Annotated in this window: 52 protein-coding genes, 1 tRNA gene and 1 pseudogene (1 of these 54 running past the window's edge); 33 read left to right on the top strand and 21 right to left on the bottom strand. The window is 38.6% G+C overall.

From position 1 onward, the window contains the following. Positions 1 to 528 carry the final stretch of a hypothetical protein gene (locus tag Q0976_RS04895; RefSeq protein ID WP_299491613.1) on the top strand. It extends 3453 nt beyond the left edge of the window, so only the last 528 of its 3981 coding nucleotides appear in the window; the start codon falls outside the window, past its left edge; it ends in the stop codon at positions 526 to 528. Positions 529 to 588: 60 nt separating this feature from the next. On the opposite strand, the gene Q0976_RS04890 is transcribed toward Q0976_RS04895, so the two are convergent. Next, positions 589 to 1206, bottom strand: a complete 618-nt coding sequence (locus tag Q0976_RS04890; protein ID WP_299491611.1) for a DUF938 domain-containing protein — start codon at positions 1204 to 1206, stop codon at positions 589 to 591. 151 nt (positions 1207 to 1357) lie between these two features. Here Q0976_RS04890 and Q0976_RS04885 point away from each other — a divergent pair, with 151 nt between their 5' ends. Both Q0976_RS04885 and Q0976_RS04880 read left to right on the top strand, forming a co-directional pair. Next, positions 1358 to 1699, top strand: coding sequence for a Fis family transcriptional regulator (locus Q0976_RS04885; RefSeq protein ID WP_299491609.1), 342 nt, complete (start codon positions 1358 to 1360; stop codon positions 1697 to 1699). A 116-nt stretch (positions 1700 to 1815) separates the two neighbouring features. Then, positions 1816 to 2202 carry a hypothetical protein gene (locus Q0976_RS04880; RefSeq protein WP_299491607.1) on the top strand — a complete coding sequence of 129 codons (387 nt, stop codon included), beginning with the start codon at positions 1816 to 1818 and terminating at the stop codon, positions 2200 to 2202. Positions 2203 to 2424: 222 nt separating this feature from the next. Here Q0976_RS04880 and Q0976_RS04875 read toward each other — a convergent pair whose 3' ends face one another. Continuing rightward, positions 2425 to 3966: a S8 family serine peptidase gene (locus Q0976_RS04875; protein WP_299491605.1), complete on the bottom strand. Its 1542-nt coding sequence runs from the start codon at positions 3964 to 3966 to the stop codon at positions 2425 to 2427. Positions 3967 to 4658: 692 nt separating this feature from the next. Here Q0976_RS04875 and Q0976_RS04870 point away from each other — a divergent pair. From Q0976_RS04870 to cyoE, 7 genes are all read left to right on the top strand, one after another. Next, a complete protein-coding gene (locus tag Q0976_RS04870; protein ID WP_299491603.1) occupies positions 4659 to 7550 on the top strand; it encodes an ExeM/NucH family extracellular endonuclease in 2892 nt (963 codons plus the stop codon). 829 nt (positions 7551 to 8379) lie between these two features. Beyond that, positions 8380 to 8889 (top strand): hypothetical protein, encoded by a 510-nt coding sequence (locus Q0976_RS04865; RefSeq protein ID WP_299491602.1) that lies wholly within the window; start codon positions 8380 to 8382, stop codon positions 8887 to 8889. Positions 8890 to 9524: 635 nt separating this feature from the next. Continuing rightward, a complete protein-coding gene (cyoA, locus tag Q0976_RS04860; protein ID WP_366525067.1) occupies positions 9525 to 10406 on the top strand; it encodes a ubiquinol oxidase subunit II in 882 nt (293 codons plus the stop codon). 1 nt (position 10407) lies between these two features. After that, positions 10408 to 12378, top strand: coding sequence for a cytochrome o ubiquinol oxidase subunit I (cyoB, locus tag Q0976_RS04855; protein ID WP_299491599.1), 1971 nt, complete (start codon positions 10408 to 10410; stop codon positions 12376 to 12378). Continuing rightward, positions 12371 to 12994 carry a cytochrome o ubiquinol oxidase subunit III gene (gene cyoC / locus Q0976_RS04850; RefSeq protein WP_299491597.1) on the top strand — a complete coding sequence of 208 codons (624 nt, stop codon included), beginning with the start codon at positions 12371 to 12373 and terminating at the stop codon, positions 12992 to 12994. The genes cyoB and cyoC overlap by 8 nt, the downstream gene beginning before the upstream one ends. Next, complete coding sequence (gene cyoD, locus Q0976_RS04845) at positions 12991 to 13317, top strand: cytochrome o ubiquinol oxidase subunit IV (protein ID WP_299491595.1); 327 nt, start codon at positions 12991 to 12993, stop codon at positions 13315 to 13317. The genes cyoC and cyoD overlap by 4 nt, the downstream gene beginning before the upstream one ends. After that, positions 13281 to 14165, top strand: coding sequence for a heme o synthase (gene cyoE, locus Q0976_RS04840; protein WP_299491593.1), 885 nt, complete (start codon positions 13281 to 13283; stop codon positions 14163 to 14165). The genes cyoD and cyoE overlap by 37 nt, the downstream gene beginning before the upstream one ends. An 89-nt stretch (positions 14166 to 14254) precedes the next feature. On the opposite strand, the gene Q0976_RS04835 is transcribed toward cyoE, so the two are convergent. The 7 genes from Q0976_RS04835 to punR form a co-directional block, all read right to left on the bottom strand. Further along, a complete protein-coding gene (locus Q0976_RS04835) occupies positions 14255 to 14593 on the bottom strand; it encodes a TusE/DsrC/DsvC family sulfur relay protein (RefSeq protein WP_299491591.1) in 339 nt (112 codons plus the stop codon). Further along, positions 14587 to 14868, bottom strand: coding sequence for a sulfurtransferase complex subunit TusB (tusB, locus tag Q0976_RS04830; RefSeq protein ID WP_299491589.1), 282 nt, complete (start codon positions 14866 to 14868; stop codon positions 14587 to 14589). The genes Q0976_RS04835 and tusB overlap by 7 nt, the downstream gene beginning before the upstream one ends. Then, on the bottom strand, positions 14868 to 15224 hold the full coding sequence (tusC, locus tag Q0976_RS04825; RefSeq protein ID WP_299491587.1) for a sulfurtransferase complex subunit TusC: 357 nt from the start codon (positions 15222 to 15224) through the stop codon (positions 14868 to 14870). The genes tusB and tusC overlap by 1 nt, the downstream gene beginning before the upstream one ends. A 64-nt stretch (positions 15225 to 15288) precedes the next feature. Beyond that, positions 15289 to 15678 (bottom strand): sulfurtransferase complex subunit TusD, encoded by a 390-nt coding sequence (tusD, locus tag Q0976_RS04820; RefSeq protein WP_299491585.1) that lies wholly within the window; start codon positions 15676 to 15678, stop codon positions 15289 to 15291. 30 nt (positions 15679 to 15708) lie between these two features. Continuing rightward, positions 15709 to 16368, bottom strand: coding sequence for a pseudouridine synthase (locus Q0976_RS04815; protein ID WP_299491582.1), 660 nt, complete (start codon positions 16366 to 16368; stop codon positions 15709 to 15711). A 163-nt stretch (positions 16369 to 16531) separates the two neighbouring features. Then, complete coding sequence (locus tag Q0976_RS04810; protein ID WP_299491580.1) at positions 16532 to 17191, bottom strand: Bax inhibitor-1/YccA family protein; 660 nt, start codon at positions 17189 to 17191, stop codon at positions 16532 to 16534. A 261-nt stretch (positions 17192 to 17452) separates the two neighbouring features. Continuing rightward, entirely contained in the window at positions 17453 to 18355 is a 903-nt protein-coding gene (gene punR, locus Q0976_RS04805; RefSeq protein WP_299491578.1) for a DNA-binding transcriptional activator PunR, read from the bottom strand. A 119-nt stretch (positions 18356 to 18474) separates the two neighbouring features. Between punR and punC the strand changes: the two genes are divergently transcribed. Together punC and Q0976_RS04795 are read left to right on the top strand one after the other, a co-directional pair. Then, positions 18475 to 19680: a purine nucleoside transporter PunC gene (punC, locus tag Q0976_RS04800; RefSeq protein WP_299491576.1), complete on the top strand. Its 1206-nt coding sequence runs from the start codon at positions 18475 to 18477 to the stop codon at positions 19678 to 19680. A 108-nt stretch (positions 19681 to 19788) separates the two neighbouring features. Next, positions 19789 to 19879, top strand: a tRNA-Ser gene (locus Q0976_RS04795). Between the two features lie 277 nt (positions 19880 to 20156). Here the strand turns inward: Q0976_RS04795 and Q0976_RS04790 are convergent. After that, positions 20157 to 20699 carry a TetR/AcrR family transcriptional regulator gene (locus Q0976_RS04790; protein WP_299491574.1) on the bottom strand — a complete coding sequence of 181 codons (543 nt, stop codon included), beginning with the start codon at positions 20697 to 20699 and terminating at the stop codon, positions 20157 to 20159. Between the two features lie 301 nt (positions 20700 to 21000). Between Q0976_RS04790 and Q0976_RS04785 the strand changes: the two genes are divergently transcribed. After that, positions 21001 to 21144 carry a hypothetical protein gene (locus tag Q0976_RS04785; protein WP_299491571.1) on the top strand — a complete coding sequence of 48 codons (144 nt, stop codon included), beginning with the start codon at positions 21001 to 21003 and terminating at the stop codon, positions 21142 to 21144. Positions 21145 to 21374: 230 nt separating this feature from the next. On the opposite strand, the gene Q0976_RS04780 is transcribed toward Q0976_RS04785, so the two are convergent. From Q0976_RS04780 to Q0976_RS24180, 3 genes are read right to left on the bottom strand one after another with little or no spacing between them, the layout of a single operon-like run. Further along, positions 21375 to 22262, bottom strand: coding sequence for an AEC family transporter (locus tag Q0976_RS04780; protein WP_299491569.1), 888 nt, complete (start codon positions 22260 to 22262; stop codon positions 21375 to 21377). Positions 22263 to 22305: 43 nt separating this feature from the next. Further along, positions 22306 to 22875, bottom strand: a complete 570-nt coding sequence (locus Q0976_RS04775) for a disulfide bond formation protein B (protein WP_299491566.1) — start codon at positions 22873 to 22875, stop codon at positions 22306 to 22308. Positions 22876 to 22886: 11 nt separating this feature from the next. Beyond that, complete coding sequence (locus Q0976_RS24180) at positions 22887 to 23021, bottom strand: DUF5993 family protein (protein WP_366525068.1); 135 nt, start codon at positions 23019 to 23021, stop codon at positions 22887 to 22889. Between the two features lie 525 nt (positions 23022 to 23546). Between Q0976_RS24180 and Q0976_RS04770 the strand changes: the two genes are divergently transcribed. Together Q0976_RS04770 and Q0976_RS04765 are read left to right on the top strand one after the other, a co-directional pair. Continuing rightward, a complete protein-coding gene (locus Q0976_RS04770; protein ID WP_299491564.1) occupies positions 23547 to 25001 on the top strand; it encodes a hypothetical protein in 1455 nt (484 codons plus the stop codon). A 25-nt stretch (positions 25002 to 25026) separates the two neighbouring features. Further along, positions 25027 to 25491 (top strand): macro domain-containing protein, encoded by a 465-nt coding sequence (locus tag Q0976_RS04765; protein ID WP_299491563.1) that lies wholly within the window; start codon positions 25027 to 25029, stop codon positions 25489 to 25491. 153 nt (positions 25492 to 25644) lie between these two features. Here the strand turns inward: Q0976_RS04765 and Q0976_RS04760 are convergent, their stop codons facing one another. Both Q0976_RS04760 and Q0976_RS04755 read right to left on the bottom strand, forming a co-directional pair. Beyond that, positions 25645 to 26268, bottom strand: coding sequence for a LysE family transporter (locus Q0976_RS04760; protein WP_299491560.1), 624 nt, complete (start codon positions 26266 to 26268; stop codon positions 25645 to 25647). Between the two features lie 72 nt (positions 26269 to 26340). Continuing rightward, positions 26341 to 26937: a TetR/AcrR family transcriptional regulator gene (locus tag Q0976_RS04755; protein WP_299491557.1), complete on the bottom strand. Its 597-nt coding sequence runs from the start codon at positions 26935 to 26937 to the stop codon at positions 26341 to 26343. A gap of 203 nt (positions 26938 to 27140) precedes the next feature. Here Q0976_RS04755 and Q0976_RS04750 point away from each other — a divergent pair, with 203 nt between their 5' ends. The 7 genes from Q0976_RS04750 to Q0976_RS04720 all read left to right on the top strand — a co-directional run bounded on the left by Q0976_RS04750 (position 27141) and on the right by Q0976_RS04720 (position 36740). Then, complete coding sequence (locus Q0976_RS04750) at positions 27141 to 27410, top strand: hypothetical protein (RefSeq protein ID WP_299491554.1); 270 nt, start codon at positions 27141 to 27143, stop codon at positions 27408 to 27410. 1378 nt (positions 27411 to 28788) lie between these two features. After that, positions 28789 to 29472, top strand: a complete 684-nt coding sequence (locus Q0976_RS04745; protein ID WP_299491552.1) for a hypothetical protein — start codon at positions 28789 to 28791, stop codon at positions 29470 to 29472. Positions 29473 to 29491: 19 nt separating this feature from the next. Next, entirely contained in the window at positions 29492 to 30145 is a 654-nt protein-coding gene (locus Q0976_RS04740; RefSeq protein WP_299491549.1) for a hypothetical protein, read from the top strand. 25 nt (positions 30146 to 30170) lie between these two features. Further along, positions 30171 to 30866, top strand: a complete 696-nt coding sequence (locus Q0976_RS04735) for a hypothetical protein (protein WP_299491546.1) — start codon at positions 30171 to 30173, stop codon at positions 30864 to 30866. Between the two features lie 48 nt (positions 30867 to 30914). Continuing rightward, complete coding sequence (locus tag Q0976_RS04730) at positions 30915 to 34598, top strand: DUF2169 domain-containing protein (protein WP_299491543.1); 3684 nt, start codon at positions 30915 to 30917, stop codon at positions 34596 to 34598. After that, on the top strand, positions 34591 to 35679 hold the full coding sequence (locus Q0976_RS04725) for a pentapeptide repeat-containing protein (RefSeq protein ID WP_299491540.1): 1089 nt from the start codon (positions 34591 to 34593) through the stop codon (positions 35677 to 35679). The genes Q0976_RS04730 and Q0976_RS04725 overlap by 8 nt, the downstream gene beginning before the upstream one ends. A gap of 383 nt (positions 35680 to 36062) precedes the next feature. Then, positions 36063 to 36740: a hypothetical protein gene (locus Q0976_RS04720; RefSeq protein WP_299491538.1), complete on the top strand. Its 678-nt coding sequence runs from the start codon at positions 36063 to 36065 to the stop codon at positions 36738 to 36740. A 285-nt stretch (positions 36741 to 37025) separates the two neighbouring features. Here Q0976_RS04720 and Q0976_RS04715 read toward each other — a convergent pair whose 3' ends face one another. Continuing rightward, a complete protein-coding gene (locus Q0976_RS04715; RefSeq protein WP_299491535.1) occupies positions 37026 to 37679 on the bottom strand; it encodes a hypothetical protein in 654 nt (217 codons plus the stop codon). 848 nt (positions 37680 to 38527) lie between these two features. Here Q0976_RS04715 and Q0976_RS04710 point away from each other — a divergent pair. The 11 genes from Q0976_RS04710 (at position 38528) to tssF (ending at position 53871) form a co-directional block, all read left to right on the top strand. Then, the gene (locus Q0976_RS04710; protein ID WP_299491533.1) at positions 38528 to 42145 is read left to right on the top strand and encodes a DUF2169 domain-containing protein; all 3618 of its coding nucleotides are present in this window, start codon (positions 38528 to 38530) and stop codon (positions 42143 to 42145) included. After that, positions 42132 to 43187 (top strand): pentapeptide repeat-containing protein, encoded by a 1056-nt coding sequence (locus Q0976_RS04705; protein WP_299491531.1) that lies wholly within the window; start codon positions 42132 to 42134, stop codon positions 43185 to 43187. The genes Q0976_RS04710 and Q0976_RS04705 overlap by 14 nt, the downstream gene beginning before the upstream one ends. 1 nt (position 43188) lies before the next feature. Further along, complete coding sequence (locus tag Q0976_RS04700) at positions 43189 to 43854, top strand: DUF3540 domain-containing protein (protein WP_299491529.1); 666 nt, start codon at positions 43189 to 43191, stop codon at positions 43852 to 43854. 40 nt (positions 43855 to 43894) lie between these two features. Further along, positions 43895 to 44299, top strand: coding sequence for a DUF4150 domain-containing protein (locus tag Q0976_RS04695; RefSeq protein WP_299491527.1), 405 nt, complete (start codon positions 43895 to 43897; stop codon positions 44297 to 44299). 21 nt (positions 44300 to 44320) lie between these two features. Beyond that, positions 44321 to 45082: a hypothetical protein gene (locus tag Q0976_RS04690; protein ID WP_299491525.1), complete on the top strand. Its 762-nt coding sequence runs from the start codon at positions 44321 to 44323 to the stop codon at positions 45080 to 45082. A gap of 48 nt (positions 45083 to 45130) precedes the next feature. After that, entirely contained in the window at positions 45131 to 45703 is a 573-nt protein-coding gene (gene tssJ / locus Q0976_RS04685) for a type VI secretion system lipoprotein TssJ (RefSeq protein WP_299491522.1), read from the top strand. A gap of 15 nt (positions 45704 to 45718) precedes the next feature. After that, positions 45719 to 47086, top strand: coding sequence for a type VI secretion system baseplate subunit TssK (gene tssK, locus Q0976_RS04680; RefSeq protein WP_299491872.1), 1368 nt, complete (start codon positions 45719 to 45721; stop codon positions 47084 to 47086). Between the two features lie 2 nt (positions 47087 to 47088). Further along, positions 47089 to 47748 carry a DotU family type IV/VI secretion system protein gene (locus Q0976_RS04675; RefSeq protein WP_299491519.1) on the top strand — a complete coding sequence of 220 codons (660 nt, stop codon included), beginning with the start codon at positions 47089 to 47091 and terminating at the stop codon, positions 47746 to 47748. A 98-nt stretch (positions 47749 to 47846) separates the two neighbouring features. Next, positions 47847 to 51266 carry a type VI secretion protein IcmF/TssM N-terminal domain-containing protein gene (locus Q0976_RS04670; protein WP_299491516.1) on the top strand — a complete coding sequence of 1140 codons (3420 nt, stop codon included), beginning with the start codon at positions 47847 to 47849 and terminating at the stop codon, positions 51264 to 51266. A 2-nt stretch (positions 51267 to 51268) separates the two neighbouring features. Next, a complete protein-coding gene (locus Q0976_RS04665) occupies positions 51269 to 52027 on the top strand; it encodes an AMIN domain-containing protein (protein ID WP_299491515.1) in 759 nt (252 codons plus the stop codon). A gap of 131 nt (positions 52028 to 52158) precedes the next feature. Next, positions 52159 to 53871, top strand: a complete 1713-nt coding sequence (gene tssF / locus Q0976_RS04660) for a type VI secretion system baseplate subunit TssF (RefSeq protein ID WP_299491512.1) — start codon at positions 52159 to 52161, stop codon at positions 53869 to 53871. Between the two features lie 293 nt (positions 53872 to 54164). On the opposite strand, the gene nth is transcribed toward tssF, so the two are convergent. The 5 genes and pseudogenes from nth to Q0976_RS04635 form a co-directional block, all read right to left on the bottom strand. Further along, positions 54165 to 54806, bottom strand: a complete 642-nt coding sequence (gene nth, locus Q0976_RS04655; RefSeq protein WP_299491510.1) for an endonuclease III — start codon at positions 54804 to 54806, stop codon at positions 54165 to 54167. Between the two features lie 6 nt (positions 54807 to 54812). Further along, entirely contained in the window at positions 54813 to 55508 is a 696-nt protein-coding gene (locus Q0976_RS04650) for an electron transport complex subunit E (protein WP_299491508.1), read from the bottom strand. Next, on the bottom strand, positions 55508 to 56128 hold the full coding sequence (gene rsxG, locus Q0976_RS04645) for an electron transport complex subunit RsxG (protein ID WP_299491870.1): 621 nt from the start codon (positions 56126 to 56128) through the stop codon (positions 55508 to 55510). Before rsxG ends, Q0976_RS04650 begins: the two co-directional genes overlap by 1 nt. A gap of 40 nt (positions 56129 to 56168) precedes the next feature. After that, the gene (gene rsxD, locus Q0976_RS04640; protein ID WP_299491506.1) at positions 56169 to 57221 is read right to left on the bottom strand and encodes an electron transport complex subunit RsxD; all 1053 of its coding nucleotides are present in this window, start codon (positions 57219 to 57221) and stop codon (positions 56169 to 56171) included. A gap of 3 nt (positions 57222 to 57224) precedes the next feature. Then, a pseudogene (locus Q0976_RS04635) lies at positions 57225 to 57671 on the bottom strand (electron transport complex subunit RsxC); the annotation flags it as partial.

Raw genomic sequence — 57671 nt, 5'->3', positions numbered from 1 at the left:
AGCGAGGAAACGGCACCGCTTTACCGTGATATTAGTGAAGTGCAACTAGAGTACACGACGCTTGATTCTCCTGACTTGAGTGAAGTCAAAATGACGTTTACGAATAATGTGGGGATGTATCCTCAAGAGTTCACAGTGTTACCAGCTGGCAGCACGGCACAAGCTGCGACATCTAATGTCAGTGGCAACAATTTTATGACGAGTGCGATGGTTCAGGCTGCCATTCCTGGCAGTTCTGTTCCGGTTAACCCCATATCTGTGTCAATCAATTCATATACCGAAACCAGTGTTAATGTGGGCTTGAGTACTCAATATGATACTCAATCTCAGTGGATATATATTGTTGACGCTGATGAGAATATAGTGGGCATGAAAAGAGTGGGCCGTATTTTTAAACATAAAAATACTAATGTCTCTTTTGCTGTAGAGGAGTGTGGCGAGAAGACGTTAACCGTTCGAATAGGTTCACCTAATAATGATGATGCGTTAGTGAGTCAAGTCTTTTCAAACAACATACGTTGCCATTAATTTAGTTTGTTTATGTCGTTAATGCCACGTTTATGATTAGATATTAGTGTTAAAAGCCACCTAAAGCGGGTGGCTTTGTTTTTGGAAGTGTAAAAATAGATTATTTGCGGGCATAGGCACTTTTTTCTGTAACTTAAGTCCTTGTTTAACGGCTAATTGTTCGATCCATTCCAGCGCTTTAATACCACTGAGTGGATTGTTTTGTTTAAGGCGTAAATCAAATTGCCGATTACTCTTGCTGGTATACTGTCCATTTTGGTTAAAAGGACCATAAATACAGAGGTGGCCTTGTGAGGTTAAATGCTGGCCAACGCCAATAAAAAATGCTTCAACTATCGCTTTACTCATGATATGCAGTGTATTTGCAGTATAAATAGCATCAATGGTTTGCGTCAGTGGCCATGGTTCAGTGATATCTAATAATAGTGGTGGGCGTAAGTTATTGCTGGGGTTGACGGTTAGCCATTGATGAATGCCTTCATGGTAAGCTTGTCTGTCACTGGTTTGCCAAATGAGGTGAGGTAAATGTTTTGCAAAATAAACAGCATGTTGTCCTGTTCCGCTGCCAATTTCAAGCAGGTGACGGCTATTGGTTAACACCGGTAAAAGTTGAGCAAGAATAGGGGCTTTATTATTTTCACACGCTTGTGAAAAATAGGGTTGTTGCGTTTGAGGCATAAGACATTCACATGATAGAAAATAAAAAGTATGTCGTATTTTAACGTATTTAGATAGCACCTAACAGTATCATGGCTACCGATATTTTCATTGCTGTTGAATCGAATAGATTAGCGTATAATGCATTCCCCTTCACTTAATGAATGTTAATATGACAAAAACAGAGAAGAAGCTTGATAATGCCATTAGAGAAGTCTTAATGTTGGCTTGTCAAGATATTTTAGGACTGGTGGATGGTTTTGAGTGGCTAACTCATCAAGTTAATATGAAAAGTGTGGCAACTACATTAATGGTGAGCTGTATTTTTGATTCACAATTGTCGCAATCTCAAGCGGTTTTAGGCAAAATGGATAAAAAAATGCTCCAAATTATTGGAGCACAATTGGCATACATTGGGATCCATGTGAAAAACAGACAATACATTCGTTTTGATAATGAAGAGCGATGTCTCGCTGAGCATAGTGGCAATTGGGCACTACGATTGGCGGATTAACTGTTGGGTTATTCACTTTGTTAAAACTTAGTAATACATTTTGCAATAAATAGTCTGTTATTCCTGTCTTATACTTTAATGTTGAATAGGTTTACACTGTGGTGGGTTAGAAGCATATGGATAGCTATTTATTGGTTGGCGGTATTGTGAGTTTATTACTGAGTATTAAACATTTGACTCGCGATCGAAAGAAAGTGCTTATGCCCTGTTTAGTCAGTGACATCAGCATTGAAACAAAAACGCATTTGAGTAGTTTTTTTTATTTTGTTGCTGTTTTTTATGTACTGGCCACATTAGTGTTGTTTACGTGTAGCTTGAGTCTGATTTCACAAATGTATGCCTATGGTTTGCTATTATTCATTGCGCTTGATTATGCCTTGTTCGCTATTTGGCAACTTTATGGAAAAATCATGAGCAGTGAAAAACAGTCCTTTTTGTTTTATTGCCATTGGTTAGGCTATTTTGTGGTGACCGCCTGTATTATTCTTTGGGCCTTAGGTTAACTGTATTTTTGATTTCCAGAAACTGAATGAGTTATTTGTCTCATAAGATAAGGAATAAAGGCGACTATTGACTCATGGTATCTTTTTAGTCGCCTTCAGAGAAAATAAGAGAGCTGTTGTTGATTGATAGTGGCAATGTCTTATTTCAATACGCTAACTTTGCCACTTAAATCAAGTTTGAAAGCTTGAGCTGCTCGCTTATACTGTAATGCCGTAGCCTAATTAAAAGCTGGCTGTTAAGTTCAATCCACTGTATGAGCTATAACCTCGGATCATAATGTAATAAGTGGTTGCACTATTGACATTAAAGGTACAACTTTCATTGTTACCTGATAAATAAGGACGGCAATCATAATTGGAGCGTGTTGGATTACTGCCTGCTCTCACATAAAGATCCGCATCCCCTGAACCACCTGATATTTCTACTGTTAGTTGACTATTGGCCGCGACGTCGATTTGGTAGTAGCTGGTTGATAGCCACGAACCACTCAAATTGGTTTCTTCTATACAGTCTGTTTCACAGCTTGGTGGCGGTGGTGGAGGTGTGCTACCGGAAAGAGAGTAAACTAATTCATTTGGTGAGCTAGAAATAGCATCCGAAATTTTATTTTTACTCGAACGACTGCTTAACAAATTGCTCATCGCAGAGGTGGATAGACTGGGATCCTCATCAAGGTATAAAGCTGCGACACCCGCGACATGAGGGGCGGCCATGGACGTACCACTGATGGTATTGGTAGCTGAATTCGATGAGTACCATGCTGATTTGATACTTGAACCAGGTGCATAAATATCTAAGCAGGATCCATAGTTAGAAAAGCTTGAACGGGCATCACTACTGGTGGTTGAGCCAACCGTAATCGCATCTGCTGCACGTGCAGGAGAATAGTTACAGGCATCGTTATCGTCATTACCTGCTGCGACTACAAAACTAATACCAGCGGCAACGGCAGCATTAACAGCATCATCTAATGTTTGTGATGCACCGCCGCCTAAACTCATGTTGGCAACAGACGGACCTGAGGCATTATTTTTAACCCAATTAATGCCAGAGACGACACCAGAGGTTGTTCCTGAGCCGCTACAACTAAGTACTCTGACCCCGACAAGATTGACATTTTTGGCAACCCCATAAGTGGCACCACCAATTGTTCCTGCGACATGTGTTCCATGACCATTACAGTCGGTTGCATCATTATCATTGTCGACAAAATCATAGCCGCTAGATGCACGGTTTCCAAATTCGTTATGGGTATTGAGTACACCAGTATCAACAATATAGGCGGTGACACCTGTGCCATCATAATCATAGTGGTAACTATTACTGAGACCTAAATCTCGTTGGTCAACTCTATCAATACCCCATGTTGGATTGGATTGATCGCCTAAGGTATCGTAGAGAGGATCAATACTGAGGATTTGATCTTGTTCTATGTATTTTATATCGGTATTTTTTTGCAGGTCGGCAATTTGTGTTGCATTGGCTTTGACCAAGACACCATTGACAGTGTTACCAAAGTTTTTTATTACTTCGACATCATAATTATTTTCTAGGGCTCTTGATTGTTGAGCAACAAAAGATTCGATCGATAGCTCATTATTGAGATCCAATACACTGGGGGTATTAAAGACAATAATATAATTGTCTTGTACAGCCTTTTGTTGGTCGACTTTTATTATTTGAGCTTGATATTCGTTAGCATTAACCGAAGAACAGGAAAAAGCAGCTGCAATAGCAAGTGCGAGTAAATGTTTTTTTTGCATTGATGACTCCGTATTAGGTTTGATTTTATAACGGCGTAATCAACATAGAACATTTTTATACTTGTCTTCAATATCAATGCTCTTAAAAATATATGAATGTTAAGGTTTAATAAAAACTTAATAAAATAGTTAAATAATAATAGATTGCGTGTGTTTTAATGGACACTTTAAAATATCAACTAACAAATTGTTATTTCATATTCCAAAAATAAATCTTTTAAAGCAACTGACTGTATTCAATTAGTTATTGCTAATGTTTTATTTTTTATAAATTAAAAAATGGCAGTTTTTTAGCAAGACAAGAGTATTTTTAAATTTAATTGATGAATGGTATTTGTATACTAGCCATTAAATACTATTTAATCATGTACTGTATAAATATCTTGATTAATATTTGATTATTCTATAAGGAAGTAGGTGAGATCATCATCTATTTATTATGTCGTTAAATATAAAAAATTAATGTTTTTTTTATTAGAAATGTGAGCTAATACACAAATGTTAACCTTTTATGCTTCCATTTAGGCTTTGTGTTAGTGGCTTTATTATAAAACCTTAGTGGTGTAGGGCTTGATAGTGAACATTGACAAGATTCAAGTGAAATAAGACTGTCATTATTGCCAGTTATATTCATTATTACTTCTATTGATTTGGAAGTTATTAATAAAAATAAAGACATTTAAGGGAATAATATGTTCATGAAAGAAAACTGCTTAATATTACTGTTAGGCTGTATATCAAATGTAGTTTCTGCAACAGATAATTTAATTATATCCGAATATGTAGAAGGCAGTGGAAACAATAAAGCGATAGAGCTTTATAACAGCAGTGATGCCTCTGTTAATTTAGAAGGGTATCAAATACACATCTATTTTAATGGCAATATTGATCCTACCTCCAATATTGTTCTACAAGGTTCCATCGAAGCGGGCCAAGTGTTTGTGTTAAGTGATAATGATGCCAGCGAGGCTATCATATCAGTTGCTGATATGACATCTTCAATGAGCTTTTTTAATGGTGATGATACAATAATATTAAGTTATCAAGGTGAGATTGTCGACAGTTTGGGGCGGGTGGGTCAGGATCCGGGCTCAGAATGGGGATCCGGAAACCTTTCTACTAAAGATAATACGCTAAGGCGAAATACGACTCAACCTATTGCAGATGTCATCGTTGATGATGAAGTATTATTGACGAATTGGTTGGGATTTGAGAAAGATGACATTACAGATTTAGGCCTGTTTAATGAAGGAGGCCCCTCAGAGCCTGAGCCTTCAGAACCACTGGTTTGTTCTGATCCGGCTGTAGCAATTAGTGATATTCAAGGAGAAGGCTTTACCAGTGAATACCAAGGAGAACAAGTCACTGTCGAAGCCATAGTGGTGAGTAATGTTGAAATCGGTTTTGATGGTTTCTTTGTTCAATCGTCTGATTTAGAGAGTGATGATAACCCCCGAACATCGGAGGGGATGTTTGTTTATAGTGGCAATAGCCCACTTGGTTTTCAGCCTGGCGATCGGGTTAGGCTTCAAGGTGTTGTTGATGAATTTGAAACATTAACCCAGTTAACTGCTATTAGCCAAAGTGTGTTGTGCGATATAAATCAAGCGCTCCCCAGCAGTACTTTTGTGAGCTTACCTCGTGAGAATGATGGTGATTTTGAATCTCTTGAAGGTATGAGAGTGCATTTTTCACAAAACCTTACCGTAAATGAAGTGTATAACCTGGGACGTTTTGGTGAAATATTATTAGGCAGTGAACGGCATTTTATTGGTACTCAAGTTGCTACACCTGGTGAAGCTGCGTTGGCTGTTACGATGCAAAATATGTTGGACTCCATTATTTTAGATGATGGTTTAACGTCACAAAACCCCGATGTCATTCGTTATCCGGCCCCTCAGTTAAGTGCAAATAATACCGTTAGAGTAGGTGATGAAGTGACATCTTTAACAGCCATAATGCATTATGGATTTGGTGATTATCGATTATTACCTATTGAGAGTGTTAATTTTATTTCAACGAATGAACGGATTGTGTTACCCAGTGTTCCAGATTCAAAAGATGTACTGTTAGCAAGCTTTAATGTGCTAAACCTCTTTAATGGTGACGGGAACGGAGAGGGCTTTCCCACTGCTCGTGGTGCGAACAGTCTGGCTGAGTTTGAACGACAACAAGTAAAAATAGTTACTGCAATGTTAGCCATTAATGCTGACGTGTTTGGTTTGATGGAAATTGAAAATGATGGGTTTGAGAGTGATTCAGCTATTGTGGGTTTAGTTAATGCGTTAAATGCTCAAATAGGCCGTGAGCGTTATGCCTTTATTAAGCCTGCTTTAGAACATCTAGGGGATGATGAGATTGCTGTAGGGCTAATATATCGTGTCGATAAAGTGTTACCGACAGGTGGGGCTTTGATGTTATCTAGCGATAATTCTCCATTGGATGAAACAGGTGTTCCTTTATTTAATGATGAAAAAAATCGCCCAATGTTGACGCAGTTATTTAGTGTGCTAGTAGATGAAAATGGCCCGTTAGAAGATAAATATTGGAGTGAAAATAGGGCGAGTATTTCGGCTGAAGATGCACCGACTCAATTTGTCGTGGCTGTGAATCATTTCAAATCTAAGGGGAGCAGTTGCAGCAGTATTGGCGATCCTGATCTCAATGATGGGCAAGGGAATTGTAATCTGACTCGAACGCGAGCAGCAATGGCTGCAGCTCAGTGGTTAAATACGACCTATGAGGAGCACAAAATTGTGCTAATGGGGGATTTAAATGCCTATGCACAAGAAGATCCGATCACCACATTAAAGTTATCTGGATTTCATGAATTATTTGACCATTTTGATAAAGTGGACCCTTACACTTATGTTTATTCAGGAGAATCTGGTCAGCTAGATTATATCTTTGTTAACAGTGGCATGATTGATGATGTTGCTGACGTGACCCACTGGCAGATTAACACTGATGAGCCAAGGGTATTAGATTATAACCTTGAATTTAAATCGGAGACGCAACAAGAGGATTTATATAGTGAGGGTCCTTATCGCTCATCAGATCATGATCCTGTGCTGGTTTCACTCCAGTTTACTCCCCCTAATATAGCGCCTGTTGCCAGCTTTGTGTTTTCTCAAAGTGCAGCTTGGATGAATGCACAGAGTACATCACATGATCTAGATGGTGAAATTATTAGCCATTTATGGGATTTTGGTGATGGGCAAGCGGCGAGTGGTATAGATGTGGCACATGAATATGCCCAAGATGGTGAGTATACAATCACATTAACCGTGACGGATGATGGCGGCTTAACACATTCAAAATCACAGGTTATTCAAGTGGTCTTGGAACCAGAAGAGAAAGCACCAACCGCTATTATCCATTATCAGGCTTGGTGGTTTATTCATTTATTCAGTTCTATGAGTGTAGATGAAGACGGTGTGATTGAAAGTCAAACGTGGCGTTTTGATGATGGGTATTTTTCCACACGCCCTTGGGTGGTACGTTTTGGTCGAGGAGCGGAGCATGTTGAACTAGTTGTTGTAGACAATGATGGGTTACAAGATAGCACTGAGCTTGATTATTAATCTTGATGTTGTGTGCTTTTAATCTCCATTTGTGTTGCCATTATTAAGGCTTTGCCTTCTTGATGGTGATGGCATGATCTAGTGTAGCGAAATGTGCTGCGCTAGGTGCCTTTCTTTATCTGTAGAGTGTGCTTACGGGCTTTAAAACATGCATTTTGACGTATCAAGGGAATAAAATAGCTTTCTTCAAATCGTTTGAGGCGTTAATGTGTGCATTTTTTTAAATAACCTGAACTCGGGTTAAGCTACGCTGTTAAATATCGCTATTTTGTCCCCTATCTGTGTTGCACTTTCTACTAATAGCGTCTCTATTAGAGACGAAATCACACCTGATATCGACAAAAATATCGCGATGTAGAAAAAGTGAAATGCAAAAAATAATATTTTTGTTTAAAGTTTTGATTTATATCTGTAATTTAATTTAAATATAGTGCTCATTATTCCGATTTTAGTTTAAATATTCTATATTCAATTCAGACTTTTATCTTGAAGTGTCAAAATGAATACTGAATGAGTATGGCTGTTTGTAAAACATCCTATGCTTTATAGGGGGGATTTTTTGATCAAAGCGGGAAGCAAAATGTGGCTATCGAATTAAGAACTGATATGACTGAATGAAGTGGATTGTTTGGCCCTTCACAGCGGATAATTTACTTGTTAAGTGAGTGGTATTTAGTGAATAAATGAATTATACCTTTTATGACTAGTTGTAAAATAAGTATTTATTTTTCTTTTGTTAATGTTTCTTTTTAGTACTCATATTCAAGATGAGTGGCATACGATTTGAAAAGAATGATGATATCAAAGTATGAAACTTAGGAAACTTAGGATGACAAAGACTAATCAGTTATTATTGAGATGGCTTATTGTAATGAGTGGAGGAATGCATCTGTTTGATGTTATTGCTGTCATTGATGAGCGGGATGGCAAACCTATCATAGATAATAAGGTCGCTATTCTCAATGGAGGATGCGAAATGCCAATATCGTTAGATAAATTGAAATTAGTGTTTGTGACTGATCCTAATTATGCCCCTTTTAACCCTTATAGTAATTCACTTATTGAAATGGGCTTTTCAAGAAAGAGTTATGTTTTTTCTGAATTACAAACTGAGAAGCGATTTATAGGGGCATATAAATTTAAAAAAGTGGCCAAAAATGTGGGTTATCTTGAAGGGAAAGATGTTATTGGTACGCATATTTTACGTTATACCCTAACGCTAGTGTGTAAAAATGCATTTGAGGGACGTTATATTTTTAGTCAAGAAAGAGAAGGTGAATTATCTGATATTAATCAAAATATGGGGGTTTATTATATTCTTCCTAATGTTTTATTGTAATCATCATTTTGTTCTTAATGTCATGCCCCATAACGATATTGAGGGGGGTATATTCAATCAAACCTTACATTGATTAATGAAATGTTTTATTTGTGTGTTATTTTTTTTGTTGGTTATTTTTATTGTTTTTTAGTTGCAATTATTTTATTTAAGTATTTAAAATTAAAACAAACAGGGTGAATACTTTTTTCTTTATTGGTGTTAATACGCGAGTAACCCATAAAAAAAATAATGTTGATATATTTATTTTGATTGTTTTCAGTGTTTGCCCTATATTACCCCGTGGGAAAAACAAGGCTATAAAGTTATGCTTCTTATGTGAAGTCTGAGCTCATTTATGTCAGTCTTTTTATGGGGTTTTATTTATAGCTTTAATTTAAAACTCTTTTTAAAACAACATCTAAAGGTTTTCTTTTGATGTTTTCTTTGTATTTTAATGAGGGTTTTATTTACTCGTGTAAATATTTTGTGTTTGCTGTTATTAATTAAAGGGTAAGGAAAGCGAAATAAATAACATTAAAAGTAAAAATAGATAAATAATATGACACAGTCAACAGTGTGTAACTGAAAAGTTATTTTCAGTTCGTATTTATTGAAGTGTGCGTACTCTTAAAACTTTCTAATCGAGTTGTAAAATGAATATATGTAAAAAATATATTTTTTGGTTAATCATACCATTAACTATGCTATTAAGTGGTTGTAATATGGGGACTCTTGATCCAAAGGGTCAGGTGGCTGCCGATGAAAAATCACTGATTATTACCGCAACATTACTCATGCTAATTGTTGTTATTCCTGTTCTTGTTATGACCTTTGTTTTTGCTTGGAAATATCGAGAAAGTAATACAAAATCAACCTACTTACCTAATTGGTGTCATTCCAATAAGATTGAATTTTGGGTATGGGGGATCCCTTGTGTCATTATTTTGATATTAGCGGTGATTACATGGCGTACAACTCATGAATTAGATCCGTATAGACCGCTTGATAGCGATGTAAAGCCAATCACTATTGAGGTGGTTGCATTAGACTGGAAATGGTTATTCATATACCCAGAACAGAAGATTGCAACGATCAATCACATTGAGTTTCCTAAAGATGTGCCAGTGAACTTCAAGATCACCTCAGACGCTCCGATGAATTCTTTCTTTATTCCAAGGCTCGGAGGGCAAATTTATGCCATGGCAGGTATGACAACCTTGTTGCACCTTATTGCCAATGAGGAGGGGACTTATCGTGGTATGTCAGCCAATATCAGTGGTGAAGGCTTCTCAGATATGACATTCACTGCCACCGCAACATCAGAGAAAGGCTTTGATGATTGGGTGAATAAAGTGAAAGCATCTGACTCGTATTTAGATAAAGCAAAATATAACACTCTATTAAACAAGAGTATTGCTGATCCTATTCAATATTTTTCAAATGTTGAACCCAATTTGTTTGGTCAAATTGTGCATAAGTACATGATGCCAGGCATGCAAGACGACGATCATAAGTTTATTTTAAGGCAGGAATAACATGTTTGGTAAATTAACCTGGGACTCTATCCCTTGGGATATTCCGTTACCTATGGCTGCAGTAGCGATGATGATTACTATTGTAGTCCTGCTAGCGGTATTGGTAACAAAAGCGGGCAAATGGGGCTATCTCTGGCATGAATGGATAACATCTGTCGATCATAAGAAAATCGGGATCATGTACATGCTGGTGGCATTTGTCATGATGCTGCGTGGTTTCTCTGATGCGATCATGATGCGTCTACAGTTGGCGATTGCCTCTGGTAACGAAGGGTACCTTCCCCCCGAACATTATGATCAAATTTTTACCGCTCATGGCGTGATCATGATTTTCTTTGTGGCGATGCCCCTTGTGATCGGACTTATCAATATTGTTGTTCCTCAACAAATTGGTGCACGTGATGTGGCGTTTCCTTTTCTAAACTCCCTGAGTTTCTGGCTGTTTTTTGTCGGTATGGCATTGGTCAATATCTCATTAGGAGTGGGAGAGTTTGCCAAAACAGGTTGGTTGGCTTATCCGCCTTTATCTGAATTAGGCACCAGTCCTGGTGTGGGGGTTGATTACTATATTTGGAGCTTACAAATAGCAGGTGTGGGCACCTTGATGACAGGGATAAACTTCTTTGTCACTATCATGAAAATGCGCTGTCCAGGTATGACCTTAATGCGTATGCCTATTTTCACTTGGACTGCGTTATTCACTAATATTTTGATTATTGCTGCTTTCCCAGTATTAACAGTGACATTAGCCCTATTAGCACTGGATCGTTACATTGGTACACATTTCTTTACTGCCACTGCTGGCGGTGACCAAATGATGTACGTTAACTTGATTTGGATTTGGGGTCACCCAGAAGTTTATATTCTCATTCTGCCTGCTTTTGGTGTGTTTTCTGAAGTGGTCAGTACCTTTGCTCGCAAAAAACTCTTTGGCTACACCTCTATGGTGTATGCATCTGCTGTTATTGCCGTGCTGGCGTTCAGTGTTTGGTTACATCACTTCTTTACCATGGGCTCGGGGGCTAACGTTAATGCCTTCTTTGGTATTGCCACTATGATTATTTCCATTCCAACTGGGGTGAAAATATTTAACTGGCTATTTACCATTTATCGTGGCCGTTTGAAAATTAATCTACCCATTATGTGGACCTTGGCATTTTTATCGACCTTCACCATTGGTGGTATGACAGGCGTATTATTGGCGGTTCCGGGGGCAGACTTCTTACTGCATAATAGTTTGTTCCTCATTGCTCACTTCCATAATGTGATCATTGGTGGTGTGGTGTTTGGTATGTTTGCGGGTTACAGCTATTGGTTCCCGAAAGCGGTTGGTTTTACTTTGGATGAGAAGTGGGGTAAACGTGCGTTCTGGTTGTGGGTTTCAGGTTTCTATTTAGCCTTCATTCCATTATACGCATTGGGCTTCATGGGGATGACACGTCGTTTAAGTCATTATGATCCAACGACCGGATGGCAACCACTGTTATTAGTGGCATTATCAGGTGCTGTATTGATCATGTTCGGTATTGGATGTCAATTAGTTCAACTGTATGTGAGTATCCGTGACCGTCATTTAAATCAAGATGTGACAGGCGATCCATGGGATGGTCGTACACTTGAGTGGGCAACCAGTTCTCCTCCAGCCAATTATAACTTCCCATTCACTCCAGTGGTTGAAGATCGTGATTGCTTCTGGGATGAAAAAGAGAAAAACAATGGTAAGCGTGTAAAAGAAACCCGTGAATATGTTGATATTCATATGCCACGTAATACTGGAGCTGGCGTGATCATTTCCGCTTTCTCGTTAGTATTTGGTTTTGCAATGATTTGGCATATTTGGTGGTTAGCCGGATTAGGTCTATTTGGGATGTTTGTGAGCTTAATTCAACGCTGTTTTGAAACCGATGTGGATTACTACATACCAGCGGCTGAAGTGGAAGCGACGGAAAAATTGAGGGTACATAATGTCTAGTGTAGCAGTGGACACACAACAGCATCAAAGTGATCATGGCCATGATCACGAGCATGATGAGAGTTCAACCACCATTTTTGGTTTTTGGATTTATATCATGAGTGACTGCATTTTGTTTGCAACCTTGTTTGCAACTTATGCAGTACTGAGCAGTAACACCTTTGGTGGACCTGCTGGCCATGAAATATTCAGTATGCCTTTTGTGTTAGTTGAAACCTTTTTACTGTTAACCAGTAGCTTTACTTATGGTTTAGCGATGCTGGCAATGCATAAAGATAAGTCTAAGCAAGTGGTGGGTTGGCTAGTTGTGACCTTCTTATTAGGCTTGGGCTTCATTTGTATGGAGCTGTATGAGTTCCACGAATTGATCACTGATGGTCATGGTTGGCAAACCAGTGGTTTCTTATCTGCATTTTTTGGTTTGGTAGCAACCCATGGTTTACATGTCACATTAGGTCTTATTTGGATGATTGTGATGATGTATAGCGTATTACGTCATGGGTTAACGAAACAAGTGAAGACACGTTTAACCTGTTTAAGTTTGTTTTGGCATTTCCTCGATATTATTTGGATTTGTGTATTCACTGTTGTTTATCTGATGGGGGCTATCACATGAGTCAGTCAAATGTTACCAGTAGCGGCGCCGATCATGGCACCTTAAAATCGTATATAGTCGGTTTTTTACTGTCGATTTTATTGACAATTGTTCCTTATTGTTTAGTGGTTGAGCAAAGCTTACCAACCGTGACACTGATCTTACTTGTGGTCGCGTTTGGTTTTGTCCAGCTACTCGTGCAACTGATTTTCTTTTTGCACTTAAACACTAAATCTGAGAAAGGCTGGAATTTCCAATCGTTTGTGTTTACCGCGTTGATTGTTGTCATTCTACTTGCAGGCTCATTATGGATCATGTACAACCTCAGAATAAACATGATGTAGTCAGATTAAGCTCGCTTATTTCAGTGACAAAGCCTGGGATTATCCTAGGCAATCTTATCACTGTGATAGGCTGCTTTTTTCTCGCGTCAAAAGGAGAGTGGCATGCTGCTCTTCTGTTTAAAGTCATCATTGGGATCAGCTTAGTCATTGCCTCTGGTTGTGTCTTTAATAACTACATAGACAAAGATATTGATAGGCTGATGGAACGAACCCAAACCCGTGTTATGGTACGCGGATTGCTGCCGGATTGGTTTGCACTGAGTTACGGTGTGCTACTTGGCGGCTTGGGGTTTGCTTTTTTAGCGAGTATTAACCTGTTAACACTCGTGATGGGCGCCATTGGCTTTGTTTTTTATGTGGGAGTGTATAGCTTGTGGGCTAAGCGCCATACTGAATACGGCACCGTGATTGGTGCTGTATCCGGTGCAATGCCGATGGCTGTGGGATACTGCGCGGTGAGTAACCATGTGGATGCTGGCGTGTTAACCTTGATTTTAATTAGCATTTTGTGGCAAATTCCACATTCTTATGCCATTGGTGTATTTCGCTCTAAGGATTATCGCAGTGCGAGTATTCCCATTTTATCAGTAACAAGAGCGATATCAACAGTTAAAGTACATAGTTTAGTTTATGTGATTGCTTTTGCTGTGGCGTGTGTTGCACTGTACGCATTAGGCTATGCTGGCAATATTTATTTAACGTCGATGCTGTTACTGAGTGCTTGGTGGGTCAAGTTGGCTTGGCAAGGTTTTGCTGCTGAAGATGATAAAAAGTGGGCCAAGAAGATGTTTTTCTTTTCCATTATTATTATCAGTATTTTCAGTTTGCTCATTGGCTTAGGTTTGTAAGTTTTCTAGCAATATCCTTAAAAAAGGAATGATGTCTTAGACATCATTCCTTTTTTGTTATTGGTGCTTCGTTTAAGCGAACAATAGGTTTATATGCATTTGGCCGGCTTAGGTAAACCGGCAATCTTGGTGGCTTGTTTGGCAGGGCCTAATGGAAACAAGGTATATAAATATTTTGAGTTACCTTTCTCACTGCCCAAAGTTTGGCCAATGGCTTTGACTAACACGCGAATGGCGGGGCTCGTTTTATACTCTAGGTAAAAATCACGAACAAAATTAACCACTTCCCAATGAGCGTTTGTTAGCTGAATATTTTCTGCTTGCGCGATAATATCACCCAGTTCTGGGGACCAATCGGCCACATTTTTTAAATAACCTTGATGATCAGTTTCAATATTTTGATTGTTAAATACAATATGGTTTACCACGTAATGACCTTTTCATGTTTCAGTGTTTGACTGATAAATTCGTTGTAATCAATCATGTTATAGTTTGATAATCGAGTGCTTAATCCTCTGGCCATCACATCTTCTTTTAATAAGTATACGGTGCGCTCAGCAAGCTGGTTTTGCCAAGTGGGTTGTAATAGGGCGTAAAGGCTATTAGCGCTTAATAAGATGCTGTCTTTACTTGCTGCAAAGCGAAGGCAAGTTTCAAGGGCATTGTCTTCACTGGCAGAATGTTGAATGTGATGTAAAATCATTAAAATACCCAAACTTGATCGGCCGATTGCAGCTGCTGTTGAATGACACTGGGGCGGCAGGCGGTGGTGGGAATAAAAAAATCGTTATCGGTTAATCCAAAGGCGTCCATCGTGTCTTGGCAAACAAAAACAGAATCGATGTCGTATAATGGCAAGGCTTTAAATGTCGCGAGATAATCCTTACAGCCAATAGCCTCAGGGTGTTGATCTGACAGTAAGTTGAATATGCCATCAGCAGTGAACACTAAGCTAACTTCTTGCTCAAAACTGGCACTGAGCAGGGCGAGATCTAAGCCTTCTCGACCTGCGGCATTATCATGAGGCCCTTTTCTAAAAACGATGGTGACTTTCTTCATGTATTTTCCTGACATTTCGATACAAAAAATTTTAGCACTAACACTTTTGTATTGATTCTTTTCTTTAAAAATTGAGTAATCTGTCGGCTTTTTCAAGGCCTGTAACCAATTCGCCTAAGCCCGCCATCGTAAAAGGGAGGTTAGTATTCCAATGGGCATAACCATTTTCAATGGCTTCTGTTTCAGACAAAACACCTCTTCTCAATGCTGCAGATGCACAATTGATTAACGGAATGTGGTAGGTGTCACTTAAGGACTGCCAAGCTGCACGTAAATCAAACTCATCATTAGCAGGTGAGTTGAGCTGATTAGTATTGAGTACACCGTCTTGGTAGAAGAAAACATGCAAGACGTCATGACCCGTTTCTAATAGGGCCTTAGTGCAGCGATAAGCACGATAACTGTGGCTCCCACTATAAGCGGCGCTGTTGACTTGAATGATAAATTTGCTCATGGATAAAGGTTATGGATTAAAATAGTTCCTCTATGGTAACGCAAAATTGATATCTACGGGATGTTTTGTGTCTTTTAATGAAGGTTTAATTTGGCTGTTTTCAATACTGCGGGTGATGTTTTGAACGCTGCCGGGCAATAAGTCATCGATGTGAATATTTCCAATACGGACGCGAACTAAACGTAATGTCGGCAGGCCAACAGCGGCAGTCATTTTTCGTATTTGACGATTTTTTCCTTCACTCAGACAAATACTTATCCAGCTAGTCGGGCCGTGTCTAGCATCGCGAATTTTTCGCCCCCGCGGTGGTAGATCAGGTTCAGTTGTCAGTGGGTGTACTTGACAAGGTAGAGTATGGTATTTTTTTCCTTTAATGCCTATCTCTACACCTGTTTGTAGTTGGCTAAGCGCATCATTATTAATTTTGCCGTCGAGTTGTACCCAATATTCTTTTTCAACGTGTTTACCACAAATATTATAACTGAACTTTCCGTCAGTGGTGAGTAGTAATAAGCCTTCAGAGTCATGATCAAGTCGGCCTACAGCCATGGTTTTTGCTGGGAAAGGGTAGAGATCACCTAAAACCTGTTTAGGCCTTTTGGCTTCTTGAACAAATTGGCTGAGGCAGCCAAAGGGCTTAAAGATTTTAAAATACTGGTGTGGAGTGCTATGTTTCGGTGTTTGCTTCATGAGGGCACAATCAGTCAGTTGATAAGTAAAAAGTAATGAGAGATTGAGATAATAACATAGATAGCAGTCGATTATATTGATACAAAAAAGGCCCCTTGGGGCCTTTAGATTGGATCCAGCATAATATTAAAGATGAATAAAATGCTGAGTGGCTCAACGATAATTAGTCGTTATTACCAATTCCCATTAAGTTAAGCAGGGCAATAAATAGATTAAGGAAATCTAAATATAAAGAAACCGTTGCACGAATATAGTTGGTTTCGCCGCCGTTAACAATTCGGCTAGTGTCATATAAAATGAAGCCTGTCATCAATAATGCAAGACCGGCGTTCATTGCCATGAAGACTGGACCGCTACCGAGGAATATATTCACTATTGACCCGACAATAACAATCACGAGTCCTGCGACTAAAAAGCCTCTCATGAAAGAGAAGTCTTTTTTAGTTGTGATAGCATAGCCTGATAATGTGATAAAAATCAGTGAGGTTAATCCTAATGCTTGCATGATTAGCTGAGGGCCGTTGGCCATACCAGCGTAATGATTAAGGATATAACCTAATGATGCGCCTTGCATTCCAGTAAAAGCAAAAACCCAAAAAATACCAGACTGTCCTTCTGCTTTTCTCAGCGTGACAAAAAGCAAGATTAAACCGCCAATGGATAATCCAAGAGACATCATAGGCCCGATTTGCATTGCCATTGCCAAACCGGCACAAACGGCTGAAAAGGCTAATGTCATTGACAATAACATATAGGTATTTTTTAAAAGTTTGTTTACTTGCAGTCTGGACTGATCAGCAGAATAAACCGTTTGTTGTGACATAACTTTCTCCAAAAAACAGATTGATTAAGCAAAGACTGTGTCGTCAAATGAGGTGCTAGGCGTTCTAACATCCTGTTATATTACAAAATCACTTGCTAATTAGTTAAATCATACCTTAGCCAGCGACAAGGTTAAAGAGAGATTGGTTAAAGTTTATACAGAAATGGCAGAAATGTCAGATAAATTGGCTTTTTCCTCCCATTTATTGAATAAAAGCAGTTCATAGATCAATGAATAAGTCGTCAAAATGTTTATTCATATTTAATCTAACCAATCTTTGTGTAATTTTTTTGTATCGCCTAAATAATCTAATACCCAAGCCATTGCAGGTGATTGATTGGCGGCATTCCAGGCTAAGCAGCATGGACTTGGGGCTTTTGGTCGCTCAAGTTGTTTTTCGATTAAGGCGCCTGTTTTAATAAAAGGGGCTGCAAAGTGCATTGGCATGTAACCTATGCCAAGGCCTTCACGAAAACAGTTAATGGCTCTGATCCAGTCCGGAACCACTAAACGGCGTTGATTTTCAAGTAGCCATGTCATGCGTTTTGGGATTTCTCTGGACGTATCTTCTAAACAAATGGAAGGATAAGGGCGCATTTCATCATTTTTTAATGGTCGTTGAATATTGGCTAAAGGGTGATGATGACTCACCAGAAAAGCCCATTCTATTTCTCCCATGTCTTTGAAATGAAATTCGCCTCCTACGGGAATTGCTGTTGTGGCACCGATGGCGATATCGCTGCGCTTAGTGGCGATGGATTCCCACACACCATTAAAAACTTCAATGCGAATAATCAGTTCGACATTTTTAAATGTACGATAGAAATCGGCGATTAACGTACTGATTTTGTCTGCGCGAACAATATTATCAAAGGCAATCGCTAACGTGGGTTGCCAGCCATTGGCGATGCGTTTGGTATCACAGCGCATCTCTTCGATATTGGTAAGCAAGCCTCGTGAATGTTTGACAAAATATTCACCTGCAGCAGTGAGGCTCACACTACGATGATGGCGCTCAAATAATATCACGCCTAATTCTTCTTCGACTTGTTTTACGGCATAACTGACAGCTGATGGCACTTTGTGTAATTTATTCGCCGCGGCGGTGAAACTACCGACACGTGCGACCATATCGATAAGTTGAAGTGATTGTTCTGAGAGCATTATCGGCAATTCCTTGCTATGAGATTATTTGATAGCTAAGTTCAAAAATAAACGTTTCACAAGCTTTTAGCAAATGATTAGACTGCACTGCTGTATTTCTTAGTCTTGATTTTTTGTTTATGAATTCAATTATTGATATTAAATATCTATTATTTATCGCTTATCTGGCCCTGCTAAGCATGTTAGGTTTTATTGCAACCGACATGTATTTACCTGCATTTAAAGCAATTGAAACCAATTTTGGTGCTTCTTCTAGCCATGTAGCCATGTCTCTTACCAGCTTTTTAGCGGGATTAGCGTTAGGGCAATTACTTTATGGTCCATTAGTGCAGCGTATGGGTAAACGTGGTGCACTTATTTTAGGTTTAGTTATTTTTGGTGTTGCCAGTTTTTGGTTAGCGAATAGTGAAACTATCTTAAGTTTTAATATAGCACGTTTTTTCCAAGCATTGGGAGCGTGTAGCGCAGGAGTTATTTGGCAAGCTATTGTGATTGAAAAATATGATGCTGAAAAAGCACAAGGCGTGTTTGCTAATGTAATGCCACTTGTGGCGTTGTCACCTGCATTAGCCCCTATTCTTGGGGCGTTTATACTGAATATTACTGGGTGGGAAGGGATTTTCTTGACATTGACGGGACTGGCTATTGCCCTGATCGTGTTGACTTGGATACTAGTGCCGAGCGATAAACATATAGAAGGGTTTACAAAAGCTAAAAATATTTCTTATTGTTCAATTTTAAAAAATAATCGTTATTTAGGCAATGTATTGATTTTTGGTGCTTGTTCTGGCGCCTTTTTTGCTTATTTAACGCTTTGGCCCATTGTGATGGAGCAACATGGATTTGCTGCGACTGAAATTGGATTAAGTTTTATTCCACAAACCATTATGTTTATTGTGGGGGGATACGCCAGTAAAATTGTGATCCGCAAGTTAGGTGCAGAAAAAGCGTTACAAGTATTATTAACGCTGTTTGCTTTATGTGTGGTTGGTATTGCAGTTTGTACGCTTCTTTTTCAAGGGTTGAGTTTGTATCCATTATTGATTATTTTTTCGTTTTTGGCTGCAGCGAACGGTGCGATATACCCCATTGTTGTGAACAGTGCTTTACAAGAATTCAGTGATAATGCGGCGAAAGCGGCTGGGTTACAAAACTTCATTCAAATCAGTATTTCATTTGGTGCTTCAAGTATTGTTGCTATGTGGGCGTCGCAAGGAGAAATGGCGATTGGTGTTGGGATCAGTATATGCGGTTTATTGGTACTCGCAGCTTACAAACTTCGAGGCTATAAAAATAAAAAGGCTTTGAGTGTTGCTACTGAATAAGTTTGCTACGCCTATGAACATCCCTTTGGTGTTTAACTGCTCAATCAGTATTATTTTTCTTATTGGGGCTTTACAAGATAGGGCTGAGCTTATATTATTCGCGCCACTGGAGAGATGGCAGAGTGGTCGAATGCACCGGTCTTGAAAACCGGCATGGGTTTGTAGCCCATCTAGGGTTCAAATCCCTATCTCTCCGCCAAATAAAACAAAAAAGTCCATCAGCAATGATGGACTTTTTTGTACCTGAATGTCTGGTGACATGGGCTTGGGTTTATAGCACGTCTATGTAGGGTTTAAATCCCTATCTTTCTCTGTGCCAAATAAAACGAAAAAGGCAGCTTTAATAGGTTGCTTTTTTACATCTGAAATATGTCCTGTCCTGAGACAAATTGATACTGTGAAAACTTATCGATGAAAACCTTAAAGAAAATTAGTGCTGCCCTACTTACAAAATAAAGAACAGATGAGTAATCGATTTAATGTACACTTTTTTGTGTAAAGCGGGCGACTAACTGGGTGATAAGCCCCGGATCGTCTAATAGTTTGGACAGCAGAGCGGCGCCATCAAGGCTGGCAATGAGTTGTTGAGCGTTTAATTTAGCGCCTTTTTCACCGAGAAAAATCGCTTCGGACAACCAATTGATATTATCAATAAAAAATTGTTTAACTTCGACTTGAACCGCTGTAGGAAGGGCATCAATTTCGGCACCTAAAATAGTACAAGGACAGATTTTTTTATCGATAAGGATAGCCCGCTCAAAAAAACTGGCGTAATGATAGAGTCTTTCTTCGATATTAGAGTAATCTTGGCTTATCTTAGCGAGAGTATCATTGACTCCAATACGGTATCGTTGCACAACCGCCACCGTAAGTTCGTCTTTGTTAGGAAAATAACGTTCAATGTGTTCGATACTGGTATCTATGCTGGTGGCCAATTTTGAAAAGTTAAAATTATTGTAGCCGCCGCTGCGAATGTCATTTTCTGCCGCGTTTAGAATTTTTTCAGTTATGGATATCATAGTGGTGCCCCAAACTCATGATGCATATTGTTGGATGGCGAAAGCGTATTACTCAATTAACCATAATAGCGACCTTCATTCTCAGTGTCTAGGGGGATTCGCTGAGATTAAGTGCATTGTATAGCGGGCAAGAAAGAGAGTGCTTATATGTTTTTTTTCGTTAAAGTGGGATGGGAGACACATGGATATAATGTCATGTGTCAGCATTTGATTAAGTTAAAGGGAAAGATAGGGCTGATTTTATCGGTCCAGCTCAAACAGAGTGGACATTAGGTATTCCATTATCACTTTCATATGTGACATGCCTGTCACGCCACTGTATCCATTATGGTTTGTTGAACAAGCGGTAACCCGTAAGACCTGGACTTATCCTCATTTAGCTGGTGGAGGAGAAGTTTTTAGTCCAGAAGAAGGGTTACACCATATCAAGTTCTTATGGCTGTGACGATACATCCAGTAATGCAGCATAATATTGATGTTTCTTGTACTTTTCTAAATGGTCAAACGCTAAAGTGGGCAAAGATAAGTCAATGGGATTGAGTTAAAGCAGTATGTAAACAACCTCAGTGTCAAATATAAAATGGAGTGAATAAGAACCGTTTAACAGTGAAAAAATAACGACTAATATTTTGTATTGAGTTAGCTATAAATGAATAAAGTAAAGTGATAATGATCTTAAACCCAATAAGTCAATACCAGCGGTAAGATCACAATGCTTAATAGTGTTGAGATAAAGATGATTCCGGAGATTTGTGCTGAATCTTGAGGTCTAAAAATAGAGATCCATAAATAAGTATTAATCGCTGTGGGCATCATGCATTGTAGTATTAAAATGCCTCGCAAATTGCCCGTTAAATTGAGTAAATGTGTTAACAAAAAAGCAACTATCGCTCCGATTAGGAGGTGGATTATAGAGAAAATAATACCGATTTTTATGTTGTTTAATTTAATTTGGGCAAGGCTATAGCCGAGGGTGATTAACATAAGAGGAATAGGCATACCGCCTAAGATCTGAAGTGATGCTGTAATGGGTTTAGGTAATTGTATTTGAAAATAAATGATACAAAGGGCGAGAATAACGCTATAAATTGCTGGGCTAAGTAACACTTCTTTCATATGCCAAGTACCAGAAGTGACAGCTGGAGTGACAATAAACATAAATATCATACCGATAATGACAAAAGTGACACCATAGAGTATTCCCTCATGACCAAATGCGAGTGCACAAACGGCTAAACCTATGTTGCCAACATTGTTCATGCTTAAACAAGAGAAATAGGTTGGGATGCTTTGTTTTGTAATGAGTAAGAAAAAATAAACTAAAATCGCAAACAGGATAAACATTAACAATGCGGCAAAAATCATTTCTAATAATTTATTAATGTCAACATCTTGACCTAGCATATGGGCAAGTATCAACGCAGGATAACCTACGTGAGACATTAATTTTGAGATTATTTTAATGTCAAGTTGTTGTTTGAATATTGCAAATAAATATCCAACGGAAGCGACGAGTAATATGGGGAATATCACTTCAATAATGTTTTGAAATAAAGGCTGCATAGGTACTTCCCTCAATCTTTGACAATAGTCATACTATTGATTATCAGTGAATATAATGAGTCGGGTTATCTGGGCATTGTTTAAAACCACATTCCGAGTATACGGTTATGACATTCAATGCTGCCGTAAAAATAAACAATAGAATGGTGGTGATAACTATTTTTTTTCCTTGAGGATGTTGGTAGTAAAGATAGGGCACTCTATACTCTTTTAATGCTGAAGATACGATGCAATTATAAGCGATGATGATGACGGCCATAATGAAGGCCCAAGTGTATAAATGAAAGCCCCATAAGATATTTCTGTAGCCACTGCCTTGGGGGTCATTGATGTGTAATAAGACTTGGCGCATGGCAATACCGCCTAATAGTAATGCGCCTAAGCTTGACAGAGTGTAATTAAAAATGTGCCGCTCATGTCTCAGGTTGAGCAGGATCGGGAGTACCATCAGTATCATTGCTGCGCGCTGCAATAAACATAAAGGGCAAGGTAACTCCTCAAAGTAAAATTGTAAAATAGACGCGGTGATTAATACTAATATCACGCCAATACATTCTCCCCATGCGAGAAAAGCAATACCTTTATTGAGATAGGCCTGGTACATACTCGGCATGAAATCAGCCCTTAGAGGTTAATATTGAGTGAGTCAGTTGAGTGATGTGCGAACCAGATTAAAATCAGAATAGTGATGATCATAAATAAGGTATAAGCGAGTTTAGTTTGTTTAAATAAAATCAGTAGTGCTGTTATTGTGATCATTGAAAAAATAGTGACTTGCATGGCCGTCAGCTGTCAGGTTAGTCGTCTATTGATTGAGTATAGCGGGTTTTAGCTAATGGATAGGGAAAGGGATGAGATTTTAGCGGTAGAAAGGAAGCCTATAGGTTTATGCAATCGCTTTGCGCATGTTAAGTTTTAACATTGTTTGATAACTTTGTTTATTAGCACTTTCTAAAAGGATTGAACATCATTCAAAAATGGCGAAATAAGCGAGGACAAACTAGCCTTAAATGAGATTTAGACTCCTTTATTCGAATATCAATTTAGGCTGAAATAACATTTATAGTACACGAGTTCATAAGTGATTGAGTCGGTTTTTAGTATCGAATGTGTTATTTCAAGCAGTAGAAGTTGTGTTGTGTGATTTTATATCTCAATTTACTGTCAGCTTTTTGTTATTCGATGAGGTTATTGCCAAAGGTTAATTTAGACAAATCTTTGTTTTAGACCAGTAGTGAGTATAAAAGGATCTCAATGATGAGTGGATATTGTAACAGGGATGTTATGCTTTTAAGGCGTTTATTTTTTATTATCTTGCTATTTATTGCAACAACATGTTTTGCTGACGATGAACCCCCTATTAATCTGTATTTAGCCGACTCTCCTTGGCCGATGTCCCATCGAAATCCGTATAATCAAGCTTCTTCACCTTTAAAGGGGATAGAGCCGAATGAACATGTACAAGTGTCGTGGCAACCTGCTTGGCCTTCTATTACATTAGCTTATACTTCGTCAAATTCGAATCAAAGTTTGGTATGGGGGTCGACATTTAAATCCGTTTATCAGGCCGATTTAAAAGGAAGTGGTATTAACAAGTTAGCGACTCAAGCGTTAAATCAACCTGAAAATAGTATTTCAGGGGCTTATACTTTGGTTGATTTTGAAGGTAAGTTTTTTTCACCTCGAGAGCTGACTTTATCTCGTTTTTCACGGAGTGAAAATGAAGGTCAAAGTGGGATCGTGTTAGAAGATGATTTTAGTATTCCTCAAGCATATTTGACGACTACAGATGAGCATATTGTGGGAATTAATATGACTTATGATGGCTTTATCGCGATGACGACATCGGCAGGATTGTTGGTGGTAGTGAGTCGAGATTTTAGTGTTTATACTGCATTATCCATAGGCGTAGATCAAAGTGTGTCAAACTCTATTGCAATTGATGAAGAGGGTGGTATCTACGTGTTAACGAATAAGCAAATTCATCGTGTGCAATGGGATGGAGTTAAACTTGATTTGTTATGGAGCACCGATTATGAATCTGGACCTGATGAGCCCTTACCTGGTCGTTTGGGAACAGGGTCGGGTTCTACACCCACATTAATGGGTAGACAAGGTGAGGATAAATTTGTTGTATTTACTGATGGAAGTGAACTAATGAATTTGGTTTTGGTATGGCGAGATAAGATCCCAGATGGTTGGATGTCCATTAGCGAAGGGAAAGATCGTCGCATTGCAGCAGAGTTTCCTATTACATTTGGTTTAGATGATGCCACTCGAAGTGTTTCTGAGCAATCGGTGTTAGTGCGGGGCTATAGTGCAATGGTGGTGGATAACCAGTACAGTCTGGATACTTCTGATTGGCTTGATAATCCTAATGCGGGCGCCATGACAGTTTTGTTTTCTAATTTAGGGTTCAATACCCCTTTTGGGGTTGAAAAATTCAGTTGGGATCCGGGATCTCGAAAAGTCATCAGTAATTGGGCTAATCAAGAAAGTTGCCCTAACGGCATTCCAACCATGAGTGTGGCTTCAAATATTGCTTATTGTTGGGGACAACGTCGTGCCAAGTGGACCTTATTGGGCTTTGATTGGGATAGTGGAGAAACGGTCGTTGAAGTGCCTATGGGTTATGGAGTACGTTATAATTCAACCTACGCAGCGACGCAAATAGGCCATGATGGTCAAGTGGTGTCAGGAACATTATTAGGACTAGTGCGGATTTTGCCTGGGGAGTGATTTGAACACATTGATATGAGTTAATATGAATATTGTTTCTGGTGATTTACTGCAATTGGCTAAAGAAGGACAGTTTGATGTCATTATTCACGGCTGTAATTGTTTTTGTACTATGGGGGCCGGAATAGCGAGCCAAATACGATTACAGTTTCCACAAGCGTTTGCAGCTGATCGACACACAAAGAAAGGAGATTTAGCAAAACTTGGTACTTATTCTTGTGCGAAAGTGATGACTCAACAATACGTTTTTATTATTGTGAATGCTTATACGCAATTTAAATGGAGTGGTAATGGCATCAATGCCGATTATGATGCCATCCATCAAGTTTTTACATCAGTAAAACAGGATTTTTCTGGCTTGAAAATAGGTTACCCGTTAATTGGAGCTGGACTGGCTGGGGGGGACTGGGATCGTATTGCTCCTATAATTGATGCGGCATTAAGTAATGAAAATCATACTTTAGTTCATTATCAATCCCGTTGTCACTAAGATCGGTCTCAATGTGTTTTATTCTTTGTTGAGAGTCTTTTAGTTCAAGAAAGAGGGTTAAGTCTCAACCCTCTAGCCTTGATTAAAACATGTGAGTTCTAGGCGTCATAAACCGTCAAAAAATAATAACAGCTCTTAGTGTTAGGGCCAATATTATGAGTGGCTTGTCAATAGTTTAATTCCCATAAATCCCATCATTGCACCAGCGGCTTGGCAAATTTGATGTTTAAACGTTTGAAAGGTATGTTGTGCGCTAGGGGTTGATAACAGCGCTGCGACCAAGATATACCAAGTACAATCAATAATAAATGCACTTAAAGTGATTAAAGAGTAGCTATAATCAGGTAAGGTGTTAGGCAGAAAAGCAGCAAAAGCGCTGGCAAATATAATGGCTGTTTTAGGGTTACTTAATTGGGTTAATAAACCCAGAAAAAACATTTTTAATAGACTTGTGCTTGAAGACGTTGTATTAGAGTGGCTCATCGGTTCATGCCTACTTTGCCACATTTTATACGCTAAATAACATAAATAGCCACCGCCTAACATTTTGATGCCGATAAAAAGCCAAGGTATATGATTTAATATAACAAAGAGACCCAATGCGGCTATTATGGCAAAAAGAGCTGCACCTGTTGAAAGCCCTATTGCGGCAGCGATGGCGTGTTGTCGAGATTGAGCCATTGCCGTTTTAGCGACAAAAATAAAACTGGGACCTGGGCTCATCACTCCAAGTAATAGGAACAATAAGATAGGCAGTAAAAAGAAGTAATCATGCATAAAGAGACAGCCTTAAAACTAATTTTCATTGAACGAGCCTACCATTATGCTACTAATCCAGTCAAAAAAAGCTCACAGTCTGACTTTTAACGCTTGATAAAGGCAATCAATGATTTTTTCTTGGTATGTTTGTAATTGTGCCTTATCGTGACTGATCTCAAAATAATCTTGAGCGAATATGGCGCTGATGCTATTGGCGATAAACACGATGATCATTTCAACTGTCATATCCGTTCGCAACTGACCTTTTTGCTGAAGCATTATAATACTTGGATGCCAGAGGGTTGGGGAATACAGTGGTTGTTCAATCCCTGCAAGTTGATCTTTATCTTTTTGTAGGTGTTGCCATAACATTATTCGTACAAGCTCGGGGTGCTGGCTATAGCTGTGTATTCTTGCATTCACTAATTGCGTTAAAAATGCCAGTAAGCCATTTTTTACATCAAGGGACTCTGTTTGATTATCCGATAGGATAATGGTTTCTTTGACTTGTCTCCATAAGGTAGCCTTATTATCAAAGTAATGAAAAATGAGTCCTTTGGCGACATTTGCTTTTTGGGCTATTTGTCCAATGGATGTGCCATCAAAGCCTTTTTCTGCAAAGAGTTTCTTTGATTCATTTAAAATTTTGACTTTATTGCTATCAAGGTCATTTTTGTTTTTCATCATTCCTCTCCATTGATTTAGCTATAGATAGAATAGCATGATTTGTTGACCGAGCGGTCAGGCCGGTATATATTTAATATTGACCGAACGGTTAATTGATTAGTTTTATGAATATCCTTCTCAGTTACCTGAGTGTCGCCGACATAAAATCGGTATGCTTGGGTATTCCCTTTATTTATTGGCCGTAGAAGGTGAGGAGAGCAGAAATGAAACCTGAAGATATGCTTGCTGATAATGAAGACTTTTTTGCGTTTAAAAATGGCGTAAAAATAAGAAAAGGTACGGTGGGGGCTTTAATTGCTAATATTGAGATTATTGATGATGAAGCAATAGACTCTATGGCTTATCAAGAGGCGGTAAAGGATCTCAAAGCGGCGCTCATTCCTGTGTGTGAGTTAGGGTTACTGAAACATTTTGAGGTTAAGTCACCCCGTGTCAGAGCGATTATCGATAATGAAATAAATAAGGTGCAGTAAATTAAGCCATTTATTGCTCATCACTATAGAGGAATAATTCTTATTACTGTGATGAGCAAGGCTAAAGATGCTTTAAGCACTCCGTGCCTTTATTTTGTAGGCTTGTGATCGCCCCCAGCACCTAAATGGGAGCGTTCATTAGGTTCGACCAACATATTTCTGGCGATAAATTGAATGTCATTCTCAATTGACTCGATTAATCGAAATATCGTATTGCCACGAAAGCTGTTTATTATTCGTTTGCACACTGTAACTGTAGTGCAATATGTTATCCATGGCCGCTGAATATATTGCGTTGTTAGTGGTTTTCTTTGATAAGAGAGTATTGCTATTTTTTAAATGAGCATAGTTTAACCTGAACTCGGGATAAGCAGCGTCGCTTAATAACGCTATTTTTGCCCTTATCTACGTTGTGTTTTTTACTAATAGACCACTATTAGACACGAAATCCCGCCTTGATATAGACAAAAATGGCGGTATTTAGCCAAGTTAAACAATAAAAATAACGGGTATAATTCCAATCAATTGACTTTAAATAGGTTATTAATGTTCTTTGACACTCATTTTCCCGAGTTCAGGTTAGTTTAGATAAATATGATTGAGGATTTAAAATATCGATATTTTTTTGTGTTATTGAACCTGCTCTGCTGCTTACCTTAGGTTAACCTGATGATGATATTAAATGGGTATAAACATGAGTTTATTCTCTTTCTATTGATTTTTTATTAATGAGAATATGAGATAATAATATTTAAACCCATCTCATACTATATTATCCAGTGATGACTTTCTGTCATATGTGTAAAAGAATTTATTTTATATATAATTATAATGGATACAGATTGTGAGTATTGTATTTTTATAAATGAGGGTTTAATTAAACGTTAAATATTCAATGTTATTTAATATAAATATCAATGAAGGTTATTGAATTATTTTATAGAAAGCAGATTCAGCCTTTACATGGGTAAATTGAAAGGTTCATAAATATTTATTTTTATTTCATTAAGATAGATTAATATTAATGTGTTTTTATCCCGCCTCCTCAAGTGTGAGGTGATATTGTTTTTCATTAAGCTATTGCATTTAATGGTATTTATATTGTTGTTGCCTTTTGGTGTGCAGATGAATGAAAATTTATCATAACATTGTTATGTTGCTTACAAATCTGGTTAATATTTAATCGACTCTCTTCATTTACATACTGGTATTGCAGTGTTACTTGATATTCCCCATTGATGGGAATAGGTTATAGCTTGTTATTAGTGGTGATTCACTCATTTATGAATGTATTAATCATTTTCCTTACTTCAAGTATTAATACTTTAATTTATGTATTGTTCATTTTTTTATATCACTGATTGTATCAGGAGGCATTATGAGTTTTTGGAGTACGCTAAATAATGATTTACAAACATTAACGAATAATTTAATGCAAACAGGACAGGACGCCACAGCAAAAAAGAAACAAAAGGGATCCACTTTTAGAGCCAATAATGTGGTGGGTTATGTGGTTGGATCGCAAACTTATGTCACTTTCGGTGGCGGCGCCAATTTTTGTGTTGGGGCGAGAAACTCTGTGGTGACTGGCGTTGAAACATCAGCCAATATATCACCTTATATTCCAAGTGCAACGATGTCTTTGGCGGAGCAGAAATGGACTGAAAGCTTTTATGAATTAAAACCGGGAAAGCAAAAAGTTGCTGCAGGGGAAGAAAAGGCTATTTTAAAAAAAATGGAGGTGTGTGCTAATGAAATGCAAAGTGTTTACAATAAGTTTCGTGGGATAGTAAAAAATAATGAAACAGAGTTGAGTCGGTTAAATGCATTGGATGACAGTATACAAGCGGTGAATACTCGAGCCAGCAGTGTCGCATTGGAGGCAAGACAATTAACGACACATATAGATGATACTGCTAATTGCCAAAATACAGTCACTAGTCATATGGAGCAATTGAATACACAAGTCGAGAGTGCGATTAATACGATTGACGATATTGAATCAGAATTAAGCACAGCAATAACCAACATAGCGAGCTCTAGTGTTCACATGTTTAATTAATAATTAGTGGAAAAATATTATGGGCTATTCACAAGGTTATGATTACACAGGTAGCGGTCCCCAAGTTCAAAATGGAACGCCAACATATAATGGGATTAATTTTAAAGCGCAGTCTTTTTATAATATTACTTATGGTACAAAAAACTATGTAACATTAGGGGCATACAGTTCTGGGACGTTAGGTGCTGATGGCGGGGTCTCTGTGACCTCTTCTGTTAATCTTTATATGTTTTTAAAAGTTTCTCTGTCTTTGTGGAAGTTTGGTTCTTCTAAAGATTTTTTTGAGGTAAAAGCAACTAAAAAACAACGAGCTGCTGCTGATGAAAAAAAAATGACGCTTGAAAAAAGTAAGCTGATTTACCAAAACTGGGATACGGTTGTTTCAAAAGTGACAAACACGTTGGCGATAACTCAAGTTAATAAGAATCGTTTTCAAAGTTGTGTCAGTTATCAAGATACTGTTATGAATAAAGCTGATGCCGTAAGCTCTGATATAAAAACAACGGCGACTGCGAATCGGTTTTGTACTGGGATGCAGCGGTATATTAATCAAAAGGCGGGCAGTTTAGTTAATCAGACTAAAAGTATTCAGAGTCAACTGAATAATACCAAAACGGTTATTACAACTGCGAACGCGAGCAATATTACTTGTTCTGATTTGATGATGCTTTAATGACATTAAGAGTAAGGAGTTGATTATGCCAACAGATTCTAAGGGTAATGATCCTGATAAAAAGAGCCCGACGAGCATACATCCGGAAGGAGAAGGCTCTCAAACAGGTTATAGTAATACCAAAAATTTTGCTGGGGTGAAAGGCTGGAAAATGAGTGTGAAAACGGCTTATAAACTCACTCCAGGTTCGGTCAGTTGGCTGTGTACGGGAGGAAGCTGGTGGGCCGCCGTCGGATTAAAATCAAATTTGATTGTAGGAATGAAGACGGGTATTAATGTGGGCGGCCAGTTCGGCTTTTCGGTGAAAAAACTCTCTTTTAGTCCAAATTTTAAGGCGATTAATTTACAGCAGTATACTGCCAAAGGTAAAGATGCTGCCGCATTGGCATTGAGAAAGGAAGCGCTTATAAATTCGTGGGAAGATTTTGTGACTAAGCTTGATGCTGAAACTGAAACAGCGACATTAATGAGTGAGAATTTGTCGCTGAGATCAAATGAGATCAATATAGCCGAAAGCGAAATCTCTTCAGCTGTTGTACAGCAAAAACAAAGTGTCAATAGAGTAGAAACAATGAGTAATGAGTTAGTTTCGGGTGTTAACCATATTAATAATTTAAGCCTTGATGTAAAAGCAGCGAATGCTTCCAGTGAAGTCCTTACGAATAAAGTCAAGACAACGGTTATTTCTATGCTAGAGGCACAGCTAACGACTTTTGCATGAGTAAATTTTAAGCTTTTGACGATAAACGATGATTGGTTGGAGTGTTGGGTGCGGATTATAAAAAGTAATGATCATGGTATTTTACTTGTACCGTTTGATATAAAGGGTTGTCCGCATCTTGCGGTCACTATGATTTTAGGTTTTGATTTAGTTAATCCGAGTCAGTCGGTTAGTGAACAGAAATTGTGGCAGTGGATAAATGACAGTCTACAAGGACAAGTGTTTGATAGCGGAATGCCTAAGCTTAATGCTGAATGGTTAGTGTCAGGTCATGCTTATTCTGGGAATGCACCTCGCCAGCAAGTTAGAGTATCGGTTTCATTGGCTGGGAAGGAGAAGACTTTAGATGTTTATGGTGAGCGCCATTGGATGTCAGTCAAAGATAAATTAGTGCCTTCGAAGCCCAAGCTTTTTTCGAAAATGCCATTGAGGTGGGAAGTGACTTGGGGGGGGGAGGCCGTTTTAGAAAATACCCTCGGTGTGAGTCAAATATTGGAAAATGCGCCACTGCCAAATATTGTTTATGCCAATGAAGAAGTGGCGGAAAATTTATCTTTGAAGAAGATGACTCCAGTTTCCTTTTTACCACTAGCCATTGAGCACCCAGTCAGGAAAGCCTGCTTAGGGACGTATGATGATGTGTGGTTTAGAGAGCAGTGGCCACATTTTCCTAATGATTTTAATTGGCTGTTTTTCAATCAGTCCCCGCAAGATCAATGGCACAGTGCATATTTTCAAGGGGGAGAATTTTACAGTTTAATTAATTTACACCCTGAACATGAATCAATTACGGGTCATTTACCTTATTATCAGCCTCGAGCCTTTATTCGACAGCAAGTTAATCATAAAGTCCATCAATATCCAAATAATGAAGCAGAGCAAGTGTCTTCTGACATCGAATATAAAGTCAGCGAGGTGCTATTACGTAATGATACGGTATGGTTTTTTCCTGATAATCAATTGGGTATTCGTCTTTTTCGTGGCAGTATTCCCATTGTTGATGAAGAAGCATTGGATGTGAGTGATGTGTTATTAGTGACAGAGGAAGTGGATAGTCAACCAAAAACAATTGAGCATTATGCGCAATACATTCGTACTTATCAAATTAGCAAAGAGTATGAGCCGGAAAGTGTGACAATGGCAAAAGAGCAAATGCAACTCATGCTATCTGAACTTGCTCAAGCTAAGAAAAACTTGTCAGATTTACCCCGTTATTTTGAATTTAAGCAGGCGCAATTAACAGATAATATTCCATCACCGAGTATGACTCCAAGTACGTTATTTCAGTCTGTACCTGCCAAATTGGATGGTAATATTGTTAAGCTTGAAAAATTGAAAGGAACTTTGTCAAGTTTACCCGTGCCTAAATCCGCTTTCACGGAAATAGAAAATAGTATTAATAAAATCAAAGCGTCAAAAACGCAATTTAGTGAATTCGAGCAGTCTTATAAAGCGGTTAATCAGCAGATAATTAAACAAGCGAGAGCCATACCAATCCCTCCAATTCCAATGTCAGAGTCGCCTGATATTAAAAAGCAGTATGCTGAAGGGCTGAAAAAAGTTGAAATGGCGATAAATACATTAGAGTCAAATTCCAGTAAACAGCCTTGGCATGATAAAGCCAGTCAAATCATTGGGCTTGCCCAGCTTAATTTAACGAATTATATCCCCATACTTAAAGGTTATGGTTTTAGACAAGTTGCGATAAAAAAACACATGCTGGTTTATATTAATGAGCCGCAGTTTTTTTCTGGTAAAGAGTGGGGACTGGATGATATCAAAGATATATGTATTCCCAAAGGCTGGTTACTTGCTGAATACTCAAATGGATTATTTACCGCTTTACATAGTAGAGAACAATTATTTGATTCGACGAATAATATTATTATTGAAGGCAGTGAGCCAGAGTTATGGTATTCAGAGCTTGTTGTGGGCCAACCCGTTTTACTGTGTCAGGACAAAGTGATTGCTTGGTTATTGGAGCAAGATTTACAGCCTTATGCCAATATTATTGAGCTGTCTTCACCAACAGATAATTTGTCAGATGAAGCTAAAGAAGCAGTCAAAGCAGCCAGTCAAGTGTTTATCTTTACTCAAGGGGTAGAGAACACAGAGGAATGGGAAGTGGTTTTTCCTAAAGGGGAATGGCTCAGTTTACAAAATGATTTAGTTATTCAAAATGCTTATAAAGAAGGCATAGATCTTGTCGATTGGTTTTTACCTTATTTAAAGCAGAATGACAAAACGATAGCTTTGAACAGTCTGACCGCAAGTCAAAAAGCGAAACGACAAGCAAAATCGTATTTACCAGCGATTAATGTTGAAAACATGGTCAATGAACAATATCAATCCAGTTTATCTAATATGGGAATAAAGCCAGGGCAAACGATAGCACAAGCTATGGCTGATAAATTTGCTGAAAGTAAAGAAAAAGTGCTAAGTGATTTTGCTAGCCCCAGTGCGAAAAAAACGTTGCAAGAAAAAGTTCAATTGAGCTTGTCTCACTCAAAACCTATGCCTTTAAGTGAAGCCATGAAACAAGCATCGAGTAAGTTGGATGATGTGGTGCAATCCAGTCGTCGTCATATTGATGATCCGGTAACGTTAGAGAATATCAAGAAAGGGGGGGGCCAACTCCAATCTGGTATGGGGGAGTTAATGGATTTTGTTAAGCAGTCGGAAGCTAAAATGGACGCGGCAAATATGTCCCCAGAGAATGCTGTATTGCCATTAAGTCCGTTGACCCGTGAAGACGTTATTCAGTATAAGATGGTAAATAAGGATATGATTGAGAAAGACTTATCAGGGCTTGATTTATCAGGGTTAGATTTATCTGGCGTTGATTTTTCTAAATCGATAATGTCTGATACCGATTTATCAGAAACCATTTTAACGGATGCAAAGTTTAACCACATTATTGGTGATGGACTGATCCTCAATGATGCGCAAGCTCAAGGTGCGTCTTTTGACAAGGCGATGTTAGTGGATGCCAGTTTTAAACATGCTGATTTATCCAAGACTCAATTTGTTAGTGCTATGGCAACGGGGGCGAATTTTACTGGTAGTGTAATGATGCAAGCTAGGTTACATCAAATATCGGCTATTGGGGCAGATTTTTCAGACTGCTGTTTTAATGGTAGTGATTTATCAAAAGGGATTTTTCTCAATGCGATATTTGAGAATGCGCAATTAAAGGATATTGATGGCACTAAAATGAAAGCATTTCAAGCATCGGCTCGAAAGAGCCAGTGGCAAGGGGCTAGGTTAACAAAAGCCCTTTTTTGGGAGGCTGAATTGGATATGGCAAATTTCTCTTCTATTCATGCTGAGAATGCTCGTTTTGCTAAAGCAAAATTAAATTATGCTGATTTTAATGGGGCTTATTTGATGAAATCAAACTTTTCAGAAGCTGAATTATATCAAGCTAATTTAAGTGAAAGCGATTTAAGATCTGCTTGTTTTAATCAAGTATTAGCAAGAGAAGCTAATTTTGAAGCGGTAAATTTAAAAAAGACTCAATGCATAAGGAGTGATTTTACTTTAGTGAATTTTAATGGCAGTGATGCTATGGAGGCTAACTTTATGCGTTCGCTGTTAACGTCTGCTCAATTAGAATATGTAAATTTATATAATGCCGATCTTTATAAAGTGACTCTGGGTAATAATTCAATGACAGGAAGTAATTTTAAAAGGACATTACTTGCACAGAAAGAGGCTTACATTGATGAATAAATTTGAGTTTGTTGAAGCATTAAAAACGACTTTTTCGTTTGAAAAGGAAGTGATAAAAGATATCTCTTTATCTGATATCCCATTAAATCAGATATTTTTTAATCAATGCCAATTTATTAATGTTGATTTTTCTCATGCGCAATTGAAGCGTCTTCGATTTGTTCATTGCCAATTTACTCAGGTTTCTTTATGTAAAGCAGATTTGAATATGGTGGAGTTTAATCAATGCCAATTGCAAGAAGTGGACTTACATGCTTCTGTTTTAGAACAAACTGTATTTTCTGAATGTGAATTAGATGCCCTTGATTTTTCTCAATCTAAACAAAATATGGTTACTTTTAAAGAAACGACTTATCAACAGGTTAATTTTCATAAGGCCAATTTATTTATGTTGATTATGATGAAGTCTCGATTGGATGGAGTGAACTTTGTTGGTGCTAAATTTTATAAATTCGTCGCCAATGAGGTTGAGGTTATCGATTGTGTATTTGATCATGCCGTTATAGAGAAAAGTTCACTTTCTAACACTGTGTTAAAAGGCAATTCATTTAAGGCTGTTAATTTTTATGCGATACAACTCAATAGCTGTGATTTACAACAGATTGATTTCAGTTATTGCCGAATAGAAACTTGTTATTTTATTGATAGTCAATTACAGGGAGCCTCTTTAATCGGCGCGCAAGCGTCTTATAGCGTTTTTAAAGGGGCTGATTTGAGTGAAGCTGATTTGAGTCAATCGACATTATTAGGCTGTAGTTTTGAAGGAGCAAGTATAAGAAATGCGCAGTTTGCTAAAGCTGAACTTTCTCAGTCAAATTGGCAAGGTGCAACAGTGGTTGGCAGTGATTTTAGTCGAGTAAAAGCTCAATATGCCGACTTTTCTCATGCCGATCTTTCAAATTGTTCTTTTTATCATGCTGATATATTTTCTTCTAAATTTCATTTAACGATAGAGGATAATATTAATTGGAGAGAGACTAATCGTCATAGCTGTAGTGGAACGGATGCAGAACTTCAACAAGCGCAAACATGGAAAATAAGGAAAATAAAAAATAACAAGAAACGGGACTATCTGGCTTGATATAGAATATGTTGATACTATTTTGTAGGAGATGAAAGGATAAAGTGATATTAGGTTTTTTGTTTTTATAAAATGCTTATTGATTCAGTCAGTCGTTTATTCATTGGGTCGGTCAAGCATAATACACTCAATATTTAAACATAAGTTACTAATATGTTTAAATATTGAGTGCGTTATGCTTGATTGTTGTTGTTTTATTTTTGTTTTTTTCCGACTTTAATTATATTACTATTCTTTTATTTACATTGCCTTGTCGACTATTCCTGAATAACAACCTTTGATTAATATTTATTTAATCAGTCATTTTTTCATTTTCCTCTTACTTTATCCGTGCTATCAAGTAACGATATTTTTTATTTGTCTTTAATCGAGGGAGATAATGTATGTCGACTTGGGATAAGGAATACGATGATGATGGAGATGCACTTTTTAATGATCCCAGCAAGGGGGCAAACAGTCAGAAAAAGTTGAACTTTATTGGTGGTTATAAAATATTAGCTGAGAATAAATATTCATTAGTGATGGGAGCAAGTAATTCTATTACGCTTGGGCAATGGTCTAGTCTAAAAGCGGGAGCGACATTCTCGGGCACGTTGGGAGCAGCTTTTTCATCATTTACGGGGATTAAAACTGATTTGAAGCTAGCACATTGCGATTTTACTATCGATAAAAAGGAATTTGTCACTGCCGAAATGAAAGCCGCAGCGGAGAAAGCCACGCTCGCAGCTAATCGATTAGATTTAATCTCTGAAGGAGTTGCAATTGCAAATAATAAATTATTAGGTGTGTCGACAGCACTGACTTTGCATGGTCAACAAATACAAACGGCTGCTACTAATATTACTGCGAATACCAATTCACTTAATGCTGAAACCAATAGGATCAATACGATAGTGAATCAAGTCGGGGCGATTGGTACGCAACTTAATAATGTTGATGCCGAACTAAGCAATGTGAGTACTAAAGTTGAAGCAGCAGGTGTTATTTTGGCTGATCATGAGGCTTCAATAAGATCCGCTGGTGCTGAAATAGTCGATGCTGAAATATCTATTTTTGGTTAAATTGTCGCTATATAGCACTCTTTGCAAGGTACTCTGTATGATATCGACACGTCTAGTACTGGTTGATAGTCCTGTGGTGATGCAGATAGAAGGTGATGGAACATTGCGGAGTATGGCCTTTTTAGCATGATGTGAAATAATGCTTTATTTATTTTAAATAAAAATAGTGCTTATCAGTTTATTAGTAGACATATTTTAGTTGTTTTATCATTATTATTAAATGGCACTATTTTGTAAATCATTATCCCTCAAGTCTAAGAGAGGGATGGCATGTTCTTATTTGGTTTACCCTAGAAGCATGGTGCCGACGTCTCGAATAATAATATCAGATTCTGACATATCAGCATCATGAAATGACATCATAATGCCGGCACGCCTGACTTTAGAGTCAATGTCTTCAATATCGGAGTCTATGGTTTCAACTCTATTAGCAATACTGGTTAATTTTACTTTTGTATCGATTATTTGATTTCCATTACTCTGTATGGATGTTTGATTTAGATCAATTTTTTGCTTATTGGTTGTAATGTTTTGATCATGTAAATCGACGGTACTAACAACGGCTTTTAATTGATCTTTTGCTGTTAATAATTTATTGGCTAAAATTGATATATCTTGCTCAAGTAGCTTTTTTTTCTCTGCTGCTGCAAGAGACTGTGAGGTACCTACTTTCCATTTACTTAACTCATATGCTTTGGTTCCTAGTTTAATATCTAGGGTGGGGCCGGTTGAAAACCCTATTTTTCCTCCAGCAAAAAAGCTTGTGTATAAGCCAACCTGAGTAGAGTTAGTTGCTCCCAAAGTGATACTTGTTTTCATGCCTACTGTGAGAGAATATGAAAATGTTGATACAACCTTTAGGCCTTTGTTGGTTATCGCATAATCGGCATTAGCAGAGTTTCCGCTTCGAGATGCACTGTAACGTTTTTTATTGGGCATTTTATTGATCCTACAACAAAGGTTAATCGATTAAGTTTTTTAATTAGATGTTGATTTTATTTGTTCGTTAGAATTTAGTGTCTAAGCTCTTTTTATAAGTGTAAAAGATTAATTAAAGTTAATTTAGTATATATTGAATAATAAAAGTCTGTACTAGACAAAAGTCTAAGAGTTGTTTTTTTGCTCTCATTAACGTCTAATTAGTCTTATACTGAAAGTTTTATGTATGTTTTGTTTTTAATACTTTAATAATAATATCTATGAAGTTATAAAGTAAAAATAATTATTAATTAATGTGATTTTATTTATTATTCATTTTTATTATGTAAATGATTTTAACTTTTTACTTTAATATATTGATTTTTATGTGTTCATGATTATGCGTATAGAGATGATTTATCATGGTTTTTTATTTATAGTGACTTTGTTGTCATTAAATAATTAAATGTATTAATGAGTTACTATCGAAATAAAATAGTATGTTTCGTTTTTTAAATTTTAAATTATCATTCTAGAATCGAATTAAATCACAATGTTGTTTTACTAATGTTAAATATTATGGTGTTTATGTTCTGTTATCTTTAAAATAATAGAAATGCAATTGTATTTGTTCGTCTTTAGTCTTATCTTGTGTTTATACTCAGTTAAATGGATCTGTCATGATCTAATTTGGACTGCTAAAAAGCAGTAAGAGATTGTTTTCTTTAAACGAGAAGGAGAAAGTAACGAATGTGATGAGTATTAGGGATGTCTTTTGTTAGTTAGGATAGCAACAGATTTTGCATTCAAATAAGGCTGAGCTGCACTTGCCGGACAATAACACAGTTTAAGGTGTGAAATTATAGGGTATGAGAATAATAAAGAGTAATGAACATGCCATCCTTCTTGTTCCTTTTGAGCTAAATGGCAAACCACACTTTTCGATCAGTATGATTTTAGGCTTCGATTTACTGAATTCAAGCCAACCTATTGGTGAACAGGCATTGTGGCCTATTATTACTGATAGCTTAAAGGGTGAAATATTTGATGCGGGTTTGCCTAAAGTACAAGCTGAATGGCTCATTTCTGGACAGGCTTTTAGTGGAGAAACACCCAGGAAGGTCGTCCGTATTTCAGCATTTCTAGCGGGTAAAGAGAAACAGCTTGATGTATATGGAGATAGACATTGGGTTCGTATAAAAGATAAATTAATACCGAGTGATGCTATCCCTTTTACTCAAAAACCTTTGACTTGGGAGGTCACATGGGGAGGGGAGACAATTGCCGAAAACCCTGTTGGTCAAGGATTGATGGTTGAAAATGCCCCTTTGGCCAATGTCTTTTATGCGGATAATAGAAAAGAGTCTTTATCGGGCCATCAGGCCCAGCACCCCGCTTCATTCTTGCCATTAGCGATTGATCATCCTATCCGTGCAGCTTGCATGGGGACTTATAATGAGACTTGGTTTAGGCAACAATGGCCTGCTTTTCCAAATGATTTCAACTGGCTTTTTTTTAATCAATCGTCACCCGATCAAAGAGTTGACTCTGATTTTGTTGGTGGAGAAGATTATCGATTAATTAACCTTCATCCTAAGCTAGAAACCATTTCTGGCACTTTACCTTTTCATCAGCCACGCGCTTTTATTCGTCATGAACTCGAAGCTAATCAATATGCGGTATCGGAAGTCAAATTACAAAGTGATACGGTTTGGTTTTTCCCTGATAAACAATTGGGCGTGATGATTTATAGAGGCGCTATTGCAGTAAAAGATGCTGAAGCGTTGGATGTAAAAGATGTGCTTTTGGTATCAGAAGAGTATCGTAGTGAACCCAAGTCATTAGCTTATTATTCTGATTATATTGTCAATTATAAACTATCGAAGGCCATGGAGCCCGAAAGTGTTAAAGCGGCGAAAGAAAAATTTGCTGAAGCAAAAATTTTACTAAGAGATGGAAAGAAGACATTAAAAGATACGCCGAGTTATATTGACTTTAAAGTGGCACAATCAAAAGGGGAGATCCCGACGCCTAAGACATCATTAGCTAGCTTAATGACCCAAACGCCAAAACGTTTAGATGCCAGCATGCAGCAATTAATTGAAATGAAAGCAAAGCTTGCCACTATGCCTGTTTCTCCAGATGCGATTGCCAGTATTGATAGGGGGATCACTAAATTTGCCTCAATGAAGTATCAAATGCCAGCTATGGAAGCCAAGGTTAAGGATGTGCAAAGTGAAGCTGTTAAAGGGTTAAAATCCATAAAGTTGCCAGAGGCAACGACGCCTGAATCAGCCATCAAGTTATCGAAAGCTAAGCAAGATATTGCGGCGGGTATCGCAAAAATTGAGTCTCCTCTTGCAGAAAATCCTTGGCATGATGAAGCAAGTCAATTAGTTGCATTAGCCATTGACAGTATGAAGCCTAAAGCAAAAGTATTAACTTCTGCGGGTTTGCGCATGTTAAATAGTCAAAAGTTAATGTTGGGATATTTGGAGTCACCAGTTTTATTTCGCAGTGAGCAATGGGGGCTTGAACCGGGTAAAGTATTCACTGTGCCTGCGGGCTGGTTGATCCCTGAATACCAAGAGGGTGAGTTTAGTGCATTGCAAAGCAGACCCAATTTATTTAGTACAAATGACCATGTTTGGGTTGAAGGCAGTCAGCCTCAGGGTTGGCACAGCGAAATTGTTCCCGGTAATCCCGTTATTCTTTGTCAAGACCGATCTGTTGGGTGGTTATTAGCGCAAGATTTGCACATGATGGCAAATATCATTGAAATGCCCAGTGTCGATGACACCTTATCTGATGAGGCTCAGGCGGCTATTGATGAATGTCACGTGTTGTTTTTATATAAAGAAGGCATTGAGGACACGGTACCTTGGATAGATGCTTTCCCTAATGTGACTGTTATTGCTCTTAAAGATGATATCTTAATGCAAGATGCTTATCGACAATCAATTGATTTACTTAGTTGGTTTAGTGAGTTATTGCCGATAGATGATAAAATGTCAGCATTAATTGAGACAACAAACAAACAGCAGGCGAAACCAGCGCTGCCAAAAGTGGACATTAAAGCACTTTATGCCTTTCAAAAAGATAAATTATCAGCTGAGATGGGACTCACTCCAGGAATGACACCAGAACAAATGGTGTTATCTCAATTTGAAAAGGCAAAATCTCACTTTGAAAATGTGCCAAATGCTGCGACTCGAGAAAAAGTACTTAATGCGCTAAGCAATGTTAAAGCACCTGCTCCGAGTGGCTTGTCTCTTGCCGCTGAAGTGAAAAAGATGGGCAGTGATGCACAAAAAGCAATTGCAACAGGTAGCCAAAAAATTACCGATAAAGCGGCACTGGATAAATTAAAAGCGGCAGGGGAGACCTTCACTGATGTCACGAATAGATTATCAGCTTTAGCCGAAGAAGCAGAACCTAAATTAGCAGCATTAAAACAGCAGAAAACGGAAAATACACGCTTTGAAAAGCTCACTCGGGAACAAGTGATTGACTATCACAGCAAGGGCTGGTCACTGGTTGAAAAAGATTTATCGAATGTGGATCTATCCTTGCTAGATTTATCCGGTGCTGATTTTTCCCGTTCAATATTAAATGAAGCAAACTTTACTCAGTCAAATATCGCACAAAGTCGGTTTGATAACGTGATAGCAAGTAAATCTATTTTTGATAAAGTTAATGCGCGAGGAGCTTCATTTGAAAAAGCATTATTAGCTGAAAGTCAGTTTACTGAGGCGCAATTATCTCATTCAAATTTGAAAAAGGCCATGGTAAAACAAGCTAACTTTAGTGATGCATCTATTCAACATGCTGATTTAGAAAATATTATGGCAATAAAAGCGAACTTTTCATCCGCCATTCTTGATGATAGTATTTTGACTAAAGGTGCTTTTCTTAATGCTCAAATGGATAATGTGAGCGCGAAACGAGTCGATGCTGAGCGAGTTAAGTGCTATAAAATTTCAGCCTTAGAAAGTGATTGGCAAAGTGCCAAGTTGCCTTCTGCGCTTTTTTGGGCGGCTAAAATGGATGGTTCTAATTTCTCGAGTGCTGCGATGGTCAATGCTCGTTTTGGTACTGCGTCATTAGTCAAAGTGAATATGAAAGCGTGTGATTTGAGCCAAGCTAATTTAGCTGATGTCAATTTATCTCAAGCTGTATTATCAGGTAGTAATTTAACCCGTACTTTCATGGGAAATACCCAAGCAATACAAGCTGATTTTAATGGTGCAAACTTACAGAAAGCCATGTGTATGCGTAGTAACTTTACGGGCGCACAAATGAATGATGTGAATGCAATGCAAGCTAATTTTATGCGTTCGACATTAACCGCGGCGTCGTTAAATCGAAGTAATCTTTATAACAGTGATTTACGTAAAGTAGTGGTAGGAAGTACTCAAGTTAAAGATTGTAATTTCAAGGCAACGTTATTAGCCGATAAGCAGGAGTACTTGAATGAGCAAGATTGATCTTGTCGATACCTTACAACGTCAATGTCATCATCAAAATGCCAGTTTTGAAGGGCAGGATTGGTCAGGTATTACATTACAAAAAGTGATTTTCGTTGATTGTGATTTTACTCGGGCGAATCTATCTGGGTTAACATTGAGTCAATGTCGTTTTAAAAATTGCCAATTTATTCAGACTATTTGGTCTCAGAGTATATTAAAGGGGGTGATTTTTGATGAATGTCAGTTTATTAATGTTGATGCAGAGGAAATTCAATGTAAACAAGTGGCATTTACTGCTTGTGAAATGGAACGGGTCAACTTTAACGGAGCGGTTCATCATTTAAGTGTGTTTAAAGAGGGGACGGCTAAGCATATTGATTTTTGCGCGACCACTTTAAAAACATTGGCCATGACGGGAACAGCACTTTCAAACATTCATTTTATTGATACCAAGATTGAAAAATCTGCTTTTCAAAAAGTGACCTTAACGGACTCTATTTTTGTTCGAACTCAGTTTGAAAAATCATCAATATCGAACATTGATTTATCCACTAATCGTTTTGAAAAAGTTCACTTTTTTGCATTGCAATTAAATGAATGTGATTTGACTGAGGTAGACTTGGCTGATTGTACTTTAGCGCATTGTTATGTGAATCAAAGTCAATTAACCGGCGCGACATTAAGAGGTGTACAAGCCAGTTTTAGTGCATTTATGGGATCGGATTTATCCAAATCGGATTTGGAAAAGGCAGTGTGTCATGGTTGTTGTTTTGAGGGGGCTGATATGTCTCAAGTTAACTTGACGGGAGCTAATATATCACAGTCTATTTGGGCTTCAGCCGTGGCTTATCGAACGTGCTTTAAAAATGTGACGGCAGAATACGTGGATTTCGCCCATGCAAATTTAACGGAAGCTAATTTTAGCGGGGCAAATTTAATGGGAGCAAAGTTCCACCAAACGTTGACTAAAGATACTTATTGGGGCAATGCTAATAAATTAGGTGCGACTGGGACAGATCCGGATAGAGCTGAAGCAGAGCAATGGTCTAAAGGGGTGTAAAATGAATGCAATACCATTTGTTAAGAACAGTTTAAGTCATTTTGAGATGGAAACAGGTACCGTCGTTTCTTTGGATGACAGTACATCGACAGAGAAAAGTCATGTCACGGTATTAGTGGCGGGTAAGCCTTGTCTTGTTCAGCTGGCTGCTGGATGTTTATTGCAACCCAGTGTGGGTGATTTATGTCTTGTGGCAATTGATGAACAACATGAAGGTTGGCTGTTATCTATACTGGTACAGCAAGATCCACATCAAGCTCAGATTAGTCATCAAGGTGATTTATCATTGAATGTTGCTGGAAAGTTACAGTTGTCAGGAAGTGATGTCGCAACTCAAGCAACGCATAATATCAATATGCAAGCGGATGCGATAACCAGTAATAGTCAAACCTTAGCCGTTCAAAGTCAAGAAGCAAGCTTAGTGGCGAATAAAACCCATGTGATCAGTAAATTAATGAATGTTGTGGCGGATAAAGTTGATCATGTTGTTGAAATGTGGCTTTCCCGTTTAGGTGAGCGTTTTCAGGTTATTCGAGACCATGATGAGAAGCAAGCGGGCAGCAGTCGAGAGTTAGTGGAAGGTGAGTTGCAAGTACATGCTAACAATATTGTGAGCACTGCTGATGAGCAAATGGTACTTGATGCTGAAAAAATTCACTTAGGTTAAGCCTGTCATTGAATGAATAATATGTAGTAAGGAGATGATGATGTTTGCAAATACAACCTTAGGTGGCATGAATTTAGGTTTCCCCGATGTGTGTAATACGGTTGTTGGACCTGCCGTTACTCCAATTCCTTATCCTAATATATCAGAAGGAACCATGTGTAATCCTGCGACTGCAGCGATTAATGTGTTAATGGATGGTGCGCCAACCATTAATCAATCTTCGATGGTGACACTCAGTAATGGTGATAATGCAGGGGCGGTGGGGGGAGTAGCTTCGGGTATGATGATGGGACCAACAACTTATATAATGGGGAGTGTAGGCGTGATTGTGGGAGGGGTTCCTTGTCAAAGGTTAACCAGTACTACGGGGCAAAATGGCATGTCACCTAATTGTCCTGGTGTCACATTGGCCCCTTCTCAAGTGAAAGTTCTGGTGCTTAAATAACGGTATGTAAGGGATAAATTCATGAAAAAAACAGTTTGGATCAGTGCTTTTGATAAAGATGAAACAACGTCTAAGGCCATATTTACCGCATTGCATAAATATGGCTTGGATGTGAAAGGGCATTTTTGGCCTGAATATGATAAGAATAAAGGCTGGGAGCTACCCACTGAAGAACTGAAAAAAGCTGATGCTTGGGTGATTTTAATTGCTCCAGCGGCATTTGAAAATGAACATAATCGTTTTTCATTGAATTTGGCTTTAATGCAAATAAGACAGTTAAAGGGAGATACTTTTCCTGTGTTTATTTCAGGCATTGATCACTCTCTTGTTGCTGATAACTTGACTTACTTATCGGCGTGCGAATATACCAGTTCGGCTGTTTTAGGGGTGAAGTTATTAGCCGCTACGGCTAAGGTCTTACCTGTTATTGAAGCTGAGTATCGGCTGAATTGCCATGCTATCATGGGGGTGGGTACGTGGTTTGAAGTTGGCCCAGAGAGCCATGACTGGGAAGGCGCAATGATTGCGTTATCAGGAGCTGAAATTGATGCTCATGGTGTTGGTCCTTCCGGTAAACTACCACAAAAAGCAATCTTGTCTTATCCTTACAAAGGGATGAAACTTGAAGTAGACGGCATTGAATTTATTGGCTGGGGCGTAGAGAATACATTAGCGGCAGGAGAGAGCTATTATATTCGAATAAAAGGGATCCCAGAGTCAATTTTATTTGGTGAAAGCCCCATTAAGAATGAGAATGCAGAGTTGTATCGGTGTTATTTTTAGTCACTTTGCAGGACTCGTTGTAAAAATAATATGTTAAGGAACAGTATTATGTATCGATACCTCATTTTTTTTATCTCTGTATTATTGGTGGGGTGTGCGAGTGATCCTAAGCCTCAAACCGCCGGTACGCCAGCCTCAAGTCCAGATGCAATAAAATGGCAATGGCAACCTAAAGCGATAAAAATGAGTATCTCTGCAACCGATAAATTGAATTGGTATGATGGTCAAGCTCATAGCTTGATGTTATGCGTGTATCAGTTATCTGATAAGGCTAAATTCGTTGAGTATGCTTCGACAGCTAATGGCATTAATATTATGTTGGCATGTAACCGCTTTGATAACTCAGTGACACAAAGCGAACGTATATTCTTGCAGCCAGGTTCAAAATGGATTGGCAATTTTGATCGTTTCGATAAAACGAAATTTTTTGGCGTTGTTGCTGGATATGTTAATAAAGGAGCCCAAGTGACGGCTGTTTATGATGTGCCAGTGCAACAATCTGAGACTGGCATGTGGTGGTGGTCTAAAGATTGGTATACCCCTGAAGTTCTCTCTGTATCCTTGAGTTTTAATGAAGATACTTTACGTCAAAATGATGAAGTTAAAAAAAACAGTAAGTGAGGTCGCCATTTGAAAGTGAATAAACAAGTCTACTGGCATCAAGGTTTATTATTACAGCCACAACATTTCCAGCTGGAGTCTCAATTTCATCAGCAGAAAATGTCGAGAACCGCTCAGCTGCTTCATAATGATATGTGGGGAGTGCTATCTCTCGAAATACAATCAAACGCTCTATTGGATAAGCGTTTAGTCCTTACCAGTGGTGAAATTCTTTTTCAAGATGGCTCTTTGTGCAGTATCCCTGACAATGCTGAGGTGATTTCACGTTATTTTGATGATGAGTGGATAAAGACGGGGCAATCTTTCAATGTTTACATAGGCTTGAGGCAATGGGATAGTGAAAGAAGTAATGTGGTAGAAGTTGATGATTCAGCATTATCCCCCACGCTGGATACTCGTTTTATTGTGAATGAAACGCCTGAGACGATTCCTGATTTATATTCAAATGGTGTGGAGGGGCATTCACAACCATTAAAATATTTATTGAAGTTTTTCTGGGAAGATGAAATAGAGGCGGCGGGTGATTATATGCTCATGCCTGTGGCGGTATTAGAACAAGATGGTAATGAAATTCGGTTTCATAAATCTTTTATCCCTCCTGTTGTGAATGCGAAGTTATGGCCACGACTTGATCATTTATTGGAAGATGTGAGTGCTAAAGTTGTGTCAAGAGCGAGGCAGCTAGAGCGCTTTAAACAACCCAATACGTTAGGTCAGCAAAGTGCACAAGGCCAATATGAAATTTTATTGGCTATACGTTCTTTAAATCGTTGCGCTTGGTTAATCCAAAACGTGATTGAAACACCCGTTATTCATCCTCGAGATGTCTGGTCTGCCTTATGTGAAGTTGTGGCTGAAATGAGCAGTTTTATTGTGGATATTTCAGTGTCTGATGATGAGCTCAATCAACGTTGGCCTCATTATGAGCATACTAATCTTAATCATGTTTTTTCTGTCTTGGCTGAACAAATTGAGCGTTCGTTACAGGGCATTATGGTTGGGCCGGAGTATGTTTTATCTTTTACCGATCAAAAAGGGATATGGTCTCTTTCATTGCCCGATGCTTCCCTGAAAGAAGAATATCGTTATTGTATTCTTTTTACTGGTGTATCAGAAGAGCAGTTTAATGAACAGCTATCGCGTATGATCCGCTTGTCTTCTACGGGGTCATTGTCTTCATTATTAGCGCATGCTGTTTCTGGGATCCCGTTAAAGCTGCTAGAAGATAGACCAATGAGCTTACCGCAAAATGAGCAAGGCGTGTATTGTGAAATTGATGTTACCTCGCCTCTATGGGATGCGGTTCGAGAAGATAAAAAGTTAAGTATGTATTGGGTTAGTGATGCTGATTGCCAAGCAACACTTTACGTCACTCGAGGCTAATTATGGATATATTAAGTATCTATCAACCTTTTATGTCAGCGGTACTGTCTGTGCATAATGGTCAATATAGTATTCCTGAAAATGACATTGCTGAGTATTTAGATACTTATCGAGATAAAGCGGATAAAGAAGCTAAAAAGCTGTTTAGTCGCGATGATTTTTTTGATGATGCAAAATTTGCTATTTACACTTGGGCTGACGAAAAGTTACTTTTGTCTGAATGGTCAAAATCTCAGCCTTGGATCCCATTGCAGGCGCGTTTTTTTAATACCCATTGTGGTGGGGAAGAATTTTTTAGTCGTTTAGATAATATTCTTGAGCGTTTTCATGCAATGGATGACACTCCCGCTGATACTTTTTCTCGTCAAGCCATCAAGAATGCTTTGCATGTATATGCGCGTTGCTTAACGATGGGAGTGGAAGGTAAATATTTTGGAAGTGATAAAAAAGAACTGTTATCAATTAAGCAAAGGGTTATCGAAGCATTGGAGCCTAATACAGAAGGGGCATTATTTAATACACTTTCTCCCGTTGAGAAAAGCCCCCCTTTAATCCAGTGGCGTTGGCTAGACTTTTTTATGTTGATGTTAATTTTGAGCGCTGTTTTTGGTTCTGCACTTATCTTTATATTGTATCAAGTTCTGCTGTTTAACTTAGTTTAATATCAATAGGAGCAGAAAATCATGAGTTTTGCATCTTATATTTTTCAATATGTGATAAACCTGTATTTTATTAGTTCACAAACACGAGAGGGCATTTAATGAGGAAATTCTTATGGACCTTATTAAAGGTTCTCTTCATCATTATCTTGATTGTGGCGGTGTCAGGCGGTGTTTTCTACTTGGTCTCATTAAAAGAGTGGCCATGGTGGATAGGTGCAGCCATCCTGTCGGGTATCGCTGGCATTGTTGGCTTAATTTATTTAATACGTGTTTATGTTTTAAGGCATAGAGAACGGGCTTTTGTTAATCGCGTCGTTGAATACGATAATAGTTTAATTGAATCTGCCAAAGAAGAGAACAGATTAAGGCAATTACAACTGCAAGAACGTTGGCTGGAAGGGGTTAATACGTTAAGAGAGTCACGGTTAAAAAATTTAGGTAACCCTCTGTATGTACTGCCTTGGTTCGTGGTGTTCGGTGAAACCGATTCTGGAAAGTCCAGCGCGATTTATCGTTCTGGATTAACGTCAATTTTATCTGGGGTTGGACCCGTTCACGGTGCAAGACATACCCAAAATTGTGATTGGTGGTTTTTTGAAGAGGCTATCATTATCGATACAGCGGGTCGCTATGCCGTGCCGCTCACGGAGAAATCAGATGATGAGGAGTGGTCGGAGTTTTTAGCATTACTGCTCAAGTATCGTAAAAAAGAGCCTTTAAATGGTTTAGTGATCACATTACCCGTTGAAAAATTACTTGATAATAATGAACAAGCATTGCGAGATTACGGGCGCCATATTGGTGGCCGTATCAATCGAGTGATGCGTATTATGGGTGCTCGTATTCCGATTTATTTGATGGTCACTAAAGCGGATATGATTTATGGCTTTTGTGATTTTGCGGATCAATTATCCCCAGATAATCTCAAACAAGCCTTTGGATATACGGCAGATAATACCGATGATATTACGGGTTTTGTTGACAAAGCACTCGCTGATATTATCAACAAAGTTGATAACCATTTATTAGTCTTGGATGATATAAAAGGCGGAGAGCGTTTTTTACTGTCTTCTGAATTATTAGCACTGAAGTCTTCATTAAATACGTTTATCAATAGCGCATTTAGTAGCGGAAAATATCATGAAGCTGTGTTATTAAAAGGCCTGTATTTTTCCAGTGCAGTACAACCAGGTGAAGAGCAAAGTCAGTTTATTGGTGAGTTACTGCCTGAAACTGAAGGAGGGGAAATTCAAGATGAGAATAAAGGCAGTGGGTTATTCTTATATGATTTCTTTTCAAGTGTTTTACCGACTCATCGTAATGTGTTTAAGCCCATTAAAGAGTTTTTAAGGTGGAAAACCATTAGTGCCAATATCGCCTTGGTGACTTTTTTATTGCTGACATTTTGTTTCGTGGCGATTGCCAGTTTAAACTTTTCAAAAGATCATGAACTGATGGCAAAACTGCAGACGCAGGTGCAAGCCAGTAAAACACCTAAAACGGTTATTTTAGATGATATTTTAGCCTTGGGGACCTTACGTAGTACTATTACTGATGTGGAAGAGGCTTATAATCGTTGGCCTATTCCTCAATTTGGCTTAGATTGGGCTTTGAAACGTTCTATTACAGAGTCTAAAGCGTTTTTAGTGAAACGTTTTGCTGACACTGTCTTGCCTTCTACAGATGAAATTTTATATTCACACTTAAAACACGTAGAGACAGAGGAGTCAACTCCCATTGTGGGCGATACCATAGTGCATTTAGCATGGCGGTTGAAAGAAATTGAAGAAAAGTTGAATCAAATTCCTCATCAAAAAGAAGGGTTAGGTTACCAAGAGTGGATGACGTTGGATAAGCGTTTACTCGGTATTGAAATCTCTTACCAGGCTACTTTTGCGTTGTTATATGATGCGTATATAGATTGGCAGACCGATACAGAGACATTGCAATATTTGGCATCAACGACACGCAGTGCATTGAGTGATGTGGTGTTGAACCGCAAAGATTGGCATTGGATTACCACTTGGGCGGGATCATCGAATAATTCCGTGCCAGTCAAAGCAGCTGATTTTTGGTCTCAGACATTTAAGTCTAATAGTACGTTATCGGGTGCATACACGAAAGATGGCTATAACGCGATTCAAAAGCTTATTGCGATATTAAAGACCACGAGCAATGATAAAACAGTTGCTGTGCAAATTAATCGTTTTTGGAATTTATATGGTGCGGAATATGTACAGCAGTGGCAACGTTTCTCTCGACAATTTAATGTCTCAACGAAAGCATTAACACTTGAAGATAAACGGTTAATTATGCAGCGTATGGCCGGCAAAGATAATCCTTATATGTTGATGCAGAAAAAAATGCTTGAAGAGCTGCAGGCCATACAACCCATTTATACTGTTAATCTTGACGATTTAACCTTATCTCAAGCAATCATAAAAGATTATTGGGAGAAAAAGGAGAATGAGTCTAAAGATATCAAAAAAGGGGTGAATGCCATTATTGGGGCTGTGAGTAATATTTCTGATCCGGTTTATTTCAAGAAAGTGAATGATGGCATTCTTGCTTATCAGCAATTTCAAAAGGGATTGTCAGAGATAGTGCCGGATGTGAGTACTATTAATGCTTCATTTAATAGCGCATCAACCATTTTGTCTAATAGTGATCCTAAGTCTCCGATTACGCAAACTATGATAGCAGCGGATAGTTTAGATCAAATTTTAGAGGATAGAGATACGCAGTTTGATGCCGGTGACATCTATAGAAACAGTGTGCAGTTTGTTTTATCTGCAGAAATGGAATTAGCCGCCTGTGCCTTACAAAACTATTGGGAAAGTGATGTTTATGGCGCTTTAAAGTACATTCCAGCAGATGAACAAGAGTCACGTTTGTTTACCAAAGGCGGATTGCTTTCGAAGTTTATTGACGGTCCAGCAAAAGGCTTTGTTGAACGTAGGGCAGATGGTTGGCACCCGAAATCATTTCAGGGTCTATCGATTCCCTTCAAAAAGGATTTCTTTCAATTTGTTGAAAGAGGGGCTTATTTGGAGCAGAAGGTGAAGAGTGCTTATAACGTCACGATTGCCAATGTGCCTATGAGCATCAATGGGAGTGCAGCATTAAAACCCAAGTCCGTGTCATTAAAACTGCAATGTGCTTCAGGTGAAATATCATTGGATAACTACAACTTTCCAGCGAGTCAATTGTTTAAGTGGGAGCCATCAAATTGTGGTGCAACAACATTAGATGTGAGGTTTGATGGACTTAATATCACGAAAACGTATTCGGGATCGCTAGGTTTTCAGAAGTTTTTGACTGATTTTAGAACAGGGCAGAAAACCTTTAAACCGTCAGATTTTCCTTCACACGAGAAGGAATTGACCCAAATGGGAATGAAGTGGCTAACGTTAAGCTATAAAATTAATGGCGGCGTACCGATTATCGCACTGGCAAAAAGTAATAGTTTAAGTGTGCCATTGACTATTGCAGAGTGTTCAGTGGATTCAGTGAGGTAACTATGAGAGTAACTTACGAACGTATGGTGTCATTGGTACTATTTGGGGTGTGGTTTTTTGTGGTGTTCAGCACTGTTTTTATTACTATTTATGGTTCTGGTTATCGGTTAAATACTATACCCATTAAGTCGGCTATCGAGTCTCAATTTGGTATGGGGGCGGAGTTTAGAAGTTTTGTGGCAGAAAAGTATGATGCCTTAAAATCACAATTTTTTATCACACCTTCTGAAAAACAGTCCCTATCAGTGACAGAGTTGCAAACTGAGCCGCTTCGCACTAATCAAGTTTCTGAGGAAACAGTCCCTGTACAGGCTGTGTCTTCTACGGCTGATAAGGTGGCTCAGCAAGTGGTTGAGACACCACAAGTCGTCAATAAGGGACTTGAAAGCAATGACAATCAAGCGGTTAACAGTGACACATATCAAGTGACGCCGCAAAAAGTGGGGGCTTATGTCACGGGAGTCAATTATAAAGCATTGAGTCAAGGTGATACGGTTGAATTTCTCTTATCCCAGAAACAGGTTAAATGGACAGGCTTTTTTGTGAATAAGAAAAAAGCTTGGGTATTAGATATTCAAGGTAATTGGGGGATTGATACGAATAATATTTGGCGTTTCGATACAGGAACGGTAGAAAAAGTTGTTTTAGTCCAGTATGACGGATTTGTGCGTTGTGTATTATGGTTAAGAGAGGCGGATACGAGAAGTGCGCCTCAAATCTCTCATAGTGGTAATACATTGAGTGTCAGTTTTAGCCGTTAACCTATGAGGTTGGATGCTCACTGATTTTTAAGTCAGTGAGCGAGTTATCATTGAATAAGGGATGAAGGGTAGCATTTTCACTCAGGTTTAACTGGGTTTTTTAATGAATATCTTGATAGGTGAGAAATATCGTGATTAATAAATATTACCAACAGCAATTATCTTACTTACATGAATTAGGAAAAGAATTTTCACTTAAACATCCAGCATTAGCCCCTATGCTAGCTGGACAATATGCAGATCCTGATGTGGAGCGTCTACTTGAAGGGAGTGCTTTTTTATCGGGATTAGTTCAAGAAAGGTTAGATGATGACTTTCCTGAGGTTATCCATGGTTTAACTCAGCTTATTTTCCCCCATTACTTACGTCCTCTACCCTCTGCGACGATTATGCGTTTTAATACTAAACGAGGTGTGACTGACACGGTTACGGTTAAATCGGGTACGGAGTTAGCGGCGAAGGAAATCGACGGTGTGAGTTGTTTATTTACAACGACGGACGAAGTCACCTTACATCCTTTACATGTCAGCAGTGTGAATAAAGAAGGCAATAAACTGTCCATTAATATTGAGACGAATGAGGGCAGTTTAGCCGATTTAGATATTGCGTCATTACGGTTCCATATTGCGGGTTCCTATAATTTGGCGGTGAATAAATTTTCAGTTATAAACAGTAAAGTGCGAGCGCTATCCTTAAGAGCAGGAGGGGAAAAACAGACCCTTAATGTGAAAGACAATTTGAAATTATTCCCTGATTTTGAAGATGCGGCTTTGTTACCTTATCCTAAGAATTCTTTTCCTGCTTTTCGCTCTTTACAAGAGTATTTTTTGCTACCGCAAAAATTTCTTTTTTTCGATGTATTAGGGTTAGATTGGTTGAAACGCTTTGATGGCGTTCGTGGTTTTACGATAGAATTGATGTTAAAAAGTGATGTAGAAGATATCTCCTTTTCAACGAATGATCTTTTGCTATTTTGTGTGCCTGCTATTAATTTATTTAACCATGATGCTAATAGTATTTTACTGGATCATAAGCGTTTAGAGTATAAAGTCACGCCGAGTACTCGTGGTCATGATGGCTATCAGGTTTATGCTGTTGATAAAGTGGTTGGTTTTGTTCAGGGCAGTGTTAAAGAGCGTGTTTATCAGCCTTTTACTATGTTTAACCCCCAAGCAGAGCTGGTACCTGTTTATTCATTGAGACGACGTAAAGCACGACTTCATTTTGGATCGGAAGTATTCTTGTCTGTTGCTTACCCTGTGTCTGAGGAAAAAATCAACCGAGAAATGTTATCTGTAAAAGTGACATGCTCTAATGCTTCATTACCGGAAAAATTACAATTTGGTGATATTTGTTTGCCAACAGAGTCATCACCAGCCTTGGTCGAGTTTACCAATATCTTAACCCCAACGGCGCCCATTGAAAGCCCACTGGGTAAGAATACGCTCTGGCGTTTGCTATCACATTTGTATTTAAATCAATTGACGTTAGCCGATGCTGAAAATTTAACAGCATTATTGAAATTGTATGTGTTTATTGATACTGCCGATCGAGCGAAAGTGTTAGCCAATACGAAGCGAACAGAGTCGATAAAAGAAGTGTGGATAGAGCCTGTTAATCGCCTTTATAAAGGCGTTATGATTCGAGGTTCTGATGTGAAAATAAAACTCGATCCTGATGGCTTTCCTTGTATTGGTGATATGTATTTATTTGGCGCAGTACTCAATCAGATATTTTCTGCTTATTCCAGTATCAATAGCTTTACTCAGGTGAGTGTTGAAAACCAACATAATAAAGAGCAGTTTAAATGGAGACCACAAAGTGGTTTAAGGCGAATTATTTAAATGGAAGTCTTATAACGAGTTGAATGTCGTTATGGCTATTGGCTTATTTATAATTGTTCCATAATGGGTTACAGTCAGTGCGAGGATAGAAAAGGACATGAATAACAAGAAGATTGTATAAAGGACGATAAATAAGGAGGGTGTGATGTCAACAGAGCTTAAAATAGCCATCGGAACGGTCGTGATTATTGCGATTATTTTTTCATTATTTTTTACGGCGATGTTTTAATCGTATTTTTATCTTTAAGTTCGTTGTCATTAAGCCGTGAGTACGGCTTAATGACTGTTTTAGCTTATTCTTCGGGATAGATTTTATCCTTAAACTCGCAGAGATCTTCAATAATACAGCTGCCGCAGCGGGGTTTACGGGCGATGCAGGTATAACGACCATGCAAAATCAACCAATGATGCACATCGACTTTAAACTCAGCAGGGACGACTTTTAGTAATTTATTTTCGACTTCAACGACATTTTTACCAATGGCAAATTTTGTTCGGTTCGAAACACGGTCGATGTGGGTATCAACTGCAATGGTTGGCCAACCAAAAGCGGTATTGAGTACCACATTGGCCGTTTTACGGCCGACCCCCGGAAGGGCTTCTAATGCTTCTCTATTTTCTGGGACTTCACCGTCATATAACTCAATCAGCATGCCACAGGCTTTGATTACATTGATGGCTTTATTGTTATATAAGCCAATGGTTTTTATGTATTCTTTTAATCCGTCGACGCCTAAGGCATAAATACTTGCAGCGGTATTGGCAACTGGAAACAATTTATCAGTGGCTTTATTGACACTGACATCCGTGGCTTGCGCGGAGAGGGTAACTGCGACCAATAACTCAAAAGGGCTTGAGAAATTCAGCTCCGTTTCTGGATGCGGGTTGTTGGCTCTTAGCCGCTCTAATATTTGTCTGCGCTTTTCTTTATTCATGATATATTAACTGACTTTTGTGATCCGTGCGCGTGTAGGGGCATCAGGAGAGGTGACTGGATGGCGTTTAGCCCATTGTGTGTCAATAACATTTTTTAAGGCAATCAATAGTCCCATACCAATGAACGCGCCGGGCGGCAACATGGCCAGTAAAAAGTTGGTGTCAACGTGCCATAGTTGGATAGTCAGGCCTTTGGCCCAAGGTCCTAAGAGTTGATCGGCGCCAGAAAAAAGGGTGCCTTGACTTAGTATTTCCCGTAGTGCACCTAAAACGGCCAAGACTAAAGTAAAGCCAAGCCCCATCATCAAGCCATCAAAAGCGGCTTTAAAGACGTTATTGCGAGATGCGAAGGCCTCTGCTCGCCCGATGATGACGCAGTTCGTCACAATGAGTGGCAGGAAGATCCCTAGGGATAAATAGAGGCCATAGGCATAGGCATTAATGAGTAGTTGCACTGTGGTCACTAATGCGGCAATGATCATGACAAAAACGGGAATACGGATTTCTTTGGGGACAAAGTCGCGCACCAAGGAGACTAAAATATTTGAGCCCATGAGGACTAATAATGTGGCGAGCCCTAAGCCAAGTGCATTGGTGAGGGTGGCGGTCACTGCAAGCAGTGGGCATAAGCCAAGCAGTTGTACCAGTCCGGGGTTATTTTTCCATAATCCTTGCCAAGCAATATTTTTGTATTCACTCATTATATTGTCTCACAATTAGCGGTTTGTTTTAGTAGCGTTGATTTATGCAGATTAAAATAGTTCACTGTATTTTTAACCGCTTTGACATAGGCTCGAGGGGTAATGGTTGCGCCTGTAAATTGGTCAATACTACCGCCATCTTTTTTCACTTGCCATTGACTTGCCGTATCTGGGGTAAGAAACATGCCTTTGAAACTATTGACCCAGTCAGACTTTCTTATTTCAATTTTATCACCCAGTCCAGGGGTTTCTTGTTGGGCTAATGTGCGTACCCCTAACACTTCACCTTGTGCACTGATCCCAACAATAATACGAATATTACCGTTGTAGCCATCAGGCGCAATGGTTTCCATTGCAATGGCGGTAGGTATGTCATCTTTTGTTGCGATATAGGCAGGCATCGAATTGATTGTGCCGAGTGCAGCAGGTGCGGTAATACGAATACAATGTTCAGTGATACGGTTATCGTGTAACTGAGTTGGAATGATCTGTTGTAAGATCCGGCCCAATTCTTGTGTTTCTTGCTGTTTAATTTGATCCGCGGTTAAATGATTGACGACAGCAACCAATGCAGTACAAATTAAGGCAAAAATGCCTAAGATTAATCCGTTTCTTATCATGGATTTCTTCACAATGATATTCTCTTATTCATTTGTTTTATTAATGACTTGTACGATGGCCATAGGCTCTGGGTTTGACATAATAATCAATAAAAGGCGCACAGAGATTGGCTAATAGCACTGCGAAAGCAAAGGCGTCTGGATAACCGCCAAAGGTGCGGATCACGTAGACGAGCACACCGATAAGCGCACCAAAGATAAGTCGTCCTCGTACACTGGTCGCAGCGGTAACTGGATCGGTGGCAATAAAGAAGGCCGATAGCATAGTAGCACCGCTGAATAAATGGACTAATGGACCTAAATGCAAATCAGGGCTTAATAAAAAACCAATACTGCTGAGAATGAACAGTGCGCCGAGCACGCCAACGCTGATCTGCCAGCGAATAAGTTTGAGTTTTAACATGGCTAATCCCCCGACAAGATAAGCCAAATTTATCCAGAGCCAGCCAACAGGGAACCCATCAGAAAAAATGGGATTCTGTAAGCTTTCATGTAATGTCAGTCCACTGGATAAGCCGGTCTTAACGGTATCGAGTGGTGTGGCCATTGACATACCGTCGATGCCTAATTGATAGGCATCGATATTGCTTTGTGGCATAGCAGTGAAGATAAACTGGATGCTTTGCAGTAAGTCCACGGGATTGAGTGCAATGTTGCTCGGTGTGACCCAAGTGGTCATTTGGACTGGAAAAGCGATGAGTAACATGACATAAGCGGCCATGGCAGGGTTAAAAATATTTTGTCCTAGCCCACCATACAGGTGTTTTACTATTCCGATCGCAAAGCAAGTCCCAATGACAATCACCCACCAAGGGGCCAAAGGCGGAATCGAGATCGCTAATAGCAATGCAGTTAACATGGCACTATTGTCATTGAGAGTGGTGCTTATAGGGCGCTTTCGACAATATAAAATGGCGGCTTCACATAGAAGTGCGACAACAATAGCCAAAATAATTTGTATTAAGGTGCCGAAACCAAAAAAATAACATTGAACAGTGACACCTGGTAGGGCGCATAATAATACTCGCTGCATAACCGTATGGGTTTGATTGTGTTGAGTCAGATGAGGTGACGAGGCTATTTTAAACGCCATCGGTTAGTCCTTATTCTCTTGTTGAGCTTGTGCTTTTTTTGCCTTGGTTTTTGCAACCGCGGCAGCGATTTTGGCTTTTTTATCAGACGCGGGATCTGAGGCTACATTTGAGATAAATTGAGCCGGTATCTCTTCACGCTCAGTGATGGTGTTCTCTATCGGTTGTTTTATGACTGTTGCTTGTGCTTTTTTGGCTTTTGCCTTAGCAACGGCAGCAGCGATTTTGGCTTTTTTATCAGACGCGGGATCTGAGGCTACATTTGAGATAAATTGAGCCGGTGTCTCTTCACGCTCAGTGATGGTGTTCTCTATCGGTTTTTTTATGTCAGTTGCTTGTGCTTTTTTGGCTTTTGCCTTAGCAACGGCAGCAGCAATTTTGGCTTTTTTATCAGACGCGGGATCTGAGGCTACATTTGAGATAAATTGAGCCGGTGTCTCTTCACGCTCAGT

The sequence above is a fragment of the uncultured Shewanella sp. genome (assembly GCF_947501665.1).
Lineage (GTDB): Bacteria > Pseudomonadota > Gammaproteobacteria > Enterobacterales > Shewanellaceae > Shewanella.
The sequence above is the reverse complement of the archived record's forward strand: the minus strand, read 5'-3'. Positions and strand labels throughout refer to the sequence as shown.

Excerpts from the sequence above, each read along its gene's own strand:
- Q0976_RS04890 (WP_299491611.1), bottom strand. The coding sequence starts at position 1,206 with ATGCCTCAAACGCAACAACCCTATTTTTCACAAGCGTGTGAAAATAAT.
- Q0976_RS04885 (WP_299491609.1), top strand. The coding sequence starts at position 1,358 with ATGACAAAAACAGAGAAGAAGCTTGATAATGCCATTAGAGAAGTCTTA.
- Q0976_RS04880 (WP_299491607.1), top strand. The coding sequence starts at position 1,816 with ATGGATAGCTATTTATTGGTTGGCGGTATTGTGAGTTTATTACTGAGT.
- Q0976_RS04875 (WP_299491605.1), bottom strand. The coding sequence starts at position 3,966 with ATGCAAAAAAAACATTTACTCGCACTTGCTATTGCAGCTGCTTTTTCC.
- Q0976_RS04870 (WP_299491603.1), top strand. The coding sequence starts at position 4,659 with ATGTTCATGAAAGAAAACTGCTTAATATTACTGTTAGGCTGTATATCA.
- Q0976_RS04865 (WP_299491602.1), top strand. The coding sequence starts at position 8,380 with ATGACAAAGACTAATCAGTTATTATTGAGATGGCTTATTGTAATGAGT.
- cyoA (WP_366525067.1), top strand. The coding sequence starts at position 9,525 with ATGAATATATGTAAAAAATATATTTTTTGGTTAATCATACCATTAACT.
- cyoB (WP_299491599.1), top strand. The coding sequence starts at position 10,408 with ATGTTTGGTAAATTAACCTGGGACTCTATCCCTTGGGATATTCCGTTA.
- cyoC (WP_299491597.1), top strand. The coding sequence starts at position 12,371 with ATGTCTAGTGTAGCAGTGGACACACAACAGCATCAAAGTGATCATGGC.
- cyoD (WP_299491595.1), top strand. The coding sequence starts at position 12,991 with ATGAGTCAGTCAAATGTTACCAGTAGCGGCGCCGATCATGGCACCTTA.
- cyoE (WP_299491593.1), top strand. The coding sequence starts at position 13,281 with ATGGATCATGTACAACCTCAGAATAAACATGATGTAGTCAGATTAAGC.
- tusB (WP_299491589.1), bottom strand. The coding sequence starts at position 14,868 with ATGATTTTACATCACATTCAACATTCTGCCAGTGAAGACAATGCCCTT.
- tusC (WP_299491587.1), bottom strand. The coding sequence starts at position 15,224 with ATGAAGAAAGTCACCATCGTTTTTAGAAAAGGGCCTCATGATAATGCC.
- tusD (WP_299491585.1), bottom strand. The coding sequence starts at position 15,678 with ATGAGCAAATTTATCATTCAAGTCAACAGCGCCGCTTATAGTGGGAGC.
- Q0976_RS04815 (WP_299491582.1), bottom strand. The coding sequence starts at position 16,368 with ATGAAGCAAACACCGAAACATAGCACTCCACACCAGTATTTTAAAATC.
- Q0976_RS04810 (WP_299491580.1), bottom strand. The coding sequence starts at position 17,191 with ATGTCACAACAAACGGTTTATTCTGCTGATCAGTCCAGACTGCAAGTA.
- punR (WP_299491578.1), bottom strand. The coding sequence starts at position 18,355 with ATGCTCTCAGAACAATCACTTCAACTTATCGATATGGTCGCACGTGTC.
- punC (WP_299491576.1), top strand. The coding sequence starts at position 18,475 with ATGAATTCAATTATTGATATTAAATATCTATTATTTATCGCTTATCTG.
- Q0976_RS04790 (WP_299491574.1), bottom strand. The coding sequence starts at position 20,699 with ATGATATCCATAACTGAAAAAATTCTAAACGCGGCAGAAAATGACATT.
- Q0976_RS04785 (WP_299491571.1), top strand. The coding sequence starts at position 21,001 with ATGCCTGTCACGCCACTGTATCCATTATGGTTTGTTGAACAAGCGGTA.
- Q0976_RS04780 (WP_299491569.1), bottom strand. The coding sequence starts at position 22,262 with ATGCAGCCTTTATTTCAAAACATTATTGAAGTGATATTCCCCATATTA.
- Q0976_RS04775 (WP_299491566.1), bottom strand. The coding sequence starts at position 22,875 with ATGCCGAGTATGTACCAGGCCTATCTCAATAAAGGTATTGCTTTTCTC.
- Q0976_RS24180 (WP_366525068.1), bottom strand. The coding sequence starts at position 23,021 with ATGATCACAATAACAGCACTACTGATTTTATTTAAACAAACTAAACTC.
- Q0976_RS04770 (WP_299491564.1), top strand. The coding sequence starts at position 23,547 with ATGCTTTTAAGGCGTTTATTTTTTATTATCTTGCTATTTATTGCAACA.
- Q0976_RS04765 (WP_299491563.1), top strand. The coding sequence starts at position 25,027 with ATGAATATTGTTTCTGGTGATTTACTGCAATTGGCTAAAGAAGGACAG.
- Q0976_RS04760 (WP_299491560.1), bottom strand. The coding sequence starts at position 26,268 with ATGCATGATTACTTCTTTTTACTGCCTATCTTATTGTTCCTATTACTT.
- Q0976_RS04755 (WP_299491557.1), bottom strand. The coding sequence starts at position 26,937 with ATGATGAAAAACAAAAATGACCTTGATAGCAATAAAGTCAAAATTTTA.
- Q0976_RS04750 (WP_299491554.1), top strand. The coding sequence starts at position 27,141 with ATGAAACCTGAAGATATGCTTGCTGATAATGAAGACTTTTTTGCGTTT.
- Q0976_RS04745 (WP_299491552.1), top strand. The coding sequence starts at position 28,789 with ATGAGTTTTTGGAGTACGCTAAATAATGATTTACAAACATTAACGAAT.
- Q0976_RS04740 (WP_299491549.1), top strand. The coding sequence starts at position 29,492 with ATGGGCTATTCACAAGGTTATGATTACACAGGTAGCGGTCCCCAAGTT.
- Q0976_RS04735 (WP_299491546.1), top strand. The coding sequence starts at position 30,171 with ATGCCAACAGATTCTAAGGGTAATGATCCTGATAAAAAGAGCCCGACG.
- Q0976_RS04725 (WP_299491540.1), top strand. The coding sequence starts at position 34,591 with ATGAATAAATTTGAGTTTGTTGAAGCATTAAAAACGACTTTTTCGTTT.
- Q0976_RS04720 (WP_299491538.1), top strand. The coding sequence starts at position 36,063 with ATGTCGACTTGGGATAAGGAATACGATGATGATGGAGATGCACTTTTT.
- Q0976_RS04715 (WP_299491535.1), bottom strand. The coding sequence starts at position 37,679 with ATGCCCAATAAAAAACGTTACAGTGCATCTCGAAGCGGAAACTCTGCT.
- Q0976_RS04710 (WP_299491533.1), top strand. The coding sequence starts at position 38,528 with ATGAGAATAATAAAGAGTAATGAACATGCCATCCTTCTTGTTCCTTTT.
- Q0976_RS04705 (WP_299491531.1), top strand. The coding sequence starts at position 42,132 with ATGAGCAAGATTGATCTTGTCGATACCTTACAACGTCAATGTCATCAT.
- Q0976_RS04700 (WP_299491529.1), top strand. The coding sequence starts at position 43,189 with ATGAATGCAATACCATTTGTTAAGAACAGTTTAAGTCATTTTGAGATG.
- Q0976_RS04695 (WP_299491527.1), top strand. The coding sequence starts at position 43,895 with ATGTTTGCAAATACAACCTTAGGTGGCATGAATTTAGGTTTCCCCGAT.
- Q0976_RS04690 (WP_299491525.1), top strand. The coding sequence starts at position 44,321 with ATGAAAAAAACAGTTTGGATCAGTGCTTTTGATAAAGATGAAACAACG.
- tssJ (WP_299491522.1), top strand. The coding sequence starts at position 45,131 with ATGTATCGATACCTCATTTTTTTTATCTCTGTATTATTGGTGGGGTGT.
- Q0976_RS04675 (WP_299491519.1), top strand. The coding sequence starts at position 47,089 with ATGGATATATTAAGTATCTATCAACCTTTTATGTCAGCGGTACTGTCT.
- Q0976_RS04670 (WP_299491516.1), top strand. The coding sequence starts at position 47,847 with ATGAGGAAATTCTTATGGACCTTATTAAAGGTTCTCTTCATCATTATC.
- Q0976_RS04665 (WP_299491515.1), top strand. The coding sequence starts at position 51,269 with ATGAGAGTAACTTACGAACGTATGGTGTCATTGGTACTATTTGGGGTG.
- nth (WP_299491510.1), bottom strand. The coding sequence starts at position 54,806 with ATGAATAAAGAAAAGCGCAGACAAATATTAGAGCGGCTAAGAGCCAAC.
- Q0976_RS04650 (WP_299491508.1), bottom strand. The coding sequence starts at position 55,508 with ATGAGTGAATACAAAAATATTGCTTGGCAAGGATTATGGAAAAATAAC.
- rsxG (WP_299491870.1), bottom strand. The coding sequence starts at position 56,128 with ATGATAAGAAACGGATTAATCTTAGGCATTTTTGCCTTAATTTGTACT.
- rsxD (WP_299491506.1), bottom strand. The coding sequence starts at position 57,221 with ATGGCGTTTAAAATAGCCTCGTCACCTCATCTGACTCAACACAATCAA.